Raw genomic sequence first — 57,671 nt, forward strand, 5'->3', positions numbered from 1 at the left:
CCCGCTGGTCGTCCTGGCCGGCAAGGAGTACGGCTCCGGTTCGTCCCGTGACTGGGCGGCCAAGGGCACCGCGCTCCTCGGCGTCAAGGCCGTCATCGCCGAGTCGTACGAGCGTATCCACCGCTCGAACCTCATCGGCATGGGCGTCCTGCCGCTGCAGTTCCCGGAGGGCCACACCGCCGAGTCCCTCGGTCTGACCGGCGAGGAGACCTTCTCCGTCTCCGGCGTCACCGCGCTCAACGAGGGCACCACCCCGAGCACGGTGAAGGTCAGCACCGACACGGGCGTGGAGTTCGACGCGGTCGTCCGCATCGACACCCCCGGTGAGGCCGACTACTACCGCAACGGCGGCATCCTGCAGTACGTGCTGCGCAGCCTGATCCGCAAGTAAGCGGCAGGCAGGGCGGACCGAGGGCCGCATCCCCGCAGGGGGATGCGGCCCTCGGCGTTTCGAGGCTGGTCCCCTCGCGCGCGGCCGGATACGCGCGGTAACCGTTTACAACCCCGCGCCACGGCGCTAGCGTCCCTCTCACGGACGGGGTGGGAGCGCTCCCATGAGTGGCGGACCGGAACCCGTCGCCGGGGCGCCGCCACCTCGTCCGGCCCCGCGTCTCCGTCACCCGTCGACCCCCACAGCGCGGACGGAAGTGCCCACGTGCTCATGAACGCGCCACCGAACGACCGTGCCGGCGCCCGGCCGGCGCTGCGGACCGGCAGCAGGGTGCTGTTCGTCGTCCTGGTCTGCCTGCTGGCCGCCGTGCCCGCCGCCGGGCTGGCCCTGACGTCCGGCGCCGTCACCCAGACCCGAACGGGCGCGCTGCCGCGCTCTGACATGGCAGGCCTGCTGTGCCGTCAGGGGACGCCGGACGCCGCCGCCGCTGTCGGCCGCGAGACGAGCGGCGGCCGCGCCGGCGCCGCCGCGGGCCCCACGCCACCCGCGCGATCTCCGCGCTCCGCGCGACTGCAGCGCCCCGTGCCGGCGGTCTGCGACCTCCGGATGGCCCTGCCCGCGGCCCAGCGGGCCACCCTCGCCGAAACGGCCCTGTCCTGTCGGGCCGGTTGACGTACGCCCAGGGTGCCGCGGCCGCATGCCCCGGCGACCCGCGACCTCGGCGGCGCGATCGCCGGGCACGTCATACCTCGCGGGCCGTACGGGCGGATGCGTTCGATCGTTGCGGGCGGACGGAAGTCGATTTCGGAGGCGACGCCCCCACCCGCATCACATTCTCGCCCCGCAGCGCCTCGTCCGGGACTCTCCGCAGGCTCGACATCGACGTACGGACCGCCTTTTGAACAGCGGCTATTGACACAGTTCGGCCCGGCCCCTAGGTTGCCGCGAGGCTGTCGACATCTGGTCGAAAGTTTCGGTCCCGCGTCCGACCCGGGAGGCTCGATCGATGAGCAGCTCCACCGCATCGGCACCGCCGCCGAAGGCCCCGCCGTCGGCCGCACCAGGACCGGCAGCCGTACTCGCGGCCCTGCTGCCGCCGCTGCTCTTCCTGCCGTTCCGCCGCCTGCCGGTGATCAGTAACGTGGCGCCTCGGGCGGCGTGTTCACCGACGGCGGCAGGTTCATCAAGCTGCACGACCAGGCCCGCCGGCGGTTCAAGAAGGAGAACATGTGATCCACGTGCCCACCGAGCCCGCCGGCCCGCTGTCCGACGCCTGGCGCGCCTGCGTCGGCACCGGCCGGCTGGACCTCGCCCTGCGCCGCGACTACCAGGACTCCCTCTCGCTGCTCCAGCGCGAGATCGGCTTCCGGCATCTGCGCGGCCACGGCCTGCTCAGTGACGGCATGGGCGTCCACCGCCCCTACGAATGGCAGGGCGCCCGCCGCACCCACCACTCGTTCACCTACCTCGACCAGGTGCTCGACGCCTGCCTCGCCACCGGCATCCGCCCCTTCCTCGAACTCGGCTTCATGCCTAGAGAGATGGCCTCCGGGAAGCAGACGGTGTTCTGGTGGGAGGGCAACGTCACCCCGCCGGCCGACGAGAAGGAGTGGACCGGCCTGGTCCGCGCGGTCCTCACCCACCTGATCGACCGCTACGGCCTCGACGAGGTGCGCACCTGGCCCGTCGAGGTGTGGAACGAGCCGGACCTTCCCCCGTTCTGGCAGGACGCCGACGAGGCGGCCTACCACCGGCTGTACGAGGCGACGGCGCGCACCGTCAAGGAGGTGGACGCGGGGCTCGCGGTCGGCGGTCCCGCGCTGTCGCCGGCCGCCGACGGCTGGCTGGAGCGGTTCGCGGAGTTCGCCGAACGCCGTGACGTACCCGTGGACTTCGTGTCCCGGCACGCCTACGCCTCGGGGCCCGCCCGGACCGTCCCGTTCGGCACCCACCAGACCCTGGCCCCGGCGAGCACCCTGCTCGACCAGTTCGCCCAGCCGCGCCGGGCCCTCGAAGGCACCCGCCTGGCCGGACTGCCCGTGCACATCACCGAGTTCAACTCCTCCTACCGCCCCGACAACCTCATCCACGACACCGCCTTCCACGCCGCCTACCTCGCCCCGGTGGTGGCGTCGGGCGGCGACCACGCCGACTCCTTCTCCTACTGGACGTTCAGCGACGTCTTCGAGGAGACCGGCATCCCCACCGCACTGTTCCACGGCGGCTTCGGCCTGCTCACCCATCGCCAGGTCCGCAAGCCCACCTACCACCTGTACGCCTTCATGGCCCGGCTGGGGGAGCAGGAACTCGCGCGCGGGGAGGACCACTTGGTCACCCGGCACGCGGACGGCCGGGTCAGCCTCCTCGCCTGGGCCCCCGTCGACCCCACGGGACGCACCCCCGGCCCGGACCGGCACACCCTGCGCCTGTCCCTCCCGGTGGGCACCGAGGGGCGCGGTGAGGTATTCGTCCGCCGGTCCTCCGTCGACGAGGAACGCGGGAACGCCTACACCGCCTGGCGGCACATGGGCTCCCCGCGCTCCCCGCGCCCCGGGCAGCTCGACATGCTGCACGAGGCCGCCGAGCCCGCCCGCAGCCACTCCCGGCTGCCCGTCGAGAACGGCCGGACGGACCTCACCGTCACCCTGGCCCGCCATGAGATCACCCTCGTCGAGCTGACCCCGGTGGACGACGAGACCCCGCCCTGGTGGGACGAGCGGCTGCTGCTCGGCGGGGAGGAGCCGTAAGCACCGTCCTCACCCCCTGAGCGCGCGACGAGCAGCAGACCCGGTGTCCGCCAGGGCCCGAGGCGCCCCGCAGGGCACCGAACGGCGGGTGCCGCCCGCGCGGAACGCGACGGCGGGCAGCCAGGCGGTGTCACAGTCCCCTGAGTCCGTCACAACCCCTTTCCGGTCCACCGGAGGCTCCCGCGGTACCCGTGGCCAGGGGGCGTCCCCAGCCGAAAAGGCGGGCCCGGACCAGAGGTCCGGGCCCGCCAGGTGAGCGCGGGGTCAGCTCAGCAGCTCCACCTCCGCCAGCGTCGCCTCACCGGTCAGCACCAGCCGGTAGTGCTCGTACGGCTTCGGCTTCGCCACGGAGAAGACGCGGGTCTGCTTGTCCCAGCGGAAGGACTCGTCCGTCCGCCGGTCCAGGTCCTGCCACGTGGTGCCGTCCGCCGAGCCCTGGAGCACCCAGCCGGTGGGCGCCTTGGCGTGGTCGGAGGAGGTCAGCGTGTACTGGACCGCCTCAGCGGCCTTCTCCACCGGCAGTTCGACCTCGGTCACCGTCGCGCCGGTCGCCGAGGTGTCGTCGAACAGGGCGCCGTCACCCTTCAGGGCGTCCGTGCGGGGCGTGGGCACCTCGTCGTCCTGGGTGATCGACACCGGCGCCGCGTCCTTGCCGGTGCCCCACGACGACGGGCGCGGGCCCATGTCGAACTCCAGCACCCCGCCCTTGGCGATCACCGAGTGGGGCAGCGCCGTGGAGTTCCACCGCTTGCCGTTGACCTTCAGCCCCTGCACGTACACGTTCTTCGCGCTGTTCCCCGGCGCCTTGACGACCAGCTCGCGGCCGTTCTCCAGGTGCACGGTGACCTTCGTGAACAGCGGGGAGCCGATGGCGTACTCGCCGCTGCCCATCACCAGGGGGTAGAAGCCGAGCGAGGAGAACAGGTACCAGGCGGACTGCTCGCCGTTGTCCTCGTCGCCGTGGTAGCCCTGCCCGATCTCACTGCCGGTGTAGAGGCGGGACAGCACCTCGCGCACGTTCTTCTGCGTCTTCCACGGCTGCCCGGCCGCGTCGTACATGTACAGGGCGTGGTGGGCCACCTGGTTGGAGTGGCCGTACATGCCCATCCGGACGTCGCGCGCCTCGATCATCTCGTGGATGACGCCGCCGTAGGAGCCCTTGAGGTCCGGGGAGGCCGTCTCGGGCGTGGACAGGTACTCGTCGAGCTTGTCGGCGAGGCCCTTGCGCCCGCCGTACAGGTTGGCGAGGCCCCGGCTGTCCTGGGCGGCGGTGAACGCGTACCCGTACCCGTTGGTCTCGGTGTAGTCGTAGCCCCAGACCCGGGGGTCGTACTCGGAGGACTTCACCCGCCAGTCGCCCTTGAGGTCGCGGCCCTGGAAGAAGCCGGCCTCGGAGTCGAACAGGTTGACGTAGTCCTGGGCGCGGTTGAGGAAGTAGGCGGACTCCTCCTTGTAGCGCTTGTCGCCGGTCTTCTTGTACAGCGCCTCGCCCATCTTGGCGATGCCGTAGTCGTTGAGGTAGCCCTCCAGGGCCCAGGACAGGCCCTCGTGGGTCTCGGTGCTGGTGTAGCCGAGGAACGGAGAGGTCTCCATGCCCTTGCGGCCCACGCCGGACGACGGGGGCACCACGGTGGCGTTCTTCACCGCGGCGTCGTACGCGGCCTTCACGTCGAAGGTGTCGACGCCCTTGACGTAGGCGTCCGCGAACGCCACGTCCGAGGAGGTGCCGGTCATCAGGTCCGCGTAGCCGGGGGAGGACCAGCGTGAGGTCCAGCCGCCGTCCTTGTAGTGCTGCACGAACCCGTCGACCAGCTCACCGGCCTTGGACGGGGTGAGGAAGGAGTACGCGGGCCAGGTCGTCCGGTAGGTGTCCCAGAAGCCGTTGTTGACGTAGACCTTGCCGTCCACGATCTTCGCGCCCGTGTGGGTCGGCGTGTCCTGCTCCGGCATCCGCTGGAACGGCGAGGCGTACTTGTCCTTTCCGTCGACCTTTTCGAAGCCCGAGTTCGGGTACAGGTACAGCCGGTAGAGGCTGGAGTAGAGCGTGGTCAGCTGGTCCGGGGTGGCGCCCTCGACCTCGACCTTGCCGAGGATGCGGTCCCACTGGCGCTGCGCGTCCCGCTTGACCTTCTCGAAGGAGGTCTTGCGCCCGATCTCCTGGCGCAGGTTGTCCTTCGCCTGGTCGACGCCGATCAGCGAGGTGGCCAGGCGCAGGGTGACCGTGCGGTCCTTGCCCGCGTCGAAGCGCAGGTGGCCCCGCTCGCCCTTGGAGTCGCCGCCGGTGACCTTCTTGTCGAACTCGCCGTAGACGAACAGCCGGGTCGCGCCGGTGGACAGGCCGGACTTCACGTCCGAGTAGCCGGTGAAGGAGGAGTCCTCCTCGTTCAGCGTCAGCCCCGCCTGGTCGGTGACGTTGTCGAAGATGACGCTCGCGTCGTCACCGGGGTAGGTGAAACGCATCATCGCCGCGTGGTCCGTCGGCGCCATCTCGGCCTTCACGCCGTTCTCGAACCGCACTCCGTAGTAGTACGGCCTGGCCGTCTCGTTCTCGTGCCGGAAGGGCAGCGCGCGGGCCTCGCGGCCGGTCTCCGGGGTGCCCTCCGCGGCCGACGGCATCACCTGGAAGGTCTGCCGGTCGCCCATCCAGGGGCTCGGCTCGTGGCTCGCGCTGAACGCCTGGATGGTCGGCAGGTTCTCGTCGTTGTTGGCCGCCGCGTACTCGTACAGCCAACTGTCGGAGCCGGCGTTGGTCACCGGGGTCCAGAAGTTGAAGCCGTGCGGCACGGCCGTCGCGGGGAAGGTGTTGCCGCGCGAGAAACTACCGCTGGAGTTGGTGCCGCGGGTGGTCACCGCGTAGTCCGACAGATGGGCCTTCGGCGGCTCGGGCCGCACCTGCTTCAGCGCCACGTCGTCCAGCCAGCCGCGGAACTTCGCCGGGCCCTTGGGGGAGTCGTACGCCACCAGGATCCGGTCGACCGTCCTGCCCTTGGCCACCGAGCCGATCCGGGAGACCACGTTGTTCCACTGGTTGACGTACAGGACCTTGGCGTCGCCCTGCCCGCGCGGGGTGAGCGGGAAGCCGTGCTGGTCGGTGGCGCGCAGGTCGCTCAGGTAGGTGCCGTCGGTGAAGGCGAGATCGACGGCGACGTTCGTGGCGTCGTAGTCGAGGTCGCCGTCCGCCATCGACGGGAAGATCCGGTAGGACAGTTGTGTGTCCCGCTCGACCTTCACATTGACGTCGAACACCTTGTTGTACGAGTAGGCCCGCCCGTCGGCGAGGTGCCGGCCGGCGTAGCGCAGCGCGCGCGTACCGGTGAAGCCGGCCCGTGCCTTGGCGGTCGGGGAGCCCGTCGGGCCGCGGTCGACCAGCGACAGCATGTCCTCGGGCACCGGCTCGTCCTCGCCGCCGGCCGCGAACTGGACGTCGGCGAGCTGCACGAGGTCGCCGCTGCCGTTCTTGGTGATCTCCAGCCGGAAGTGGCGGTACTCGCCGACCACGGACGCGTCCAGCGCGTACGTCTTCGTCTGGAAGCGTTCGGTGAACTTCTCGCCGGAGCGGGTGTCGAGGGTCTTCCAGTCCTCCCCGTCGGTGGAGCCCTTGAGGGTCCAGTCGCGCGGGTCGCGCTCGTCGTGGTCGTTGGCGGAGGTGAGCGCGTAGCGCTGCACCTCGACCGGCGCGTCGAAATCGAACTCGAGCCAGGCGGTGGGCTCGAAGGCCAGCCACTTGGTGCTCGACAGACTGTCGACGAGGTGCTCCTTCACCTCCCGGCCGGAGGTGTTCTCCGCGCTCGCCCGGACCTCGGTGACGTGGTCGGTGACGTTGCCGGGGATGCCGGCGCTGTACCCGCCGTTCACGCCGGAGGCGCGCTTGCCGCCGCCTCGCGTGGTCTCCACGGTGTTCAGCCAGTCCGGGGCGGGGTCCCCGGACTCGAACGACGAGGAGAACTCCCGGTCGGTCCTCGGCGGCGCCTCGGGAAGCGCCACCGCGACGCCCTGTGAGCCCGCGGCCAAAGCGAAGGCGGTCGTCGCGACGACCGCCGTTCCCCATCTGTGCCGAACCCTCTGTTGCATGCGCGAGCACCCTCCCTGCGTTGGACAACGTTGTCAATTGCAGTGCGCAAGGACCAGTAGTGGCCAAGTGGCCTGTGATGTCAAGGGGTTGATTGTGGCATTCGCAAGCGATGGCGTGGACTTTTCCGTTGCGTAAGGTGCCCGAGGCTCTTATTTCCTGGAGGTCTCAACTCGGAAAAGACGTATGGGGAACCTTGCATTCGATCTTGCTCCGTCGGCGTGAAGTGGACTATACCTGTCGGCACTCCGGGGCAATCTTCACCGCACCCGCCCCGTACCAGCCGCACTTCCTGCACGACCCAGCTTGACCCGAACGCGGTGCCGGGAATGATCCGGTTCACCGCCTGAGTCCTGGAGAAGGCGAGGACTTGAGCATGGGCCCCATTTCCGGCGTAGGCCATGGCGATCCGATCAGGCGGAGTGCGACCACCACTCCGGCCCCGGCGACCTCTGTGCCGGCATCGCTCAGCTGATCACCGGCGCCGCACCGCGGCTCCGAGACGACGGCGACAACGCCCCACGTACGGCCGGTACAGGACCGGTCCGGCCGCGGCGGGCGCACACGCAGCACCCCCGTACCGAGCCAATCGATCAGTGAGGATGCAGAGATGACCATTCGTGCCGGCTCTCTTGACAGGCGGACGCTCCTGCGCGGGGCCATCGCCACCGCGGCGGTGGGCTCGTTCGCGGTGGCGTGCAGCTCTCCCTCCAGCAAGGACAGCGGCGGCGGCAGCGGCCCGAAGGGCGAGAAGAGCGCCACGAACCCGTTCGGTGTCGCCGCGAACTCCACGGTCGAGGCGGCCATCTTCGACGGCGGCTACGGCACCGACTACGTCGGCTACACCAACCAGGTGCTCGGCAGCCAGGTCAAGGGCCTCAAGGTCCAGGTCAAGCCGGTCGTCGACATCGCCCCCCAGCTCCAGCCGCGCTTCGTCGGCGGCAACCCGCCGGACCTCATCGACAACTCCGGTGAGGACCAGATCGGCTTCCTGGGCATCCTCGACCAGTTGGAGGAGCTCGACGACCTCTTCGAGGCCAACACCTACGAGGGCAAGAAGATCGCCGACATCGTCTACCCCGGCGTCAAGGCCCCCGGCACGTTCAGGGACAAGTTCGTCGCGCTGAACTACGTGATGACCGTGTACGGCGTCTGGTACTCGAAGACGCTGTTCGAGGAGAACGGCTGGACCCCGCCGAAGACCTGGGACGAGGCGCTCGACCTCGGCCAGCAGGCGAAGAAGAAGGGCAAGTACCTCTTCGTCCACGGCAAGGAAGCGGCGACCTACTACCGCACGCTCCTGATCGACTCGGCGATCAAGGAGGGCGGCGACGAGGTCCGGCTCGCCCTGGAGAACCTGGAGAAGGGCTGCTGGTCGCACCCGGCCGTCCAGGGCGTCATCAAGGTCATGGAGACCATGGTCAGGCAGAAGATGTTCGTCCCCGGTGGCTCCGGCACCCAGTTCCAGAAGGCGCAGGCGATCTGGAGCAACGACCAGAAGGCGCTGCTCTACCCGTCCGGCGGCTGGATCGAGAACGAGATGAAGAAGGCCACGAAGGCCGACTTCCAGATGACCGGCTTCCCGTCGATGACGCTCACCGACAAGCCCGCGCTGCCCTACGAGTCGCTCCGCGCGGCCGCCGGCGAGCCGTTCATCGTGCCCCGGCAGGGCAAGAACCCGGCCGGCGCCAAGGAGGTGCTGCGGGCGATGCTGTCGGAGAAGGCGGCCGCCAACTTCTCCAAGACGAAGCTGGCCCCGACGATCGTGAAGGGCACCGTGCCCGCCGACGGTTACGGATCGACGGCCCTCGTCTCGCAGACGACGATGCTGGAGGCCGCGGGCACCAACATCTTCAACTACATGTTCGTCGAGACCTACGGCATGAACACCGACCAGCTGGTGCCGTGGAACTCGTTCCTCGCCGGGGACCTCGACGGCAAGGGGCTGACCTCCGCCCTGCAGAAGATCTCCGACAAGGTCCGGGAGGACGACTCCGTCGACAAGGTCAAGGTCAGCTAGCACCGCGATGAAGGAATCGACCCCCACTGCCGAGACCGCGAGCCGCCGGCCCGGGCCGGCCGCTCGCGGTGGGCGGCCACGGCGCCGCAAGCTCACCTTCGACCGGGTGACGTTCTTCCTCGCGTTCCTCGGTGTCCCGCTGGCCATCTTCGTGATCTTCGTCCTGATCCCGTTCGGCCAGGCGATCTTCTGGGCGATGACCGACTGGCGCGGCTTCAGCCCGGACTACAACTTCGTCGGCTTCGACAACTTCACGAAGATGTTCCAGGACGACATCTTCCTGAAGGCGTTGCGCAACGTCGCACTCCTCGCGGTCTTCGTGCCGCTGGTGACGCTGACGCTCGCCCTCGGGGTCGCCGTGGCCATCACCCTGGGAGGGCCCGGCAAGGGCCCCGTCCGGGGGATCCGGGGAGCGTCGTTCTACCGGATCGTCTCGTTCTTCCCCTACGTCGTGCCGGCGATCATCGTCGGTCTGATCTGGGCGCAGATGTACGACCCGAACGCCGGGCTGCTCAACGGCGTCCTCACGGGCCTCGGCCTCGACCAGTTCGACACGTTCGCGTGGCTGGGCGAGAAGGCGACGGCGATGCCGGCCGTGATGTTCGTCATCATCTGGGGGCTCGTCGGGTTCTACGCGGTGCTCTTCATCGCCGCGATCAAGGGCGTTCCCGCCGAGCTGTACGAGGCGGCGAGGATCGACGGGGCCGGCCGGCTGCGCACCACGGTCTCGATCACCCTGCCGGCGATCCGGGACAGCGTGCAGACGGCGTACATCTACCTGGGCATCGCCGCCCTCGACGCGTTCGTCTACGTGCAGGCGATGGTGCCGAACGGCGGCCCGGACAACTCGACCCTGACGATCAGCCAGCGTCTGTTCAACGTCGCTTTCGCCAAGCAGCAGTTCGGCTACGCCACCGCGATGGGCGTCGTCCTCGCCGTCGTCACCCTGGTGTTCGCGGCGCTGGTGTTCCTCGTCAACCGCCTCACGGGCGGCGGCGAGGGCGAGAGCAGGAAGAAAGCACCTGGGGCGAGAGCCCGGCGTGCCGCAGCCAAGGGAGGTGCCGGGTGAGCGCCATCGCCGCAGACCGGAAGACGGCCAGTGACCGTGAACCGGCGAGAGACCGGAAGCTGACGCGCGTCGCCGTGAGCAGCGACCGCAGATTCGCGGCGATCTCGCACACCTTGCTGATCCTGTGGTCCGTGATCGTGATCGTGCCCATGCTGTGGGTGCTGATGTCGTCGTTCAAATCGACCGGCGAGATCCTTTCGTCGCCGTTCTCGCTGCCGGATCACTGGCGGATCGAGAACTACGCGAACGCGTGGACCGACGCGAACATCGGAAGGTATTTCCTGAATTCCGCGATCGTCGTGGTCTCGGCACTGATCCTGGTGATGCTGCTCGGCGCGATGTGCGCCTACATTCTCGCCCGGTTCGAGTTCCCCGGCCGCCGGCTGATCTACTACGTCATGCTCGCCGGCCTGACTTTCCCGGTCTTCCTGGCGATCGTTCCGCTTTTCTTCCAGTTGCAGAACTTCGGGCTGCTGAACACGCGTCTCGGACTGATCCTCACCTATGTCGCCTTCGCGCTGCCGTTCACGATGTTCTTCCTCTATTCGTTCTTCCGGTCGCTGCCGCACGACGTGTACGAGGCCGCGCTGATCGACGGTGCCGGGGACTGGCGGGCGTTCTTCCAGGTGATGCTGCCGATGGCCAGTCCGGGCATGGCGGCAGTGGCGATCTTCAACTTCCTGGGGCTGTGGAACCAGTTCCTGCTGCCGGTGGCGCTCAACACCGACCAGGACATGTGGGTCCTCACCCAGGGCATGGCCGCCTACGCCTCCTCGCAGGTCTACGACATCGACTACGGCGCGCTGTTCGCGGCGATCGTGATCACGGTGGTGCCCGTGCTGATCGTCTACTGCGTCTTCCAGCGGCGGATCGCCGGTTCGGTGTCGCAGGGAACCTTCCGCTGACGCCCACCGCCGCTCCGCCCGTCGTGCACAGGGGTCCGGCCCCGGAGAGACAGCTCTCCGGGGCCGGACCCCTGTGGCGCACCACGGGTAGTCGGCCGGACACGGGCTGGAACCGATTTCTGTCAAGGTCTTGACGGCACTGGGCGATTCAGCGGAGTTTGGACTTCATAACTTGTACAAGGCCTCGTCGCCCAGGGTGACGCGGGCCAGGGATGAGGGTGAGAGTCAATGGAGACTCCGGGGTCGCAGTCGTCGCTGCACCGAGCCAACCTGGAGCGGGTCGTCCGAGCAGTACGTCTTGCGGGTTCCCTGACCCAGGCGGAGATCGCGAGGACGACCGGCCTGTCCGCGGCCACGGTCTCCAACATCGTCCGGGAACTGAAGGAGGGCGGGACGGTCGAGGTCACCCCCACCTCCTCGGGGGGACGCCGGGCCCGCAGCGTATCGCTGAGCGGGGATGCCGGCATCGTCATCGGGGTCGACTTCGGCCACACCCACCTGCGGGTCGCGGTCGGAAACCTCGCCCACCAGGTGCTGGCGGAGGAGGCGGAGCCGCTGGACGTGGACGCCTCCTCCTCGCAGGGCTTCGACCGGGCGGAACAGCTGGTCAACCGGCTGGTCGAGGCCACCGGCGTGGACCGGTCCAAGGTCGCGGGCGTCGGTCTCGGCGTGCCGGGGCCGATCGACGTGGAGTCCGGCACGCTGGGGTCCACCGCGATCCTGCCCGGCTGGTCCGGCACCCGGCCCGCCGAGGAGCTGCGGGGGCGGCTCGGCGTACCGGTGCACGTGGACAACGACGCCAACCTCGGCGCCCTCGGCGAGATGGTCTGGGGCAGCGGCCGGGGGGTGCGCGACCTGGCGTACATCAAGGTCGCCAGCGGTGTCGGGGCGGGTCTGGTGATCAGCGGAAAGATCTACCGCGGGCCAGGCGGAACTGCGGGCGAAATAGGGCATATCACCCTTGACGAGTCGGGTCCGGTCTGCCGCTGCGGCAACCGCGGCTGCCTGGAGACCTTCACGGCCGCGCGCTACGTGCTGCCGCTCCTCCAGCCCAGCCACGGCACGGAGTTGACCATGGAGGGCGTCGTGCGGCTGGCGCGGGACGGCGACCCGGGCTGCCGGCGCGTGGTCGCCGACGTGGGGCGTCATATCGGGTCGGGTGTGGCCAATCTTTGCAACCTGTTGAATCCGAGCCGGGTGGTGCTCGGCGGCGATCTCGCCGAGGCGGGCGAGCTGGTTCTCGGGCCCATAAGGGAGTCCGTGGGACGCTATGCCATCCCCAGTGCGGCACGCCAACTGTCCGTGCTTCCTGGGGCACTTGGCGGCCGGGCGGAGGTGCTCGGCGCCCTCGCCCTGGCGCTGAGTGAAATGGGCGATTCGACCCTTTTGGACGGAACTGCGACGGGGTCCCTCGCCGCCTCCACCCCTGCCTTCACTTAGAGAACGGATGGCACCGTTGCCATCTCGTTAAGGATTTACTTCTTGACGTCGCACGCGCGGCCGAGTTGACTTCCAGCCACCTCGGCCGCAACGACGCGGCCTCGTCAGGGAGGTTTGTAGAAGTGAACACGCGTATGCGTCGTGCAGCCTTTGCCATCGCCGCGGGTGCGATGGCCGTCTCGCTCGCCGCCTGTGGCAGCGCCGCCGAGTCCGGCGACAAGAGTGACTCGGGCGACTCCGCCGCCAAGGGCGACAACATCAAGGTCGGGCTGCTCCTGCCGGAGAACCAGACCGCGCGGTACGAGAAGCTCGACAAGCCCTTGATCGAGAAGAAGGTCAAGGAGCTCACGAACAACAAGGGCGAGGTCGTCTACGCCAACGCCAAGCAGGACGCCAGCCTGCAGAACCAGCAGGTCGACACGATGGTGACCAACAAGGTCGACGTGCTCATCGTGGACGCGGTGGACGCCAAGGCCATCGCCGGCTCCGTGAAGAAGGCCAAGGACGCGGGCATCCCGGTCGTGGCCTACGACCGCCTCGCCGAGGGTCCGATCGACGCCTACACGTCGTTCGACAACGTGACCGTCGGCAAGACGCAGGGCGAGGCCCTGCTGCAGGCGCTGGGCGACAAGGCCAAGAGCGGCCAGATCGTCATGATGAACGGCTCCTCCACCGACCCGAACGCCGCCATGTTCAAGCAGGGCGCGCACTCCGTCCTCGACGGCAAGGTGAAGGTCGGGCGCGAGTACGACACCAAGGAGTGGAAGCCGGAGAACGCCAACGCCAACATGCAGGGCGCCATCTCCGCGCTCGGCAAGGACAAGATCGTCGGCGTCTACTCCGCCAACGACGGCATGGCGGGCGGCATCATCACCGCCCTCAAGGCCGCGGGCCTGAAGAACATCCCGGTCACCGGCCAGGACGCCGAACTCGCCGGTGTGCAGCGCATCGTGACCGGTGAGCAGTACATGAGCGTCTACAAGCCGTACCCGCAGGAGGCGAACGTCGCCGCGGAGATGGCCGTCGCGCTGGCCCAGGGCAAGTCGCTGGACTCCATCGCCAAGGACAAGGTCGACAGCCCCACCGACAAGGGCATCCCGTCGGTGATCGTCCCCGTCGTGTCGCTGACCAAGGCGAACATCAACGACACCGTGATCAAGGACGGCATCTACACCGTCCAGGAGATCTGCACGGACAAGTACAAGGCCGCCTGCGACGCGATCAACCTGAAGTAAGCAGCCTCCGCGTCCCGTGACCCGGGGAGTCCGTGACCCGGACTCCCCTACGGGACCGACTGCCACACGCTTCCGCCGGCGCCCCGCACACCACAGCCCCGCAAGCTACGCGGGGCGCCGGACGGAAACACCCCCCAATCCTCTGCACAACCTCCCGCCGGGTCAGGCGGCGAAGGAGATGGTTCACGTGTCCGCTACGCCCGTGCTGGCGTTGCGCGGGGTCTCCAAGCGGTTCGGTGCCGTCCAGGCGCTCACCGACGTCGAGCTTGAGGTCCACGCCGGTGAAGTGGTCGCCCTGGTGGGCGACAACGGAGCCGGAAAGTCCACGCTGGTCAAGACGATCGCCGGCGTGCATCCCATCGATGAGGGCGTCATCGAGTGGGACGGCAAGCCGGTGCAGATCAGCAGGCCGCACGACGCCCAGAGCCTGGGCATCGCGACGGTCTACCAGGACCTCGCGCTGTGCGACAACATCGATGTCGTCGGCAACCTCTACCTGGGCCGGGAGATCCGCAGGCGCGGTGTCCTGGACGAGGTGGAGATGGAGCGCCGCTCCCGCGAGCTCCTCGACACCCTGTCGATCCGCATCCCCAGCGTCCGTATCCCGATCGCCTCGCTCTCCGGCGGTCAGCGCCAGGTCGTGGCCATCGCCCGCTCCATGCTCGGCGAGCCCAAGCTGGTCATCCTCGACGAGCCCACCGCGGCCCTCGGCGTCGAGCAGACCGCGCAGGTCCTCGACCTGGTCGAGCGGCTCCGTGAGCGCGGCCACGCGGTCATCCTCATCAGCCACAACATGGCCGATGTGAAGGCCGTGGCGGACAAGGTCGCCGTCCTGCGCCTCGGGCGCAACAACGGCGTCTTCGAGGTCAAGTCGACCTCGCAGGAAGAAATCATCTCCGCCATCACGGGCGCCACGGACAACGCCGTGACCCGTCGTGCGGCGCGCACCAATGGGGAGATCGCGAAGTGAGCACCGAGAAGACCTCCACCCCCACCGCCGAAGACAAGTCCGTGGCCAACCCCGAAGCGGCCGCCAAGGCGGTCACCGTGGTCGACCCGCGCCTGCTCGTGCGCGAGCAGGGTCTCGTGGGGTACTGGAACGAGTTCAAGCGGAAGATGAAGGCCGGTGACCTCGGCTCCATACCCGTCGTGGTCGGCCTGCTGATCATCTGGGCCATCTTCACCAGCCTGAACGGCAACTTCCTCACCGCCGGCAACTTCTCCGACATGTCCGTCGCCATGGTCGGCACCGGCATGATCGCCGTCGGCATCGTCTTCGTCCTGCTGCTCGGCGAGATCGACCTGTCGGTCGGTTCCGTCAGCGGTGTCGCGGGCGCCACGTTCGCCGTGCTGAACATCACGCACGGCATGAACGAGATCCTGGCCCTGGTGCTGGCGATCCTCACCGGCACGGTCGCCGGCGCGATCCACGGCTTCATCTTCGCCCGGATCGGCGTCCCGGCCTTCGCCGTCACCCTCGCCGGCCTGCTGTTCTGGCAGGGCTTCATGCTCCAGATCCTGGGCGACAACGGCACCATCAACCTGGACAGCGACGGGCTGGTCGTCAAGCTGACCAGCTACTACTTCACCGACGTGGCCGCCGCGTACGGTCTGGCGCTGCTCGCGACCGTGGCGTACTTCCTCGCCGCGTTCTTCGACAACCGCCGCCGTGAGGCCGCCGGTGTGCCCTCCCGCCCGCTGAACGAGATCATCGTGCGGACGGTGCTGCTCGCGATCCTGGCGTTCGTCGTCGCGATCGTGTTCAACCAGTACAAGGGCCTGCCGCTGGCCGTGGTGGTCTTCCTGGCCTTCCTGGTCCTCACGGACTTCGTGCTGCGCCGTACCTCCTACGGCCGCAAGGTGTTCGCGCTCGGCGGCAGCGTCGAGGCGTCCCGCCGTGCGGGCATCAACGTGGAGCTGATCCGGATCTCGGTCTTCGCGATCGCCGGCACCTTCGCCGCGATGGGCGGCCTGTTCGTCGCGTCGAAGATCGCCTCCGCCAACCAGGGCGCCGGTACCGGTGAGTTCCTGATGAACGTCATCGCCGCCGCCGTCATCGGCGGTACGTCCCTCTTCGGCGGTCGTGGCCGCACGTGGGACGCGCTGCTCGGTGTGATGGTCATCGTGTCCATCCAGTACGGGCTCGCGCTGGAGGGTATCGCCTCGCCGGTGCAGTACATGATCACCGGTGGTGTGCTGTTGGCGACGGTCGTCATCGACGCCGTCACCAGGAAGACGCAGAAGTCCGCGGGGCGGGCCTAGTTGGTTCGCCGCGGGTGAGCTGTGGTTGATCGCGCCCGCGCGGCGGAGCCGCAGGTCGATACAGCCCCGCCCCTAAGGGCGTTGTCGCTGCCCGGTGCCTTTACAGGTGCCGGGCAGCGGTGTTTCCGGGTCAGGGGGTTGTGGTGGCCAGGGTGAGGCCTATGACTATGAAGAGCCAGCCCGTCGTCAGGTCCCAGCGGTGACGGACGCGTGGGCGGGCGAGGAAGGTCCGTAACCGGGCGGCCACGGTGACCAGGGCGAACCAGAGGACGACGCCGATCAGGACGTCCAGGACGCCCAGAAGGAGGATCGGCCGTACGGGTGAGCCCGTGCCGTGCACGAACTGCGGCAGGACGCTGAGGAAGAACAGGGCCGCCTTCGGGTTGAGCACGTTGGTGAGAAATCCCTCGGTGAAGCCCGACCGGCCGCGCGCCGGTCCGTCCTCGGGCGCCCCCGCCCCGGTGCCGTGTTCGCGGGCGGCCCGCCGGGCCGCCAGGACCGCCTGGACCCCCAGGTACACCAGGTACGCCGCGCCGAGCAGCTTGACGGTGCCGTAGACCACGGGGGAGCGGGCCGCGATCAGCGACAGGCCCGCGGCGGCGGCCAGCATGTGCACGCACAGACCCGTCTGGGCGCCCAGCGCCGCGGCCCGCCCCCGGGCGGGACTGTCGGCGGCCGAGCGCACCACCACCAGGAAGTCCGGCCCCGGGACCAGATAGGCCACCACCACGACACCGAGGAAACCCGTCAGGTCCACCGACATCCGCACTCCTCGGCCCGCGGCGGCCCGTCCGCCCCCGATGGACCTCCGGTACCCGCACGGGACGAGGACAGGCGGACGGGGGCGGGAGGGCTCGACGCCTCGTTCGTGGGTACTGCTGATCGGGTGACGTACGACGCACCGCCCGGAGAACGGCCGCCCGGGCGGAAGATTAGACTCGACCCGCCCGGCAACAGCTCGATCAGCTCTACTGCAAGGAGGCACGGGTGCCGCTGCTGACCCGCATCACGGGACCGCGCGATCTGGACCGGCTCACCCTGGAGGAGCTCGACCAGCTGGCCGGGGAGATCCGGACCTTCCTCGTCGACGCGGTCTCCAAGACCGGCGGCCACCTCGGCCCCAACCTCGGTGTGGTGGAGCTCACCCTCGCTCTGCACCGGGTCTTCGAGTCCCCCAAGGACAAGGTCCTGTGGGACACCGGCCACCAGTCCTACGTGCACAAGCTGCTGACCGGCCGGCAGGACTTCTCCCGGCTGAAGATGAAGGGCGGCCTGTCCGGCTACCCCTCGCAGGCGGAGTCCGAGCACGACGTCATCGAGAACAGCCACGCCTCCACCGTCCTCGGCTGGGCCGACGGCATCGCCAAGGCCAACCAGCTGATGAAGCGGGACGACAGCCACGTCGTCGCGGTCATCGGCGACGGCGCCCTCACCGGCGGCATGGCCTGGGAGGCGCTCAACAACATCGCCGACGCCAAGGACCGCCCGCTGGTCATCGTCGTCAACGACAACGAGCGCTCCTACTCGCCCACCATCGGCGGCCTGGCGAACCACCTGGCGACCCTGCGCACCACCGACGGCTACGAGCGCTTCCTGACCCGCACCAAGGACCTCCTGGAGCGCACCCCGGTCGTCGGCCAGGCCCTCTACGACACCCTGCACGGCGCGAAGAAGGGTCTGAAGGACTTCATCGCCCCGCAGGGCATGTTCGAGGACCTCGGCCTGAAGTACGTCGGCCCCATCGACGGCCACGACATCGAGGCCCTGGAGTCCGCGCTGGCCCGCGCCAAGCGGTTCAACGGCCCGGTCATCGTGCACTGCCTCACCGAGAAGGGCCGCGGCTACCAGCCCGCCCTCCAGGACGAGGCGGACCGCTTCCACGCCGTCGGCAAGATCCACCCCGACACGGGCCTGCCGATCGCCACCTCGGGCGCCGACTGGACGTCCGTCTTCGGCGAGGAGATGGTCAAGCTCGGCGAGGAGCGCGAGGACGTCGTCGCCATCACCGCCGCCATGCTCCAGCCGGTCGGCCTGGACAAGTTCGCCAAGCGCTTCCCCGACCGCGTCTACGACGTCGGCATCGCCGAGCAGCACGGCGCCGTCTCCGCGGCCGGCCTCGCCCACGCGGGCGTCCACCCCGTCTTCGCCGTCTACGCCACCTTCCTCAACCGCGCCTTCGACCAGGTGCTCATGGACGTCGCCCTGCACAAGTGCGGCGTGACCTTCGTGCTCGACCGGGCCGGCGTCACCGGCACCGACGGCGCCTCCCACAACGGCATGTGGGACATGTCGATCCTCCAGGTGGTGCCCGGACTGCGGCTCGCCGCCCCGCGCGACGCCGACCAGGTCCGCGCCCAGCTCCGCGAGGCCGTCGCCGTCGAGGACGCCCCCACCGTGGTGCGCTTCTCCAAGGGCGCCGTCGGCCCCGCCGTGCCCGCCGTGGGCCGCGTCGGCGGCATGGACGTCCTGCGCGAGCCCGGCACCGACACGCCCGACGTGCTGCTCGTCTCCGTGGGAGCACTCGCGCCGATGTGCCTGGAGATCGCCTCCCTGCTGGACCGGCAGGGCATCTCCACCACCGTCGTCGACCCGCGCTGGGTCAAGCCCGTCGACGAGGCCATGGCCCCGCTCGCCGAGAAGCACCGCGTCGTCGTCACCGTCGAGGACAACTCGCGCGTCGGCGGTGTCGGCTCCGCGGTCGCGCAGGCCCTGCGCGACGCCGGGGTGGACATGCCGCTGCGTGACTTCGGCATCCCGCCGCGCTTCCTCGACCACGCCTCCCGCGCCGAGGTGATGACCGAGATCGGTCTGACCGCCCCGGACATCGCCCGTCAGGTCACCGGCCTGGTGGCGAAGCTGGACGGCCTCCCCCACTCTCGGCTCCGCTCGAGCGGGGGGACCCCCACCGAGCGGTCCTCCGCCGACGCCGTCGACGCGGTGGAGCCCGCCCGGGACTGACCCGCCGTCCGCGCGCGACCCGCCGTCACCGGTCCGGCCGCGCGCACGTGGTCCGAACGGGCCGCGCGTGCCACCGTGAAGTGTGGCGCGCGCGGCCCGTTCGCGTGAAGGCGTCCGCGCCGGGGCATACGAACCACGCCCCCTCTCGATCATGTCGAGGACGACAAGCGTGGGAGGTACCCGTGACAAGCCCCCTCTTCCGGACGAAGAAGGTAGAGCAGTCCATCCGCGACACCGAGGAGCCCGAGCACGCCCTCAAGAAGTCCCTGTCCGCGCTGGACCTCACCGTTTTCGGTGTCGGTGTCATCATCGGCACCGGCATCTTCGTCCTCACCGGTACGGTCGCCAAGGACAACGCCGGGCCCGCCACGGCCCTGGCGTTCGTGGTGGCCGGTGTCGTCTGCGCGCTCGCCGCGCTCTGCTACGCCGAATTCGCCTCCACCGTCCCCGTGGCGGGCTCCGCGTACACGTTCTCGTACGCCTCCCTGGGCGAGCTGCCGGCCTGGATCATCGGCTGGGACCTCGTCCTGGAGTTCGCGCTCGGCACGGCGGTGGTGGCCGTCGGCTGGTCGGGCTACATCCAGTCGCTCATGGACAACGCGGGCTGGGAGATGCCCGCCGCGCTCGGCAGCCGTGAGGGCTCCGACGTCTTCGGCTTCGACATCCTCGCCGCCGTCCTGGTGCTGGTCCTCACCGGCATCCTGGTCCTCGGCATGAAGCTGTCCGCCCGGGTCACCACGGTCGTCGTCGCCGTCAAGGTGACCGTCGTGCTGGTCGTGATCATCGCCGGTGCCTTCTTCATCACCGCCGACAACTACGACCCGTTCATCCCGGACTCCAAGCCCGTGCCCGCCGGGGACAGTCTCGACTCCCCGCTCATCCAGCTGATGTTCGGCTGGGCCCCGGCCAACTTCGGCGTGATGGGCATCTTCACCGCCGCCTCCGTGGTGTTCTTCGCCTTCATCGGCTTCGACATCGTCGCCACGGCCGCCGAGGAGACCAAGAACCCGCAGCGCGACATGCCCCGCGGCATCCTCGGCTCCCTGTTCATCTGCACCCTGCTCTACGTCCTGGTGTCGATCGTCGTGACCGGCATGCAGCACTACACCGAGCTGTCCGTGGACGCCCCGCTCGCCGACGCGTTCAAGGCCACCGGGCATCCCTGGTACGCCGGCTTCATCAGCTTCGGGGCCGCCGTCGGCCTGACGACCGTCTGCATGATCCTGCTGCTCGGCCAGACCCGCGTCTTCTTCGCGATGAGCCGCGACGGACTGCTGCCCCGGTTCTTCTCCCGGGTCCACCCCCGGTTCAAGACCCCGCACCGGCCGACCATCCTGCTCGGTGTCCTCATCGCGATCTTGGCCGGCTTCACCCCGCTCAACGAACTGGCCGCGCTGGTGAACATCGGCACGCTGTTCGCCTTCGTCATCGTCGCCATCAGCGTGCTCATCCTGCGCCGCACCCGGCCCGACCTGCCCCGCGCGTTCCGCACCCCGTGGGTGCCGGTGCTGCCGATCGTGTCGGTGGCGGCCTCGCTGTGGCTGATGCTCAACCTGCCCGCCGAGACCTGGGTCCGGTTCGGCATCTGGATGGCGATCGGCATCGTCGTGTACTTCCTCTACAGCCGCAGCCACAGCCGGCTGGCCGGCGGGGAGGATGCGGAGACCGCAGCCGTCGGACCGTCCGGCAAGGGATCCGGCTGACCCGGTCCCGGACCGCCCGGCCCCCGGAGCCCGGGGCGCGCACCCGAGCGGTGCGCCCCGGGCTCCGGCACGTCAGGAGGCGAACGCCAGGACGACGTTGTGGCCGCCGAACCCGAAGGAGTGGCTGACCGCCACCCGGACGTCCTGCCGGCGCGGCTCCTTGGTGACGCAGTCGATGCCGAAGCCCGCCGCGGGCGCCCGCAGGTTCCCCACCGGCGGCACCGTGCGGTGCTGGAGGGTCAACACGGTCAGCGCCGCCTCGACGGCGCCCGACGCCCCCAGGCTGTGCCCCAGGACGCCCTTCGGCGCGGTCACGCTCGGCCGGTGCGGCAGCACCCGGGAGATCAGCGCCGCCTCACCCGCGTCGTTCAGCGGCGTGGACGTCCCGTGCGCGTTGACGTGGTCGACGTCGCCCGGACCCAGGCCCGCGTCCGCGAGGGCCGTGCGCAGGGCGTCCTCCGCGCCCCGGCCGTCCGGGTCGGGCGCCGTCGGGTGGTGCGCGTCCGAGGTGCTGCCGCAGCCCACGAGCCGGGCCCGTACGGACGCGCCGCGTGCCGCCGCGTCCGCGGCGCGCTCCAGGACGAGGACGCCCGCGCCCTCCGCGAGGACGAAGCCGTCCCGGTCCTCGGCGAACGGCCGGGACGCGGTGGCCGCCGCGTCGGTCCGCCCGGACAGCGTGCCCATCCGCCAGAACCCGGCGGCCGCCATCGGGCTGACGGCCGCCTCGGTGCCGCCCGCCACGGCGACGTCGCACCGGCCGGCGGCCAGCAGGTCGCGGGCCACGGCGACCGCGGTGGCGCCGGACGCGCACGCGGTGGCCGGGGCGAGGGCCGGTCCGCGCGCCCCGAGGTCGATGGACACCTCCCCGGCCGCCATGTTCGGCAGGATCTGAGGGACGGTCAGCGCGGACACCAGTTCGACGCCCCGCTGCTCCAGGCGCCTGCCCTGCTCCTCGCGCACCGCGTCCGCGCCGACGCCGCAGCCGATGACGACGGCGACCCGCCGGGCGTCCCACGTCACGGGGTCCAGACCGGCGTCGTGGACGGCCTCCCGGGCGGCCAGCACCGCCAGCACGGTGTTGCGCGCCATGCGCCACGAGGCGCGCCCGACGCGCCGGTCCAGTTCCTCGCGGGACAGCGGGACGCGGCAGGAGAAGTCGACGGGCAGCCCCGCGAGCACCGGGTCGTGGGACGCCGTGCCCACGCCCCGGCACACCCCCTCCCAGGTCGCGTCGACACCCGCGCCGGCGGAGGTGACCAGGCCCAGACCCGTGACGGCGACGGTCATGCCGGGCCCACCGGCCGCGCGTTCTCCGCCCGCAGCGCGTCGAGGTGCCGGGCGACCTCCTGCAGGGTGGTGGTGCGGGAGGCGGCCTCGGTGCTCACCCGCACGCCCAGGCGTTCGTGGAGGACGAGCACCAGCTCGGTCAAGGCCAGCGAGTCCAGGTCCAGCTGCTCGAAGGTGCGCCCGGGCTCGATCTCGTCCTCGGGGACGCGGAAGGAGTCGGTCAGGACGGATCGGAGAACGTCGTAGGAGTCCGGCACGGTGAGTCCTTGCTGGGATGGGGGAGGGACGGGACGAGCTCCGCGACGCCCTCGTCGAACGAGACGGGCGGTACGAAGCCGAGGTCGCGGCGGGCCGCGGTGAGGTCGAAGTGGTGCGGGTGCAGCAGCTCCTCGACGAGGAACCGGCTCAGGGCGTGCGTGCGGGTGCTGCCGGCCAGGCGCAGCAGGGCGTCGGCCGCCGTCGCCGCGCCGGCCGCCAGCGGGGGCGGTACGGCGCACCAGTGGGCGCGGATCCCGGCGGCCCGCAGGAAGTGCCCGGTGATCTCGCGCAGGGTGCGCGGATCGCCCTGGCCGATGAAGTAGGCCCGGCCGCCCGTCTCCGGGCGGTCCCGCAGCCGGTCGAGGGCGAGCAGATGGGCGTGCGCGGCGGTGCGGACGTGGGTGGTGTCGACGAGGTTGCCGCCCTGCCCCGGCATCGGCAGCAGTCCGCCCCGCACGGCGCGCGTGAGGGCGGGCACGAAGTGCGGGTCGCCCGGCCCCCAGACGATGTGCGGGCGCAGCGACACCGTCGCCAGGTCCGGGCCGTGCGCGGCGAGCACCAGCGCCTCCGCCCGCGCCTTGGTCGCCGGGTAGGGAGCCAGGTGCCGGAGCGCGTACGGCAGGCTCTCGTCGACGCCCTCCAGGCCGCCGGGGCGGAAGACGACGCTGGCGGTGGAGGTGAACACCAGCGTGCGCACCCCGTGGGCCCGGCACTGCGCGATCACGTGCCGGGTCCCGGCGACGTTGGTGGTCCAGTACGGCCGGGGCGGGCCGCTGACCCCGGCCAGGGCGGCGTTGTGGACGACGGCGTCCTGGCCGGCGACCGCCCGGGAGACCGCGCCGGTGTCGGCGAGGTCGCCCAGGTACTGGCGGACGCCCAGCCGGTGCAGTGCGGCGCTGTGCCGCCGGTTCAGGGAGGTCACGGTGTCCCCCCGGGCGCGCAGGCGGCGGCAGAGTTCCAGGCCGAGGAAGCCGCTCCCTCCGGTGACGAGCACCCTCATGTCAGCCTCCCGCGCAGCCGCCGGGCGGCCCAGCCGGACAGCCGGTGCCGGTCGATCTTGGAGTTGTGCCGGGGGTCGGTGGGGAAGCCGGGGTGCAGCAGGAAGGCGCCCACCCGGTGGCCGTCCGGGTGCTTGCGCACGACGTCCCGCACGGCCGCCAGGGCCCCGGCGCGGGGCGCGGAGGGCAGCGGCTCCACGCAGAGCACGGGCAGTTCGCGGCGGGCCGTGCCGATGCCGACCAGGGCGGTGCGCCGTACACCCGGCACGGTGTCCGCGGTGGCCTCCAGGTCCTCGGGGGTCAGGGTGAAGGCGGCGCCCGTGTCCGTGTCGACCCCGGTGATCAGGTGGGCCCCGCGGCCCAGGAACCACAGCCGGCCCTCGTCGTCGATCCGGCCGAGGTCGCCCGTGCGGTGCAGCAGGCCCTCGTCGGTGACGCTCTTGGTGGCGGCGTCGGCGTCCGGGCGTCCGTGGTAGCCGGCGCTGACGGTGGGTCCGCCCACCGCGATCTCGCCGGCCCCGGTGGCGTCGGCGTCCAGGATCCGGGCCCGCACGCCGGGCAGCGGGCGGCCCAGGCAGGTACCGGCGTGCCCGGCGGGAGGCGCGGCGCGGGCGTCGCGCAGCTCGTGGTCGCCGATCGAGGAGACCGGCAGGCACTCCGTCGCGCCGTACACGCTGCGGATGTCCGCGTCGTCCGGGACCACGGCGCGCAGGGCGTCCGCGAGGCCGACGCGCAGCGGGGCGCCGAAGGACAGCACCTGCCGCACCGAGGGCAGCCTGATGCCGTGGCGGACGCAGTGCCGCGCGAGGAGGGTGAGCACGGCGGGCGACGCCAGGACGACGGTGGCCCGGTGTTCCAGGACGGGCCCCACCACCTCCCGCGGCCGGGTGCGGGCCGGAGCCAGGTGGTTCACCGCCGGGACGACGGTGACCGGTCCCAGCAGCGGGCCGAGCAGGGCGACGGGCAGGAAACCGGCGAGGAGGACGTCGTCGGGCCGGGGCCCGATCAGCGTGGTCAGCGCGTCGAGTTGTCCGGCCAGCGTGGAGAGGCGGTACTCGGCGCCCTTGGGCCGTCCCGTGGAGCCGGAGGTGAAGGCGATCAGGGCGGTGTCGTCGCCGTCGGGTTCGTGGAGGCCGGCCGGCGCTACCGGGCCGGCGTCCGGTGCCGTGGTGACCAGCCGCCGTACGCCCGGGACCGGGACCGGGCCGGTGACCAGGGGAACGCGCACGTGCGGCCGGCCCCAGCGCAGGACGCCGCGCCCGAGGTGGGCCAGGGCCTCGCCGACGAACACGTCCGGTGCGACGTCCTCCAGACAGCGGTTCACCTCGGCGCGCGGCTCGATGAGCACGGGGACGGCACCGAGCACGCCGAGGGCGTAGGTGACGGCCGTCAGGTCGTGGGCGTCGCGCGTCATCACGACGGCCTTGTGGCCGGGGCGCACCCCGGCGTCGTGCAGCGCCCGGGCGATCCGGTGGCAGCGGCGCAGCAGTTCACCCCGGCCCACCGCGCGGGACGTGCCCCCGCGGCAGGTGACCAGAGCCAGGCCGTCGGGCCGCTCGGCCAGCCGGGCGGCGAGCCCGGAAACGGTCGCGGTCATGCTGCTCCCGGGACGTCGCGGACGGGGCGGGCGGGTTCGGGTGCCGTGTCGCCCCTGACGGTGATGGTCATCGTGCTCCCAGGAAGTCGCGGATGAGGTAGGCCAGTTCGGGGGCCGCGTCCTCCATCACGTAGTGGCCGGCCTCCGGGAGGCGGTGCACGGCGGCCCGGGGGAAGCGGCGCTCCCACTCGCCCAGCAGGCCGGGGGTGAAGACCGGATCGCGCATGCCCCAGCCGACGAGCACCGGAAGCTCCGCCAACCCGGGTGCGTCGACGGGCGGTTCGAGGAGCCGCCAGACGGGGTCGGCCGGGTCGCGGGGGATCGCCCGTACGGCGTCGGTCACCGCCCCGCGTTCCGTGCGGCGGGCGTACGGCCGCAGGAGCGCGCGGCGTTCGGCGGGGGACAGCGGACGGTGCACACCGGCCCGCACGGCGGTCCGGGCGAAGCCGTTGGTCAGATGGACCAGGCCGGCGACCGGCCGGTGGTCCCGGATCCAGCGCAGGTAGAACGGCAGCCGGAACCCCTCGGGGAAGGGGAAGGCCACGGTGTTGCAGACGACGAGCCGCTCCACCACGCCCGGGTTGCGCAGCGCCCAGGCCGCGCCGAGCGGGCCGCCCCAGTCGTGCAGCACGAACGTCCATCCCCGCGCGGGCAGCCCCCGGTCCCGCACCAGGTGCCGGTGGAGGGCGTCCAGGCCCTCCAGTTGCGCCTCGTACGGGTCGGGCACCCCGCCCGCTGGACGCAGGTGCCGGGACAGTCCGAATCCGGGCAGGTCGGGTGCCAGACAGCGGGCGTGCGGGGCCAGCCGGTGCAGCAGCTTGCGCCAGACGTAGCTCCACGACGGATTGCCGTGCAGGAACAGCACCGGCCGGCCGCTGCCGAGGTCGAGGTAGTGCTGTCCGGTCACCGGCACGCGCCGCCAGTGCCTGGGGTCCGGGTAACCGGGCATCAGCCGCTCCAGCACGTCGGACGCGGGGGTCCGCCCGCCCGCCCCCGCCCGCACGGTCACCACCGGACCAGGGCCAGGCCGAAGCTGAACCCGCTGGCCAGGCCGATCATGGCCACCAGGTCGCCGCGCTCGACGCGGTCGGCGCGCACCGCCTTCGTCAGCTGCAACGGCAGGGAGGCCGCCGCGCAGTTGCCGTGCTCGGCCACCGCGGGCATGCACCGGTCCTCCGGCAGTCCGAACATGTCGAGCGTCTCCCGGTACTGCGGCATCGCGATCTGGTGGAAGGCGACGAAGGCACAGGAGGACACCGCGTCCAGCTCCTGGGCGGCCGTCTCGACGATGCGCGGCAGCGCGTCGAGGGCACCCTGCCGCAGGTCGCCGTTGAGCCGCAGCGTGGTGTGGTCGTCGTCCACCGACAGGTGGTGCATGCTGCCGCCGCCGGCCACCGTGCAGGCCTCCCAGGCCGCGGAGTTGCTGACGAAGCGCATCGACAGGACCCCCGGGTCGCCGTCGCCCGCCGGCCCGGCGGTGAGGACCATAGCGGCGCCCGCGTCGGAGGCGGTGTAGCCCGGCAGGGCCCGCAGCAGGGCCTGCCGGTCGGGGGCGTGCCAGCGGGTCGCCAGGGTGGCGGGCTCACCGCAGGCGATCAGGACCGTGCGGTAGCGGCCCGCCTCGATGAAGGAGGTGGCCACCTCCATCGCGTTGAGGACGCTGTTGCAGGCGTTCTTCACGTCGAACACCGGGCATTCCGCGCCGAGTTTGGCGGCGACCAGATGGGAGGTGGCGGGCTCGATCAGGTCCTGCGCGGTGGACGCGAACAGCAGCAGGTCCACGTCGCCGATCTTCAGCCCCGCCTCGTCGAGCGCCTGGCGGGCGGCGGTCACGGCGAGGTCGGAGGCGTTCTCGCCGTCCTCGTGCACATGGACGCCGCGCACCCCGGTGAGGTCCTCCAGCAGGCCGGGGGGCGGCGCGTAGCCGCCGGTCGCGGCGATGCGGTCGCGGGTCTCCTCCATGGTCCGGTAGCGGGACGGCAGATGGGCGGCGACGGCCGCGATGCGGGCACGCAGGGCTTCGGGCACCGCGTCACCGTAGCGGCGGCACCCCCGCTCATCAGGCCGGAACGTCCTCCGGACGATCATCTTCACCCCAACGAGTGGGCGCCGCTGGCCTTTTCGAACCGGAATGTTCTCTACTCCGCTGACAAAGCTGGCAATCGGCGCGAGAGGGCGGGAACTTGGCGATGCAGGAGTGCGAACGAGCCGTGGCGGTGGTGGGGGTCGGCTGCCGGCTCCCCGGAGGCATCACCGATCTGGACGGACTGTGGTCCGTGCTGCGTGAGGGGCGGGACATGGTCGGCGAGATGCCCGCCGACCGCTTCCCGAAGGACCGCACGGTCGACCCGGGAGCGGTCCGCCCGGGCCGCAGCTACACCTCCGCCGGCGGCTTCCTGCCGGACGTGGCGTCCTTCGACGCCGCCTACTTCGGCATGTCGCCCGCCGAGGCCCGGCACGTCGACCCGCAGCAGCGGCTGCTCCTGGAGATGGCCGCCGAGGCCCTGGACGACGCCGGTGTCCCCGCCGAGTCGCTGGCCGGGTCGGACACCAGCGTGTACGTGGGCGTCTCCGACCCGGCGTACGGCGTCGGCCTGTCGATGACGCCGGACCACACCAGCCCGCACACCATGCCCGGCGCCACCCTGTCCATCACCGCCAACCGCCTGTCGTACGCCTTCGACCTGCGCGGCCCCAGCATGGCCGTCGACACCGCCTGCTCGTCCGCGCTGGTCGCTCTGGACCGTGCCTGCCGCACCCTGCACGAGGGCACCGGCCGCGTCGCCCTCGCCGCCGGCGTCAACGTCCTGATCAGCCCCTACTCGTTCGCCGGGTTCTCGTACGCCGGCATGCTGTCCCGGCGCGGGCGCTGCGCGGCCTTCTCCGCCGACGCCGACGGCTTCGTCCGCGCCGAGGGCGGAGCCGTCCTCGTCCTCAAGCGCCTCGCCGACGCGGTCGCGGACGGCGACCGGATCCACGCCGTGCTCGCCGCCACCGGCAACAACACCGACGGTCGCAGCACCGGCATGATCGTGCCCAGCGCCGAGACGCAGGAGGCACTGCTGCACGAGGTCTACGCGCGGGCCGGCGTCGGCCCCGACGACCTGCTGTACGTCGAGGCGCACGGCACCGGCACCCAGGCCGGCGACCCCGCCGAGGCCGAGGCCATCGGCCGCGCCCTCGGCACGTGCCGCAGCCGCGGCCCGCTGCCGATCGGGTCGGTGAAGTCCAACCTCGGCCACCTGGAGCCCGCCTCCGGCATGGCGGGCCTGCTCAAGGCGATCCTGGTGCTGCGCCACCGGCTCGTCCCGGCGTCCCTGCACGCCCTCCCGCTCAACCCCCGCATCGACTTCGACGGCCTGAACCTCGCCCCCGCCGTCGAGCCCGTCCCCGTACGGGACGACGAGCGGGCCGCCGTCGGCGTGAGCGCCTTCGGCTTCGGCGGGGCCAACGCCCACGCCGTGCTCGTCCCGCCGCCCGCCGCCCGCGAACCGGAGCCGGCACCCGGCGGGTCCGGACGCCCGCTGCCCCTGATGGTGTCCGCACGCTCCGGCCCGGCGCTGAAGGAACTGGCCGGGCGCATGGCCGAGCGGCTGCGGGCCGCGGACCCGGGGGAGTTCCACGACCTCGCCCGCACCAGCACCGTACGGCGCACCGCGCACCCGCACCGTGCCGCCGTCCTGGCCGCCGACCCGGCGGACGCCGCCCGCCAGCTGGACCTCCTGGCGGCCGCGGAGCCCGCGCGCGGGGCCATGGTGCGGGTGAGCGAGCGGGAGGGCACCGCGTTCGTCTACGCGGGGAACGCCTCCCAGTGGCCCGGCATGGGAGCCGACCTGCTCGACGCCGAGCCGGTCTTCCGCCGGGCCGTCGAGGAGGCCGACGCGGCCCTCGCCCCGTACCTCGGCCGGTCCGTGATGAAGGAACTCGCCCACCCGGCGCCACGCACCTGGCAGCGCACCGAGGTCGCCCAGCCCGCCCTGTTCGCCCTGCAGGCCGGGCTCACCGCCCTGCTCGCCTCGTACGGCGTGCGGCCCGGCGCGGTGGCCGGACACAGCGTCGGCGAGGTCGCCGCCGCCCACGCCGCCGGGATCCTCACCCTGGAGCAGGCCGCCCTGGTGATCGCCGAACGCAGCCGCACCCAGGGCACCACCGCCGGCCGGGGCCGCATGGCCGCCGTCGGTCTGCCCGAGGAAGCGGCCCGCGAGGAACTCGCCGCCTATAACGGCGCGTTGGAGATCGCGGGCGTCAACAGCGACCGGGACGTGACCGTCGCCGGGGATCCCGACGCGCTCACCGCCTGGGGCGCCGGCCTCACCGCCCGCGGCGTGTTCTTCCGCGACCTCGACCTGGACTACGCCTTCCACAGCCGGGCCATGGACCCCATCCGCGAGCCGCTGCTCACCGCGCTGGACGGACTCGCCCCCGCCCGCGCCCGCATCCCGTTCGTCTCCACCGTCACCGGCACCCTCCTGGACGGACCCGAGCTGGACGCCTCGTACTGGTGGCGCAACGTGCGTGAACCGGTCAGGTTCGCCGAGGCCGCCGCCCGGCTCACCGACGGACACGCCGGCACCCTCGTGGAGATCGGCCCGCACCCGGTGCTCCGCCCGTACCTGCGCCGCACCGGCGCCACCTGCGTGCCCACCCTGCACCGCGAGGGCGACGGCCCCCGCGAGACGGCCGCCGCGGTCGCCGCCGTCCTCGCCGCCGTGCCCGGCACGGACCTCGGCGCACACTTCCCCCGCCGGGGCCGCGTCGTCGACCTGCCCGCCTACCCCTGGCAGCGGCAGCGGTACTGGCACGGCACCCCGCAGGGCCTGATCAGCGGCACCAGCGGCAACGGCCTGCTCGACCACCCGCTGGTCGGCGAGCGGATGCCCGCCCCGCACCCGGTGTGGCACGGCACCGTCGAACCCCAGCTGGTGTCCTGGCTCGGCGACCACCGGATCGGCGACGACGTCCTCATGCCGGCCGCCGCCTACGTCGACATGGCGCTCAGCGCGGGCCGGATGGCCCTGGACCGCCCCGTCGAGGTACGGCACCTGGAGATCGGCCGGCCGCTGTCCGTGCCGTGGCCCGACCCGACCCCGGTCGCCCTCCAGACCGCCGTCACCCCGGACGACGGCGCGCTCACCGTCAGCGTCCGCGAGGAACTCCACGGGGAGTGCCGGCCCGTCGTCCGCGCCCAGGTCCGCACCCTGCTCGGCGCCGCACCGGAGCGGCTCGACGTGGAGGCGCTGCGCGCCCGCTGCGAACGAACCCTCGACGGCGACGCGTTCTACCGCATGTGCCACGCCATCGGCCTGAACTGCGGCCCCGACTTCCAGCTCATCGACCGCATCGACGCGGGCGACGGCGAGGTGCTGGTCTCCTACCGGCTGCGGCACGACGCCGCCGCCTTCACCGCCCACCCGGTCCTGCTCGACGCCCCGCTCCAGGCCACCGTCGCCCTCGCCGGACCGACGGCGGAGTCCGCCGGGTTCCTGCCGACCGTGTTCGGCGCCGTCCGCGTCTGGCGCACCCCCTCGCCCACCGGGATCGTGCACCTGCGCCGGCGCTCCCGCAGCGCCAACGAGATGTGCTGGGACATCACCTACGCCGACCCCGACGGCACGGTCACCGCCGAGATCGACGGCTGCCGGACCCGCCGCGGCCACATGACCGGGGACACCCCGCTCACCGTCCAGCGCACCGTGCTCCGCGCCGCCCCGCTCCCGGGCTCCCCGGCCGGCCCGAGCCCGCTGCCCGCCCCCGCCGAGCTGACGCGCGCCGCCGCGCCCCGCCTCACCGCCGCGCGGGCCGCCCTCGACGGGACCGGCCACCACCGCTTCGTCGCCGCCGCCGAACGCGCCGGCGCGCACTGCTGGGCCGCCACCCTGCGCGGCCTGCTCACCGACCCGACGGCACCGTTCACGGTGGCCGACCTGGTGGCGGGCGGCATGCAGACCCGGCACCGGCGGGCGGCCCGCCTCATGCTGCCTGCACTGGCCGCGCACGGGCTCGCCCGGCAGGACGGTGACCACTGGCAGCTGACCGGCGCCGGAGAGGCGCCCGGAAGCGTGCTGCGGGCGCTGGTGGAGGACCACCCCGGTCACGGCGCCGAGACCCTGCTGCTCAACCGGCAGCTGTGCCGCCTGCCCGAGGTGGTGCGCGGCGAGACCGACGCCGCCGACCTGCTGCCGCCTAGCGACAGCACCCTCGACCAGCTCCACGAGACCGGCCCCGCCCACCGCTACACCCACCGGGCCGTGCAGGCGGTGCTCGGAGCCCTCGTCGAACGCTGGCCCGCCGACCGGCCGCTGCGCGTCCTGGAGGTCGGCGCCACCACCGGCGCCCTGACGGCGGCGGTGCTGCCCGTGCTCCCCGCCGACCGCACCCGCTACGTCTGCACGGCCCCGGCCGGCGCCGGCTTCACCCGCGCCGAACACCGTTTCGCCGCATACGACTTCACCGAGTACCGCACCCTGGACCCGGACAGCGACCTCCTCGCCCAGGGGCTGCCGCGCGGCGGCTTCGACCTCGTCCTCGCGGGCGACGCCCTGCACGCCACCCCCGACCTCGCCGCGACCCTGCGCCGGCTGCGCGACGTGCTCGCCCCCGGCGGCCACCTGCTGGCCGCCGAACCGCACCACACGGTGCTCCAGGCGCTGCGCTCCGCCATGCTGAACGACTTCTGGGAGCGCGACGACCACGCCCTCCGCCCCGCCTGCCGCGTTCTGCCCCACGACCGGTGGGCGCCGCTGCTGGAGGAGTGCGGCTTCACCGGCGTCGTCCAGCACGGCCCCGAGGACCGCAGCCTGCTCCTCGCCGCCGCGCCCCAGGAACGGGACGACGCTCAGCAGGACGCGAACGAGCCGCCCGTGACGGCGACGGGCGCCCCTTGGGTGATCGCCGTCGAGGACGGCACCGAGACCCCGACCGCGCGCGAACTCGCCGCTCTCCTCGGCGGGGCCGCCGTCGTCACCGCACCCGAGGACCCCGACGCCTGGCGCGCGACGCTCCCCGCCGCCACCGGCCCGCGGGTCGTCCTCCTGCTCGCGGAACCCGGACCGGACGACACCGTCCCGCGGACCGTCCGCCGCGCCGCCCTGCTGCGCTCCCTGGCCACCGCCTGCGAGTCCGTCGAGGGCCGCACACAGCCCCTGCTGTGGCTGGTCACCCGGCCCACCGGCCTCTTCCCGGCCCCCGAGCAGCCGGCCCACCCGGGCGACGCGGCCGTCTGGGCGGCCTGCCGCACCCTCGCCAACGAACGGCCCGACCTGGACCTGCGGCGCCTGTCCTGCCACCGCACCGGCGACCCCGCCACCGACGCCGGGCGCCTCGCCGGGGAACTCCTCGCCCCCGGCGACGACGACCCGGGTGCCCGCGAGGACGAGGTCGTGCTGACCCGGCGGGGCCGGTTCGTCCCCCGGCAGACGCAGCACCCGGCGGGGGAGGCCCCGGCCGTCCCGCCCGGCACGCCGTACATCCTGGAGGTCCGCGACCCCGGCCTGCACCGGCGGCTCGTCTGGCGTGAGACGGAACTGCCGGAACCGGGACCCGGCGAGGTCACCGTCGAACTGCGGGCCGTGGCCCTGAACTACCGCGACCCCATGCGTGCCAACGGTCTGCTGCCGCCCGAGGCGGTGGAGAACAGCCCCCTCGGCCGGGGGCTCGGGACCGACGGAGCGGGCGTCGTGACCGCCGTCGGACCCGACGTGCGGGACCTGCGGCCCGGCGACCGGGTCACCGGCCTGATGCCCGCCGCCCTCGCCTCCCACACGACGACCCCCGCCGCCGCCGTCGTCCGTGTCCCCGACGCGATGAGCTTCGCGGAGGCCGCCACCTTCCCCGTCGCCTTCCTCACCGTCCACCACACCCTCGTCCACCAGGCCCGCCTCACGGCCGGTGAGACCCTCCTCGTGCACGGCGGCGCCGGCGCGGTCGGCCTCGCCGTCCTGCAGTGCGCCCGCCGGCAGGGCGCCCGGGTCATCGCCACCGCCGGCACCGAGACCAAGCGGGACCTGCTCCGCACGCTCGGCGCCGACCACGTCCTCGACTCCCGCAGCCTGGACTTCGTCCCCCGGGTGCGCGAACTCACCGGCGGGCAGGGCGTGGACGTCGTGGTGAACTCCCTCAGCGGCGAGGCCGTCGCCCGCGGCCTGGACCTGCTCCGCCCCAACGGCCGCTTCATCGAACTCGGCAAGCGGGACATCTTCCTCAACAACCCGCTCACGCTGCGCCCGTTCGACCGCAGCCTCACCTTCATCGGCTTCAACCTCGACGCCGTGATCGACGCCCCCGCCCTGCGCTCCCGGCTCATCGAGGACTTCGGCGCCCTCGTGGCCGACGGCGCCTACCGGCCGCTGCCGCACACCGCCCACCCCGCCGCCCGGGTCGACGAGGCCTTCCACCTCCTCCAGCACTCCCGGCACACCGGGAAGGTCGTCGTCACCTTCGACCCGCTCGACGAACCCGTCCCGGTGGAACCCGCGCCCGGCACGCCCCGCCTCGACGGCGACGGCACCTACCTGGTCACCGGCGGCACCAGTGGTTTCGGCGCCGCCACGGCCCGCCGCCTCGCCGGCCTGGGAGCCCGGCACCTCGCCCTTCTCTCCCGCCGGGGACCCGACGCGCCCGAGGCGCCCGAACTGCTCCGGGACCTCACCGAACAGGGCGTGCGGGCCACCGTGCACGCGGCCGACGTCACCGACGAGGCCGCCGTGCGCCGGATCCTCGACGCCGTGGACGCCGACGGGCATCCCCTGCGCGGTGTCGTGCACGCGGCCATGCACATGGACGACGCGGCCCTCGCCGACCTCACCGACGAGCGGTTCGCCGCGGTGCTGGCGCCCAAGGCGGGCGGCGCGGCCCTGCTGGACCGGCTCACCGCCGGCCGCGACCTGGATCTGTTCCTCGCCCACTCGTCCGTGTCCGCCGCCATCGGCAACCCGGGACAGGCCGCCTACGCCGCGGCCAACGCCTACCTGGAGGCCCTCGCCCGGGCCCGCCGGGCCGCGGGCCGGCCGGGCACGGCCCTGGCGTGGGGGCCGATCGGCGGCACCGGGTACGTCGCCCGCACCGGGATGGAGTCCGCGATGACCGAACGCGGCCTGGAACTCCTCAGCTCCGGCGAGGCCCTCGACGTGGCCGGACGCCTGCTGGCCGCCGGCACCGACGTCGCCGGGGCGGGCCGCTACCGCTGGGGGGCCGCACGCCATCTGCTGCCGGCCCTGGCCACCCCCCGGTTCGCCCGGCTGGCACCGGCATCCGCCGTGGCCTCCCCGGACGCCCGCGACGCACTGCTGCGCACGCTGGCCGGACTGCCCGCCGACGAGGCCGTGGAAAAGATCACCGAGACGCTGACCCAGCTCCTCGCCACGGTTCTCCAGACCGACCCGGCGGGTCTGGACCCCGCGCACCACGTCACCGACTACGGACTCGACTCACTGCTCGGCATGCAGTTCCTGGTCCAGGCCAGGGACCTGTTCGACATCCGGCTCGCCCCGGCCGACCTGGCCACCGGGCGCACCCTGCACCACTTCGCCCGCCTGGTGCACCAGCGCCTCGCCCCCGGGACCGGCCAGGAGTAGCCGGCCGACACCGTCCGCCGTGCCGTGCCGTCCGCCCTGCCCGCCAGGCACGGCGGACGGCCGCACGTCTCAGCGGCGCACCGAGCGCGGCCCGGTGACGTCGGCACCCAGCGCCGTCACCCGGCGGCGCAGTTCACGGTCGGCGGTGACCACCAGCACCGGGCGGTCGCCCGCCGCGGCCACCAGCTCGACCATGTGGTCGTCCCCGCTGCCGGACGCCGACGCCACCCGGACGCCCGGCACCGGCTCCACTCCGCGCGCCGCACCCTCCACGACCAGCAGGATGTCCACCGGCCCGGCGTGCCCGGGCAGCCCGTCGGCGGCCAGCCGGTCCCGCAGCCGTTCCGCGGCGCCCCGCCGGTCCCGCCACCAGCCGTCGGGCACCGACCCCACGACGTTCGCGGCGTCCACGATCACGAGCAGGGCGTCTTCCATACGGTCAGGGTCCCACGCAAGCCGGGCAATCCCGCCGCGGGGGCGGCCGTACGGCGGGGTGCCCGCGCCCGCCCCGCGGAGCCGTGTGCGTAAGGTGAACAGGTGAACGGCGACTGGCTTCTCCGCGGCCGCGACGGCCGCCTCACCGTCTATCTGAAATCGGACGACGCCGTCCTGTGCCGTGCGGAGCTCGCTCCCGGCGGACACTGGGAGCCCTTCCGCCAGGCCGGCGGCGGCCTGGGGCTCCACCCGGGACCGGCTGCCGTGGGACAGGGCGCCGACGGCTACGCCCATCTGGCGGCCTGGCGGCCGGCCGGGAAGGGCGAGGCCCGCCTGGTGCACTCCACCCACTTCCGCCCCCGCCTCGCCCCCCTGGACTGGGCCCCCGTCGGCCACCCCAACGGCAAGGGGGACCGCACCGGCACCCCGGCCGTGGCCGTCGACGACCGCAGGCGCGCCTACGTCTTCGTCCGCAACGCGGGCGGCGGCGTCAGTCTCCTCGTCCAGAAGGAGCGGGGCGGCTGGTACCCGTGGCGGGACCTCGCGGGCACGGACATCCAGGACCAACTCGCCGCCACGAGCCGGGAGTCCGGGCTCGTCGAGCTGTACGCGGCCACCGACGACCGGATCCTGCACTGGCGCCAGCAGGAGCCCGGAGGGACCCCGGCCCGGGAGGAGGAGGCCGAGGTCACCGCCCGCCCGGGCACCCTGCGCGCCCTGCGCACGTCCGCCGAGCGGATCACCCTCTTCTTCGTCGACCGGCACGGCGACCTGTGCGCCTGGCGCCCCGGCGGCAAGCCGGTGACGCTGCTTCCCGCGGCGGGACCCGGCCCCGTCACGGCCGTGCGCTGCGCCATCGACGGGCACGACTGCACGGTGCTCGCCCAGCGTTCCGCGAGCGGCCGGGTGGCGTTCGCCGCCTACCCCACCGAGCAGGAGCAGGCGGGCGCCTGGTGGACCGAGTCCGGCCCCCAGCTGCCGTCCGGCACCCTGGTCTCCCTGGCCGTCGACGCCCGGGGAGAGGTCGTCGCGGCCTCCCTCGAGCCCGACTCCGCCACGCTCCGGGTCACCCGCCGCACGGACGAACCCGGCCTGGCGCTGCGTCCGTGGCGGGAGGTCTGAGGGGCCGCCGACGACGTCCCCCACGGCGGCGGCCGTCCGGCCGACGGCGTCGGCGACCCGGCCGGCAGGTCAGGAACCGCCGCCGGTCGCCGGGGACTTCTTGGCCGACTCCGGGATCTCCCTGTCGCTGCGGATGGCCTTCCACAGCGTGGACGCCTGCGGCTCGGCGGCCACCACGCGGCCGTCTCCCGCCAGACCGCCCCCGGCGGGCAGGAGTTCGGGGCGTGGACCGTGGCGGGCTGACCCCGCCCCGCACGCGAAGAGGGCCTCCGTCGTCGCCGACGGAGGCCCTCTTCGGTCACTCAGGTGACTCACGCGGGAACCGACGCGACCCCCGGCTCCAGGAACCGCTTGCCGTTCACGCGCTCGGAGACACCCTCACGGTCCAGGTACGGCGTGATGCCGCCCAGGTGGAAGGGCCAGCCGGCGCCCGTGATCAGGCACAGGTCGATGTCCTGGGCCTCGGCGACGACGCCCTCGTCGAGCATCAGCCCGATCTCCTGCGCCACCGCGTCCAGCACCCGCTCGCGGACCTGCTCCTCGGTCAGGACGGTGTCGCCCTGCTTCAGCAGCGCGGCGACCTCCGGGTCCAGCTCCGGCTTGCCGGAGTCGTACACGTAGAAGCCGCGCTTGCCCGCCTCGACGACCGCCTTGAGGTTCGGGGAGACGGTGAACCGCTCCGGGAACGCCCGGTTGAGGGTCTCGGAGACGTGCAGGCCGATCGCCGGACCGACCAGCTCCAGCAGCACCAGCGGCGACATCGGCAGACCGAGCGGCTCGACGGCCTTCTCGGCGACCTCGACCGGGGTGCCCTCGTCGATGACGTTCTGGATCTCGCCCATGAAGCGGGTCAGGATGCGGTTGACGACGAACGCCGGGGCGTCCTTCACCAGCACCGCGGTCTTCTTCAGCTTCTTGGCGACACCGAACGCCGTGGCCAGCGACGCGTCGTCCGTCTTCTCGCCGCGCACGATCTCCAGCAGCGGGAGGACCGCGACCGGGTTGAAGAAGTGGAAGCCGACGACCCGCTCGGGGTGCTGCAGCTTCGACGCCATCTGCGACACGGACAGCGAGGAGGTGTTGGTGGCGAGGACCGCGTGCGCCGGGGCGACCGCCTCGACCTCCGCGAACACCTGCTGCTTGACGCCCATCTCCTCGAAGACGGCCTCGATGATGAAGTCGGCGTCCGCGAAGCCCTCGGCCTTGTCCAGCACACCGGTGACCAGGGCCTTGAGGCGGTTGGCCTTGTCCTGGTTGACACGGCCCTTGCCGAGCAGCTTGTCGATCTCGGCGTGGACGTAGCCGACGCCCTTGTCGATGCGCTCCTGGTCGATGTCCGTGAGGACGACCGGCACCTCGAGGCGGCGCAGGAACAGCAGCGCGAGCTGGGAGGCCATCAGACCGGCGCCGACGACACCGACCTTGGTGACCGGGCGGGCCAGGCTCTTGTCCGGGGCGCCCGCGGGACGCTTGCCGCGCTTCTGCACCAGGTTGAACGCGTAGATGCCGGAGCGCAGTTCGCCGCCCATGATCAGGTCGGCGAGCGCCTGGTCCTCGGCGTCGTACCCCTTCTGCAGGTCGCCGTCCTTGGCCTCGGCGATGATGTCCAGGGCGCGGTAGGCGGCCGGGGCGGCGCCGTGCACCTTGGAGTCGGCGATGAAGCGCCCCTTGGCGACGGCCTGGTCCCAGGCCTCGCCGCGGTCGATCGCCGGACGCTCGACCGAGATCTCGCCCTTGAGGACGGACGCGGTCCAGATCAGCGACTGCTCCAGGAAGTCCGCGCCCTCGAACAGCGCGTCCGCGATGCCGAGTTCGTAGACCTGCTTGCCCTTGAGCTGCCGGTTCTGGTTGAGGCTGTTCTCGATGATCACCGAGACGGCCTTCTCCGCGCCGATCAGGTTCGGCAGCAGGGTGCAGCCGCCCCAGCCGGGCACCAGGCCGAGGAACACCTCGGGCAGCGAGAAGGCGGGCAGCGCCGCGGACACCGTGCGGTAGGTGCAGTGCAGACCGACCTCGACGCCACCGCCCATGGAGGCGCCGTTGTAGTACGCGAAGGTCGGCACGGCCAGCTTCGACAGCCGCTTGAAGACGTCGTGGCCGCCCTTGCCGATGGCCAGCGCGTCCTCGTGGCGCTTCAGCAGCTCGACGCCCTTGAGGTCGGCGCCGACCGCGAAGATGAACGGCTTGCCGGTGACGCCGACACCGACGATCTCGCCGTCCGCGGCCTCCTTCTCGACCTGGTCGATCGCGGCGTCGATGTTCGCCAGCGACTGCGGGCCGAGCGTGGTCGGCTTGGTGTGGTCGTGGCCGTTGTCCAGGGTGATCAGGGCGAAGCGCCCCACACCCAGCGGCAGGTCGAAGTGGCGTACGTGCGCCTGCGTGACGACCTCGCCCGGGAACAGCTCGGCCGCACCCTTCAGAAGCTCTGCGGTGGTGCTCACTTGTCCCCCTCGAAGTGCGGGTTTTCCCAGACGACCGTCGCGCCCATGCCGAAGCCGACGCACATGGTGGTCAGGCCGTAGCGGACCTGCGGCTGCTCCTCGAACTGGCGGGCCAGCTGCGTCATCAGGCGGACGCCGGAGGAGGCCAGCGGGTGGCCGAACGCGATGGCGCCGCCGTACTGGTTGACGCGGGCGTCGTCGTCGGCGATGCCGTAGTGCTCCAGGAACGCGAGGACCTGGACGGCGAAGGCCTCGTTGATCTCGAACAGGCCGATGTCGTCGATGGACAGGCCCGCCTGCGCGAGGGCCTTCTCCGTCGCCGGGATCGGTCCGTAGCCCATGACCTCGGGCTCCACGCCGGCGAAGGCGTAGGAGACCAGGCGCATCTTGACCGGCAGGCCGTTCTCGCGGGCGAAGTCCTCGGAGGCGATGACCGAGGCGGTGGCGCCGTCGTTCAGACCGGCCGCGTTGCCGGCGGTGACCCGGCCGTGCACGCGGAACGGCGTCTTCAGGCCCGCCAGGTTCTCCAGCGTGGTGCCCGGGCGCATCGGCTCGTCGGCGGTGACCAGACCCCAGCCGGTCTCGCCGCCCTCGGGGCTGGTCCGGCGCACGGAGATCGGCACCAGGTCGGCCTGGATCTTGCCGTTGGCGTACGCCTTGGCGGCCTTCTCCTGGGAGCGCACCGCGTACTCGTCGGCGCGCTGCTTGGTGATGCTCGGGTAACGGTCGTGCAGGTTCTCCGCGGTCATGCCCATGAACAGGGCGGACTCGTCGACCAGCTTCTCGGAGACGAACCGCGGGTTGGGGTCCACGCCCTCACCCATCGGGTGGCGGCCCATGTGCTCGACACCGCCCGCGATGGCGACGTCGTACGCGCCGAAGGCGACGGAGCCGGCCACCGTGGTCACGGCGGTCAGGGCGCCCGCGCACATGCGGTCGATGGAGTAACCCGGGACCGAGGTGGGCAGGCCCGCGAGGATGCCGGCCGTACGGCCGATGGTCAGGCCCTGGTCGCCGATCTGCGTGGTCGCGGCGACGGCGACCTCGTCGATCTTCTTCGGGTCGAGACCCGGGTTGCGGCGCAGCAGCTCCCGGATCGCCTTGACGACCAGGTCGTCGGCGCGGGTTTCGTGGTAGATGCCCTTCGGGCCCGCCTTGCCGAACGGGGTGCGGACGCCGTCGACGAAGACGACGTCCCTGACGGTACGAGGCACGATGGCTCTCCTCCAGGGTGCGGGATGCTGAGCGCTTGCTTACGACCCATGCTACTTGCGGGTAACGTAACTGCACACCCCCGTCGGCCGGAGCGGTGAACATCACACGGCCGGCCCCGTGGACGACGTCGGCCCCACGACCGCCGGTGCTCATGGCGTTCTCCGCCGTGTACGTGCCGGGCGGGGCGTCGGAGAGGTCCACGCCGTCGCGGTCCTCCGCGGTGAAGCACCCGAAGCCGTACGAGCCGAAGTCGCCCGGCGCCATCAAGCGGCAGGATCTTCTTCACCCGCTCGATGGCCTTGAGGGCGACGGTGTGCGTGCTCTCCTGACCGCGCAGCGTGAGGTAGTACCAGGAGTGGGTCGCGCGGTCGGCGTTGCGGCCGGGGAGGAAGAGGACGCCGTGCACGCGGAGTCCGGTCCCGTCCATCGCGAAGCGCCGCAGGGAGAACACCGTGCCGCCGGGGCCCGCCCCCGTGAGGTCGCGCTCGACCACCCGGGCGCCCTTCACGTCGGCCCGCAGGATGACCTCGCTGCCCCCGGAGGCGGCCCGCCGGTCGATCGTCCGGTAGGCCACCAGCGGCACCCTGCGGTCGATGTCCTCGTTCTCGCTGGGCACCCGCGCGAACACGTCGTAGACGCTGACGGACAGCGAGTCCGGCAGTTCCCGCGCGTCGCACATGAAGCCGCCGTCCTTGTACCGTTCGGAGTCCAGGCCGCTCCGCAGGAAACTCCTCCGACGTGGGGTAGGCGCGTTTCACAGGGAGAGCGGCCGGGTCGAGGCTAACCTGCGCCGCCGCTGTGGAGCGAGAGGCGGTCCCGCGGCTCGCTCCACGCTTTTCCGATCATCGGCCGCCGCCCCGGCCGGCGGGCCGGAACGGCGTCCCAATGACCCCGGAATGCACTGCTTCGACCACGAGGCGGCGTGCGCCCCTCCGGGCGGCGCGCGGGCCCGGTCCGGGCGGCCCCTCAAGGCCCACGGGGATCTTGGCGTGATCTCGACCCCGCACGTCGGGCGCACCGACCCCTCCGGGACGGCCGTGACCGCCTACGCGCGCCAGTAGCCGCGGCGCAGCAGCACCGCCAGGGGCACGATCTCGATGCGGCCGAGCAGCATCAGGGCGGTCAGGAGCACCTTCGACGCCTGCCCGAGCGGTGCGTAGGAGCCGAACGGGCCGAGCTCGCCGAAGGCCGGACCGACGTTGCCCAGGCAGGCGGCGGCGGCGCCGAGCGCGGTGAACGCGCGGGTGCCGCCCGCGTCCGCTCCCGCGTCCAGGGCGAGGCCCAGCGTGCCGAGCGCGAGGGCGAGCAGGTAGAGCAGGACGAACAGCAGCACCGAGCGCAGCACCGGAGTGCCGACCACCCGGCCGCTCACCCGCACCGGCAGGACGGCGTCCGGATGCACGGCCTGCTCCAGCTCGCGGCGGGTGAACCGGAAGAGGACGAGATGACGGACGACCTTGACCGAGCCGCTGGCCGACCCCGCACAGGCCCCGGCGAACATCAGCGCCAGGAGCGTGAGCGTCGCGAGGGCTCCCCAGTCCGACCAGTCCAGGGTCGCGAAGCCGGTGGTGGTCGTCACGGAGACCGCCTGGAAGGCCCCGTGCCGGACACCGGCGAGCCCGGTGACGGTGCCCGCGGCGAACAGCTCGGCCGCCACGACGCACGAGGCCACGAGCAGCAGACCCAGGTAGAGGCGCAGTTCCTCGTCGCGGGACGCGGCCCTGACCTGGCGCAGCACGGCCAGGCGGTACAGCCGCAGCAGGTTCACCCCGGCCACGGCCATCAGCCCGCACAGCACCCACTGCGTCACCGGGGCGAGGTCACGCGCCGAGCCGTCGTCCGGGGTGAACCCGCCGAGGGCCACGGCGGACGTCGCGTAGGAGAACGCGTCGAAAAGGCCCATCCGCCGGTCCAGCCCGGCCCACCCCAGCGAGGCCAGCACCAGGACACCGGCAGCCGTCACGGCGAGGTAGACCTTCCACAGGCGGCGGGCGGTGCCGCGGACGGTCGCGCCGAGCGACTCCGTCTCGACCGGCCCCGGCAGCTCGGAGCGCAGCAGCTCGCGCCCTCCGATGCGCAGCCGGGGCAGCACCGCGAGCGCGAGCACGATGATCCCCGCACCCCCCAGCCAGTGGGTGAACTGGCGCCAGAACAGCATGTCGGGCCGCAGCGCGTCCACGTCCGTCAGCACCGTCGCACCGGTGGCGGTGAACCCCGACATCGCCTCGAACCAGGCGTCGACCGGCCGGTCGAGCTGCGGGACGTCACCGAGCAGGAACGGCACCGCGCCGAACGCGGGCACGAGCAGCCAGACCGCCACGACGACGAGGAAACCCTCCCGGACGCCCAGCGGGGGCCGGCGGCCCGTGAGGCGTCTGAGGACCGCGCCGGTCACGGCCACAGCGGCCCCGGTGACGAGGAAGGGCCACGGAGGCTCGCCGGCCGCCAGCGCGACGGCCGCCGGGGCGGCGAACGTGAGGGCGAACCAGGTGAGCAGGGCGCCGACGACCCCGAGCGCGGTCCGCACGTCGACGCCGGTCCGCCCGCGTGGGCTCCACCGGCGCCGGGGCGCCGACGGGCGCGACCGCCTCACAGGTCGTGCTCGATCGCGGGGACGCGGGCGGGCTCGGTGAGGACGACGACCCGGTCCCCGGGCAGGAGTTCGTCGCGCCCGTCGGGGAAGAACACGGTGCCGTCGCGCACGATCGCGCCCACACCGGCGCCGGGAAGCGCGTCGACCGGACCGTGCGCGAACCGGCTGCCCGGGCGCACGGTGACGTCCAGCACCTCGAAACGGTCGTCCCCGAGCATCGCCATCTGACGGGTGCGCTCGTCGAAGGTGAAGCGGGCCATCTTCTCGGCGGTCTCGTCACCCGGATCGATCGTCACATCGGTGCCGGCGGCCTCGAAGACCCCGGCGGCGGCGGGGTCGTCGAGCACCGCCATCGTCAGCCCGACCCCGTGCAGCTTCGCGAGCACCGCCGCGTGCAGGTTGCGCGAGTCGTCCCCGCCGGCCAGCACGGCCGCCCCCGCCGTACCGATGCGCTCCTGGCTCAGGAACGCCGGGTCCAGGCCCGACGCGTGGAACACCCGCGCCCGGTCGAGCGCGGCGGCGGCGGCGCGTGCCCGGGCCGCGTCCGGTTCGACGATCCGCACCAGGACGCCCCGGTCGAGCAGCACCCGGGAGACGGCCCTGCCCATGCGCCCGGCGCCGTACACCACCACGTCGTCGACGGGATCGGCCCCGGTGACCAGACGGCTCCAGGCACGCGCCGCCGAGGGGGACGCCATCGCGATGATCCAGTCGTCGGGACGCACCACCTCGTGCGCGGCCGGCACGGTCCAGTTCCCCTCGCGCACGAGGGCGACCACCCGTGACGCGGCGGGCAGTCCCGCCTCGCGCAGCGGCCGGCCGGCCAGCCGTGGCGACGCCGCCCCGCGGACGTCGACGCCGAGCACGACCACCTCACCGCGGACGAAGAAGTCCACGTGCCGTGCGCCCGGCACGTGCAGGACGCGCTCGACGGCGCTCGCCGTCTCGAACGCGGTCGACACGAGCAGGTCCACGTCGAGGTCACCCGCACGCCAGGCGTCCAGGTAGTCCGTCCCGGTGGCCCGTACGACCGTCCGTGCCGACGACAGCCGGCGGGCGAGCATGGCGGTGACCAGGTTGACCTCGTCGCGCGAGGTGCACGCCAGGACGAGGTCCGCGCCGGCCACACCGGCGTCCAGGAGCGTCTCGCGGCGGGTGCCGCTGCCGTGCTCGGTCCGCACGTCGTAGGCGTGCGACAGGGCGTCCAGACGCGTCCGGTCGCTGTCGATCACCGTGCACTCGTGCGCCTCGGCGAGCGACTTGACCACGGTGTGACCGACCTGGCCCGCACCCACCACGACGACCCGCATGCCTGCATCGTGGCACGCACACGGGCGCCCCGCCCGGCACCGGCGGCCTCCTCCGCGAAGGGAGCGTGCGGTCACGGCCCTAGCGGGCGGCCGGGCGCGGTGGGGCGTCGGGCCGGTGCGGCGCCGGGCCGTCCGGACGGCGGCCGGACGCGGTTCCGTCGGCCCCGCGCCGGGCGCGGTGGACCGCCCGGCACCGGAGGCCGCCCTCCGCGAAGGGGCGCGCGGTCACGGCCGTTGAGGGCGGCCGGGCGCGGTGGGGCGCGGGGCACGGTGGGGCGTCAGCCGGCGCGGCGACGGGCCGTCCGGACGGCGATCCGTCGGCCCCGCGCCGGCCGCCGTGTCGTGCGCCGTCCGGCGGCCGGACTGGCGTTCCGTCGGCCCCGCCTCGTGCGCCGGACGGCGCGGCGGTCAGGCGGTGAGCGCCGCCACCAGCACCGGCGTGACCTGCTCGACCTGCCAGGCCCGGGCGCCGTGCGCGGTCAGCGCCGAGGCGACCGAGTCGGCGGTCGCCGGGGCCGGCGGCTCCCAGCAGACCCTGCGCACCGTGTCCGGGGTGATCAGGTTCTCGGCGGGCATGTTCAGCTGCTCCGCCAGCGCGCTGACGCCCGCCCGGGCGGCCGACAGCCGCGCCGCGGCGGCCGGGTCCTTGTCGGCCCAGGCACGGGGCGGCGGCGGGCCGGTCACCGGCTGGCCCGGCTGCGGCAGCCGGTCCTCGCTCAGCGCCTTCGCCCGGTCGACGGCCGCCTGCCACTGCTCCAGCTGGCGCCGGCCCACACGCTGCCCGAAGCCGTTCAGCCCGGCCAGCGCGTGCACGTTGGGCGGCAGGGCGAGAGCGGCCTCCACGATGGCCGCGTCGGAGAGCACCTTGCCGGGGGACACGTCACGGCGGCGGGCGATCCGGTCCCGGGTCTGCCACAGCTCCCGCACGACGGCCATCTGCCGGCGGCGGCGGACCTTGTGCATGCCGGAGGTGCGCCGCCAGGGGTCCTTGCGGGGCTCGGGCGGCGGCGCCGAGGCGATCGCGTCGAACTCCTCGCGGGCCCAGTCCAGCTTGCCCTGCCGCTCCAGCTCCTTCTCCAGGGCGTCCCGCAGGTCGACCAGCAACTCGACGTCGAGGGCGGCGTAGCGCAGCCACGGCTCGGGGAGCGGGCGGGTGGACCAGTCGACGGCGGAGTGTCCCTTCTCCAGCAGGAAGCCGAGCACGTTCTCGACCATCGCGCCGAGACCCACCCGCGGGAACCCGGCCAGCCGGCCGGCCAGCTCGGTGTCGAAGAGGCGGGTGGGCACCATGCCTATCTCGCGCAGGCAGGGCAGGTCCTGGGTGGCGGCATGCAGCACCCACTCGACGCCGGACAGCGCCTCACCGAGCGCGGACAGGTCGGGGCAGGCGACCGGGTCGATCAGCGCGGTGCCGGCTCCCTCGCGCCGCAGCTGGACGAGGTAGGCGCGCTGGCCGTAGCGGTAGCCGGAGGCACGCTCGGCGTCCACGGCGACGGGACCGCGCCCCGCGGCGAAGGCGGCGACCACCTCGGCGAGGGCGGTCTCGTCGGCGATCACGGGCGGAACGCCCTCGCGGGGCTCCAGCAAGGGGATCGGCGCCTGTGCAGCAGAGGCTCCGCCGTCGTCCGGAGGGGCGCCTCCGGTGGTGCGCAGTGGACTGTCTGCTGCGGTTTCGTGGGCGTCGGTCACCTGTCAAGAGTATCCGTACGGACCGGTACCCGACCTGCCCCTCCGCCCGGTGACGGCGCCGACCAGCGAAAACAGGCCGCTTCGGATCCCGCGTACGGCGGCGCGCGCGGGCGCCCGCCGACACGGGGACATCGGCGGGCGCGGGGGGAAGAAGCGGAGTGGGGGGGGGCGGGGGAGGGAGAGGCGTGGGGAGTGGGGGACGTCGGGAGTGGGGGTCAGTGGATGATGCCGGTGCGCAGGGCCACCGCCACCATGCCGGCGCGGTCGCCCGTGCCGAGCTTGCGGGCGATGCGGGCGAGGTGGCTCTTGACGGTCAGGGCGGACAGGCCCATGGAGACGCCGATCGCCTTGTTCGACTGGCCCTCCGCAACCAGCCGCAGCACCTCGACCTCGCGGCCGGACAGCTCGCGGTAGCCGCCCGGGTGGCTCGGGGCACCCGGAGGGCGGCGGTGCAGGCGCGCGGCGGCGGCGCCGATGGGAGCGGCACCCGGCCGGGTGGGGAGCCCCAGGTTGGTGCGGGTGCCGGTGACGACGTAGCCCTTGACACCGCCGGCCAGTGCGTTGCGCACGGCGCCGATGTCGTCGGCGGCCGAGAGGGCGAGCCCGTTGGGCCAGCCCGCGGCGCGGGTCTCGGAGAGGAGGGTGAGGCCGGAACCATCCGGCAGGTGGACTTCGGCGACACAGATGTCGCGGGGGTTGCCGATGCGGGGACGAGCCTCCGCGACGGACGAGGCCTCGATGACGTCGCGTACACCGAGCGCCCAGAGATGGCGGGTGACGGTGGATCGGACGCGCGGGTCGGCCACGACCACCATGGCGGTCGGCTTGTTCGGGCGGTAGGCGACCAGGCTTGAGGGCTGCTCGAGGAGAACGGACACCAGGCCTCCTGGGGTGCGGGACGGGGCCGGCTCGTGGGGGGTGAAGCCGGGACGAACCGTGCTTTCAAGGTCACAGTCGTCTTCGGCAGCAAACCTGAAGTCCTTTAGGAAATGATCACGATCTGGTGAGTAACAATCCGGGCAATTCGGACGCACGATCGATCATTCGAAGATCGAACGGTTTCGGTCAGCGTCGCAACGCTTCCGAATGTGGTCGTATCGACAAAGAGATGGGAAACGAGGATTGACCGGGCCTGGCACGGGCAGCTCAACGCGACTGCGGTCCCCTCCGCTGCGGGAGCGTCACGACCGACGCGTCCCCGGGCGCGGCCGGCGGCAGTCCCGCCACCTGCGCCAGCAGATCGCACCAGGCGACCATGTGGCCGGCCGTGTCCGGCACCCCGCCCAGCCCCTCCCGGGGCGTCCAGGAGGCGCGGATCTCGATCTGCGACGCCGCGGGCCGCTCGGACAGCCCGCCGAAGTAGTGGGAGCTCGCCCGCGTCACCGTGCCGCTCGGTTCCCCGAACGCCAGTCCGCGCGCGGTGAGCGCACCGGTCAGCCACGACCAGCACACGTCCGGCAGCAGCGGGTCCGCCGCCATCTCCGGCTCCAGCTCCGCGCGGACCAGGGTCACCAGGCGGAACGCTCCCCGCCACGCCTCGTGCCCGTCCGGGTCGTGGAGCAGCACCAGCCGGCCGTCCGCGAGATCGTCCTCACCGTCCACGACCGCCGCCTCCAGCGCGTGCGCGTACGGCGCGAGGCGTTTGGGCGCGGGTGTGGGCTCGACCTCGATCTGCGGCCGCAGTCGCGCGCCGCGCAGCGCCTCGACAGCGGCCCGGAAGGGCAACGGGGGCGCACTGCCCCCGGGTCCGGTGTTCGCCCCCGCCTCCTTCGGTTCGTCCATTCCGCCAGCGCCGTCCGACAGTCGTCCCTGAGCCGCAGCCATGCGGGGAAGATTAAGCGGAACGGGCCGTCGGCGCAGGGAGGGACACCCGTGCCGTCCGGGGGTGTCCGGATCACGCCGCACCCCCGCCGCGCGCCCCCGCTCCGGGCGGCCGCCGGTCGCGGCGGGTGACCCGGGCCACCCGGGACGCCCGGCGGCCGGACCCCGTTCCCGACATGCGAGACTGGCCGGTGTGAGCGCCAACGTGAGCCCGACGGGCAGCCAGCCGACTTCGACGTACGACAGTGCCTTCCTCAAGGCGTGCCGGCGTGAGCCGGTGCCGCACACCCCGGTGTGGTTCATGCGGCAGGCCGGGCGCTCCCTGCCGGAGTACCGCAAGGTGCGCGAGGGCGTCGGCATGCTCGACTCCTGCATGCGCCCCGACCTGGTCACCGAGATCACGCTGCAGCCGGTGCGCCGCCACCAGGTCGACGCGGCCATCTACTTCAGCGACATCGTCGTCCCCCTCAAGGCCATCGGCATCGACCTCGACATCAAGCCGGGCGTCGGCCCGGTCGTCGAGCAGCCGGTGCGCACCCGCGCCGACCTCGACCGGCTGCGCGACCTGACCCCCGAGGACGTCCCGTACGTCACCGAGGCGATCGGGATGCTGACCCGGGAGCTGGGCTCCACCCCGCTGATCGGTTTCGCGGGCGCCCCCTTCACCCTCGCCAGCTACCTCGTCGAGGGCGGCCCGTCCCGCACGTACGAGAACGCCAAGGCGATGATGTACGGCGACCCGCAGCTGTGGGCCGACCTGCTCGACCGGCTCGCGGAGATCACCGCCGCCTTCCTCAAGGTGCAGATCGAGGCCGGCGCCTCGGCCGTCCAGCTCTTCGACTCCTGGGCCGGCGCCCTGGCCCCCGCCGACTACCGCCGCTCGGTACTGCCCGCCTCGGCGAAGGTGTTCGACGCGGTGGCCTCCTACGGGATCCCGCGCATCCACTTCGGTGTCGGCACCGGCGAACTGCTCGGGCTGATGGGCGAGGCCGGCGCGGACGTCGTCGGCGTCGACTGGCGCGTCCCGATGGACGAGGCCGCCCGCCGCGTCGGTCCCGGCAAGGCGCTGCAGGGCAACCTCGACCCGACCGTGCTGTTCGCCGGCCGCCAGGCCGTCGAGGCCAAGGCCCAGGAGGTCCTGGACACGGCCGCCGGCCTGGAGGGCCACATCTTCAACCTCGGCCACGGCGTCATGCCGTCCACCGACCCGGACGCCCTGACCCGCCTCGTGGAGTACGTGCACACGGCCACCGCCCGCTGACCGTATACGGCGGCCCACGGGCCGCCGGCCGAGCCGGTGCCGCGCGCTGAGCGCGCCGCACCGGCTTTTCGTATGCCGCACCGGCTTTTCGCGCGCGCACCGGCTTCTTCGCGTGCGGCCGGGTGCGTGCCCCGTATCCGGCTCCTGACTTCCCGGTAGCCGTCCGCGCTGTTCGCAATCTCGAACAGCGGTCGCTATGTCGGTAACGATTGCGCAACTTGCGAAAACTCTTTGTTGCCCCGCGTTCATTTTCGGCGATAGACCTGCTCCTACTTCGCGGATGGCCCATTAGTTTGCGCAAACTTATAGCAGTTGGATCACTGACGACAGATCAGGAGCTCCACGATGACGAGGATGACCCGCAGCGCCACGGCTGTCGCGATCGGCCTGTGCCTCGCACTCGCCACCGCCGGCTGCGCCGGCGGTGAGGACGACGGCGCGTCCGGCGGCGGCAAGGGCACGGTGACCCTCTGGACGAACGCGATGGAGGGACGCGGCCTGGTGTTCTGGCAGAACGCCGCGAAGGAGTACAAGGCGCAGCACCCCGACGTCACGATCAAGATCCAGTCGGTGCAGAACGAGGACCTCGACGGCAAACTGCAGAACGCGCTCAACTCGGGCTCCGCACCGGACATCTTCCTCCAGCGCGGCGGCGGCAAGATGCAGGCCATGGTGGAGGCCGGCCAGATCCAGGCACTGGAACTGTCCGGCGCCGACCGGGAGAACGTGGGCGAGGCGGCGCTCGAGGGCGTCTCGATCGACGGCAAGGTCTACGCGATGCCGATGGACACCCAGCCCGAGGGCATCTACTACAGCAAGGACCTGTTCAAGAAGGCCGGCATCACCGCGCCGCCGACGACGACGGACGAACTCGAGGACGCCGTCGCCAAGCTGAAGGCGATCAACGTCGCACCGATCGCGGTCGGCGCCAAGGACGCCTGGCCGGCTGCGCACTGGTACTACAACTTCGCCCTGCGGGAGTGCAGTCAGGAGACCATGCAGGAGGCGGCCAAGTCGCTCACCTTCGAGGACCCCTGCTGGACCAAGGCCGGTGAGGACCTCGCCGACCTCCTGGCGAGCGACCCCTTCCAGAAGGGGTTCCTCACGGCGACGTCGCAGCAGGGAGCCGGGTCCTCGGCGGGCCTCATCGCCAACCACAAGGCGGGCATGGAGCTCATGGGCAACTGGAACCCCGGGGTGATCGCCGACCTGACCCCGGACAAGAAGCAGCTCCCCGACCTCGGCTGGTTCCCCTTCCCCGCCGTCCCCGGCGGCAAGGGCGAACCGACCGCCATCATGGGCGGCGCCGGCGGCTACTCCCTGTCGAAGAACGCGCCGAAGGAAGCCCTGGACTTCCTGCGGTTCACCGTGACCAAGGAGCAGCAGGAGGCGTACGCCGAGGCCTTCGACACCATCCCGGTGAACAAGGCGGCCCAGGGCGTCGTCACCGAGCCCTACAACATCTCCGCGCTGCAGGCCTTCAACAAGGCCGCCTACTCGATGCAGTTCCTCGACACCGTGTACGGCCAGAACGTCGGCAACGCGATGAACATCGCCGTCGTGAACCTGCTGGCCGGCAAGGGGTCCGCCGCCGACATCGTCAAGGACGTCAAGGCCGCGGCGGAGAAGGGCTGATCGGGCGGACATGAGCGACACCCTGGGCACCGACACGGCCGACGGCCGCACGCCGCAGGGCTCGACCGGAGCCGGGGGCACGGACACGTCCGTCCCCCCGGCTCCGCCGCGAGCGGCTGCGCGCCGACGGGGCCGGGGCAGGACGCGACTGGAGATCGCCGTCCTGTCCGCCCCGGCGGTCATCACGTTCCTGGCCTTCGTGATCTTCCCGGTCGCGCTCGCCGCGTACTACGGCTTCTTCCAGTGGAAGGGCTACGGAGAGCCCACCGACTGGGTCGGCCTGAACAACTACAAGCTGATCCTCACCGACTCCGCGTTCCACGACGTGCTGTGGCACAACGGCCTGATCCTGGTGCTCTCCCTGGTCATCCAGGGGCCGCTGGCGATCGGTGTCGCCCTGCTGCTCAACCAGCGGATCCGCGGTCGCTCCGCCGTCCGCGTCCTGATCTTCGTGCCCTACATCATCTCCGAGGTCATCGTCGGCACCGGCTGGAGCCTGATGCTGCAGAGCGACGGGGCCGTCAACGACCTGCTGCGCTCGATCGGCCTGGGCTCCCTGGAGGCCGACTGGATCGCCGACCCGGACCTGGCCATCTGGTCGCTGATGGCCATCATCACGTGGAAGTACCTCGGCTTCGCCGTGATCCTGATGCTCGCCGGTCTCCAGTCGATCCCGGACGAGATCTTCGAGGCCGCGCAGATCGACGGCGCCTCCTACTGGCAGATCCAGCGCCGCATCACGCTGCCGTTGCTCGGACCGACGATCCGCATCTGGGCCTTCCTGTCGATCATCGGCTCGCTGCAGCTGTTCGACCTCGTGTACATCATCTGGGGCCAGTACGTCTCCGGCACCGCCGGGACCTCGACCATGGCGATCTACATGCTCGCCCAGGGCCGCAACGCGGGCAACTACGGCTACGGCAGCGCCGTCGCCGTGGTGATGTTCGTGATCTCGCTCGCCGTCGCGCTGCTCTACCAGCGCTTCGTGCTGCGCCGCGACCTCAGGGGCGCCGTCACCGAAGGGACCGTGTGATGAGCGCGACGACCACCACCCCCCGCCGCCCGTCCTTCGCTCCCCGGCCGAAGCGGCCCGCCGGCCGCGGCGACAGGCCGCAGAAGTGGGGCAGCCCCGTCACCTACTTCATCGCGCTGCTCTTCGTCGGCGTGTGCGTCGCGCCGGTGGTCTACATCGTGATCGGAGGCTTCCGCACCAACGCGCAGATCACCACCGAGCCGGCCGCCCTGCCGAGCCCCTGGGTGACGGGCAACTACCTCGGCATCCTCAAGTCGTCCGTGTTCTGGGGCGAGTTCGCCAACTCCCTCATCGTGGCGCTCGCCAGTACAGCGGGCATCGTCGCGCTCGGTCTGATGGTCAGCTTCGTGATCGCGCGCTACGACTTCCGGCTCAAGGGCGCCCTGTACTCCCTGTTCGCCGCGGGCCTGATGTTCCCGATGGTCATCGCGATCACCCCGCTGTACCTCGTCATCCGGGACCTCGGCCTCGTCGACAACCTGCTCGGCGTGATCGTCCCGCAGATCGCCTTCGGCCTGCCCACGACCGTCATCATCCTGGTGCCGTTCCTGCGGGCCATCCCGAACGAGATCGAGGAGGCCGCCGCGATCGACGGCATGAGCCGGCTGGGGTTCTTCTTCCGCATGGCCGTCCCGCTGTCGCTGCCCGGCGTGGTCACCGTCGGCATCCTGGGCTTCGTCGGCAGCTGGAACAACTACCTCCTGCCCCTGTACGTCCTCAACTCGCAGGCCAACTTCACCCTGCCGCTCGGCGTCCAGGTGTTCTCCTCGCAGTACTCCACGGACACCGCGAAGGTGCTCGCCTTCACCTCGCTCGCCATGCTGCCCGCGCTGGTGTTCTTCTCGGTCTTCCAGAAGCGCATCGTCGGCGGCCTCACCGGCGCGGTGAAGGGCTGACCGCGGTGGCGAGGCGACATGAGGTGAGCTGCGCGATGCGCGACGGGACACGGCTGCGGACGCTGCTGCTGCTCCCGCACGGGAGCGGGCCGTGGCCGGCCCTGCTGACCCGTCACCCCTACGACGTGAGCGCCGAGGAACCCGGGGTGCTGGACGTCGGACGTCTCGTCGCCGCGGGTTACCTCGTCGCGCTCCAGGACGTACGGGGCCGCTTCGGCAGCGAGGGGGACTTCGACCCCGGTGGGCAGGAGGTGGCCGACGGCGCCGACGCCGTGGCCTGGCTCGCGGCACGGCCCGAGTGCGACGGCACCGTGGGGATGTGGGGAGCGTCGTACGCCTCCGACACCCAGTTCGCCGCCCTGCTGGGCGGCGCCCCGGCGCTGCGGGCGATCGCCCCCGCCATGACGCCCGCGGTGTCGGCGCTCGACGGTTTCCGGTTCCGCGGCGGGGTGCCGGAGCTCGGCAGCACGCTCGCCTGGACGCACTACGCCATCGCCCCGGACATGATCGACCGCCTCGGCTCCGCCGCAGCCCGGGAGGCGGAGCGGGCACGCTGGGAGGCGACCGAACGCGCGCTCACCACCGGCGAGGCGTTCCGCGCCGGGGCCCTGCGCCCCGGCCGGGACGTCGAGGCGATCGTCGGGTGGGGACTGGACCTCCTGCGGGAGCCGCTCGGCTCGCCGCGTCACCGCGCGGGCAAGGTCGTCGACCGGACCGACGCGGTCGACGTCCCGGTGTTCCTGACCGGTGGGTGGTTCGACGTCTTCCTCGGACCGACGCTGGAGATCTACCGGCGGCTGCTGCGCCGGGCGCGGAACACCGGCGGGCCGGCGCCGCGTCTGCTGGTGGGCCCCTGGACGCACGACGACCTGTCGGGCCGGGCCGCCGGCGTGGACTTCGGACCGGGCTCCTGTGCCGACGAGCCCGGTGGCGCCGGGGACCTGACGGCGCACCACGTGCGGTGGTTCGACACCGTCCTGCGCCAGGGCGCCACGCACGCCGAGGACGGCCCGCCGGTGCGGGTGTTCCTGATGGGCGCGAACCGGTGGGTCGGCCTGGACGCGTTCCCGCCGCGCGACACCCGGCCGCTCGCGCTGTACCTGAACGCCGGGGGGACGCTCGGGACCGAGCCGGGCGCGGACGCCGAACGACGGCTGACCAGCGATCCGGCGTCCCCGGTCCCGACGTGGGGCGGCGCCGTCCTCCTCTTCGGGCCGTTCGCGGCGGGCCCCGCCGACCAGTCGGCGGTCGAGGCGCGGCAGGACGTCGTCTCCTGGCGCACCGAGCCGCTGGACGCGGACCTCACGGTGATGGGGGCGGTCCACGCCGTCGTGCACCTCGTCACCACGGGTACGGACGCCGACGTGGTGGTCCGGCTGTGCGACGAGCACCCGGACGGCACCAGCCGCGTCGTCGCCGACGGGGTGCAGCGGGGGTCGGCGCGGTCCGTCGACCCGGTGACCGGGGCGGGTGAGAGACGTCCCCTCGAACCGGGCCGGGCGCAGGAGTTCGCCGTGGATCTCTGGTCGACGGCGCACACGTTCCTGCCCGGCCACCGGGTGCGCGTCGACATCGCCCCGAGCTCGTCACCCCGCTGGGACGTCGGCGGCAACGCCTTCGCCCCGGCCGGCCAGGACCCGCCGCCCGTCGCGGCGGAGTACACGATCCTCCAGGGCACCGCCCGGCCGAGCCGCCTCGTCCTGGAGACCGTCACGTCCCCGCCGGAGTGAGGACGGCCGTCCGCCTCACCGGCGGGACGCGGTCCCGGGGGCGGGTCCGGTGGAGGCGCGCAGGACCAGCTCGGTCGCCAGCTTCATGCGGGCGGCGGGCCGGGAGCCGCCGTCCTCGCCGCGGGCGAGCTCCGTCAGCAGCCTGACCGCCGCCGCGCCCAGCTCCGTGCTGGGCTGCCGGACGGTGGTCAGCCCCGGGGTGATGTACTGCGCCTCGGGCAGGTCGTCGAAGCCGACGACGCTGATGTCCTCCGGCACCCGCAGCCCCCGGGCGCCCAGCGCGTCGTAGACGCCGAGGGCCATGGAGTCGGCGCAGGCGAAGATCCCGGTGATCCCTGGATCCGCGTCGAGCAGGGTGTGGGTGGCGGCCGCCGCCTTGGCGCGGTTCCAGCCGCCGTGGGCCACCGACACCGTGACGGCACCGGAGGACGCCGTGTCGGCCACCCCGCGGAAACCGTCGACGCGGGCCCGGCCGAAGAGGTGGCGGGCGTGCCCCGCGACCACCCCCAGCCGCTCGTGGCCGAGGGACAGCAGGTGCTCGGCGGCCATCCGGCCGCCCTCCCAGTTCGCCACGCCGACACTGGAGACGCCCGACGGGGGCGTGGTCATCGGGTCGACCAGCACCACGGGGACGCCCGCCGCGAAGAGCGCGCCGAACTGCGCCGACGCGGGATCGACCAGCGTCCCGATGACCCCCAGGGTGCGCCTCCTCAGCAGCCGCGACACCCAGTCGCTCTGCGGATCGGCCAGCGTCAGGACCACGTCGAGTCCCGCTGCCGCCGCCTCCCGCCCGACCCCCGCGACGAGGAGGTTCGCCCACGACCCCTCGAAGTGGGTGACCACCAGGTCCAGGACGTTGGACCAGCCGTTCTCGTCGCGCACGCCCTCGTTCCTGGAGCCGGCCCGGCGGACGTAGCCGACGGCCCGCACTGCTTCCATGACCCGCGCCCGCGTCTCCGCCGAGACGTCCGTCCCGCCGCGCAGCACCTTCGACACGGTCGGCACGCTGGTACCGGCGGTCTTCGCGACCAGGGACAGGGTGGGGCGCGTTCCGGCTGGTCGGGGTGGCATGGGGGACAGGTTAGCCCAACCGCGCGGGCGCCCTCCGGGAGCGGGAGCCGGGCCTTCGGCGGGCGGGCCGGCCACTCCTCACACGGCGGGCGACGGGACGTACTCGAACCAGTCGAAGGCGACCGAGCCCTCGGTGGCGTACATGCCGATGACGCGGCCCGTGAATCCGCAGGCGACCTCGGTGGACAGGTAGCGCCCGTCCAGTTCGGCGAGCGGCCGGGCGTCCGGGGCGCCGGGGTCGCCCAGCCAGAAGGCCAGGGTGTCGGGGCCCGTGGTCCCGCCGTCGGTGAGGTGGGGCGACGCGGGCACGAGATCCGACGTCCGGACCGTGACGGTGAGGGGCAGCGGCCCCGCCGGGGCCGGCCGGCGGGCCACGGTCTGGCGCAGCGGCCCGATCCGGGCGACGACGCGGACCTCCCCGTCCCCGGCCTCCAGCTCGTAGTGGTGGGCCTCGTCCAGCCGTACGCAGAGACCGCCGCGCCCCGTGCCCGGGTCCAGCAGGGCGGTGACCCGGCAGTCGAGGTGCTGCTGGCGGCGGCCGACGAAGGTGTAGCCGGGGCTGTCCAGGGTGGGTCCGGTGGCGTTCAGGACCAGCCACCCGGGGCGCTCCGTGAGCGACCAGGAGCCCTCCGGGCGGGCGAACGGCGAGACCCAGTACGGCGCGAGAGCGGTGCCGGTGAAGTCGTCACGGGCGGGCGGGGCCGGAACGGGATGCCAGGCACCGCCCGGCGCCGGGTGGCGCTCGGGGACGGGCGTGACGACGGGCCAGCCGTCCGCGTCCCACTCCACCGGGGTCAGGAACGTCTCGCGGCCGAGCACGTGCACGTCGGGCGTGAAGCCGCGGGGGCGGACGCCGAGCAGCACCATCCACCAGCAGCCGTCGGGAGCCTGGACGAGATCGGCGTGGCCGGTGTTCTGCACGGGGCGCGCGGTGCCCGCGTGGGACAGCAGCGGGTTGCCGGGCGCCGCCTCCCAGGGGCCGCGCGGGGAGCGGGCGCGGGCCACGGACACGGCGTGGCCGCGCTCGGTGCCGCCCTCGGCGATCAGCAGATACCACCAGCCGCCCACGCGGTACAGGTGCGGCGCCTCGGGGAACTTGAGCCCGCTGCCGGACCAGGTGGGGACGGGCCCTTCCAGCACCTTGCCCCCGGCCGGGTCGATCCTGGCGATGTTGATGCCTCCCGCCGGGCCGGAGAAGGCGCACCAGCAGGTACCGTCCTCCTCCCACGCCAGGTCGGGGTCGATCCCGTCCAGGGCGAGCCACACCGGGTCGCTCCACGGCCCCTCGGGGCGCTCGGACCACACGACGAAGTTGCCGCCGCCGTCGATGTTGGTGTTGACGACCCAGAAGCGGCCGTCGTGGTGACGGATCGTGGGCGCGTACAGGCCTCCGGACGCCTTGGCGCCGGGCAGGGGGAGCGGCAGTTGCCCGGGCCGGTCGAGGACGTTGCCGATCTGCTCCCAGTGCACGAGGTCCCTGCTGTGGAAGAGCGGCAGCCCGGGGACGTACTCGAAGCTGGAGCACACCAGGTAGTAGTCGTCGCCGACCCGGCACACGCTCGGGTCGGGGTGGAACCCGCTGATCACCGGGTTGTCGTACAGGTGCTCGGACATCGTCTCCCCCTTCGGGCCGCAGGCCGCCGAAAGGGGAGTCTAGGCGCCCCTACCAGCCCGTCCGCGCCCTTCGGCCGAAGAGGATGCCGCGGGGTTCGGGCGGCGGGGGAGTGCCCGGTTTGAGGGGCCAGGCCAGCAGCATGCCGACGACGAAGCCGACCACGTGCGCCACGTACGCCACCGTGCCCGCGTCGGTGACGCCCTGTCCGCCCGAGTACACCGCCTGGAGCACGAACCACAGGCCCAGCACGATCCACGCGGGCAGCCGCAGCGGCAGGAAGATCAGGAACGGCACCAGCACCCACACCCGTGCCCTCGGATACAGCACGAGGTAGGCACCGAGCACACCCGCGATCGCCCCCGAGGCCCCGATCAGCGGTTCGGCCGAACCGGCGTTCAGCAGCGCGAACCCGTACGCCGCCGCGTAGCCGCACACCAGGTAGAACAGCAGGAAGCGGACGTGCCCCATGCGGTCCTCGATGTTGTTGCCGAAGATCCACAGGAAGAGCATGTTGCCCAGCAGGTGCAGCCAGCCCCCGTGCAGGAACATCGCCGTCAGCACGCTCAGCTCCGGCGACTTGTCGTAGCCGGGCGGCCCGATCACGCATCCCGGTCCCCGTGGACCCACACCGGTGGCGCCGGTCGGCACCAGGTTCGGCAGGTGGTGGTGGATCAGTTCCCTCGGCACCACGGCCCACCGGTCCAGGAACGCCTGGAGGTGACACAGCTCCGCCAGGCTGCCGCCGCCCCCGGTCAGGGAGCCCACGACACCCGGCGTGAGGGCCACGAAGACGACGACGTTGGCGACGATGAGCGCGTACGTCACCCAGGGGGTGCGGCGCGCGGGGTTCACGTCATGAACGGGGATGACCACATCCCACTGGTGCCCGGACGGCCGCCGGTGAATCCGTGGACCCCCTGAACGCCGCCCGTACGCCGTGCGTATGACTCCCCAACCGCCCGCGGCGCGGGGAAGTGGCCGCGGGGCCGACGTGAGGACACAGGCGATGAACGACCGAGTGACCGCCCTGCAGGCGCTGCCCGACGGCGAGGCCGAGCTCACCCTCGTGGTGCGCCTCCCCTGGGAGGACGTCGCCCGGCTCGGCCAGGAGGCGGGGCGGCTCGCCACGCAGATGCAGCGGCCGGTGACGCTGGACGAGGCGGTGAGCCGCCGCCTGCGGTCCGCGCGGGCCGCCGCAGCGCACGCCAAGCCCGCGGGGGAGCAGCCGCCCGCCGTGCCGCCCGCCTCCTCCTCGGTGCCGTCGGCCGCGTCCGTGTCGTCGAGCGCCTCGGT

Annotated in this window: 39 protein-coding genes and 1 pseudogene (2 of these 40 only partly in view); 20 read left to right on the plus strand and 20 right to left on the minus strand. The window is 72.5% G+C overall.

The features are described 5' to 3' along the window. From acnA to ACIF8S_RS01400, 3 genes are all read left to right on the plus strand, one after another. A protein-coding gene (gene acnA / locus ACIF8S_RS01390) for an aconitate hydratase AcnA (RefSeq protein WP_349797387.1) crosses the window boundary here: on the plus strand, positions 1-391 show its final stretch. 2,333 nt of this gene lie to the left of the window's left edge; only the last 391 of its 2,724 coding nucleotides appear in the window; the start codon falls outside the window, past its left edge; the stop codon is at positions 389-391. 270 nt (positions 392-661) lie between these two features. Further along, positions 662-1,063 carry a hypothetical protein gene (locus ACIF8S_RS01395; RefSeq protein ID WP_399996660.1) on the plus strand — a complete coding sequence of 134 codons (402 nt, stop codon included), beginning with the start codon at positions 662-664 and terminating at the stop codon, positions 1,061-1,063. A gap of 557 nt (positions 1,064-1,620) precedes the next feature. After that, positions 1,621-3,138: a xylan 1,4-beta-xylosidase gene (locus ACIF8S_RS01400; RefSeq protein ID WP_399996661.1), complete on the plus strand. Its 1,518-nt coding sequence runs from the start codon at positions 1,621-1,623 to the stop codon at positions 3,136-3,138. A gap of 264 nt (positions 3,139-3,402) precedes the next feature. On the opposite strand, the gene ACIF8S_RS01405 is transcribed toward ACIF8S_RS01400, so the two are convergent. After that, entirely contained in the window at positions 3,403-7,209 is a 3,807-nt protein-coding gene (locus tag ACIF8S_RS01405) for a GH92 family glycosyl hydrolase (RefSeq protein WP_399996663.1), read from the minus strand. 674 nt (positions 7,210-7,883) lie between these two features. Between ACIF8S_RS01405 and ngcE the strand changes: the two genes are divergently transcribed. From ngcE to ACIF8S_RS01440, 7 genes are all read left to right on the plus strand, one after another. Then, on the plus strand, positions 7,884-9,227 hold the full coding sequence (gene ngcE / locus ACIF8S_RS01410) for an N-acetylglucosamine/diacetylchitobiose ABC transporter substrate-binding protein (protein WP_399997055.1): 1,344 nt from the start codon (positions 7,884-7,886) through the stop codon (positions 9,225-9,227). 7 nt (positions 9,228-9,234) lie between these two features. Then, positions 9,235-10,296: a carbohydrate ABC transporter permease gene (locus ACIF8S_RS01415; RefSeq protein WP_399996664.1), complete on the plus strand. Its 1,062-nt coding sequence runs from the start codon at positions 9,235-9,237 to the stop codon at positions 10,294-10,296. Beyond that, positions 10,293-11,201, plus strand: coding sequence for a carbohydrate ABC transporter permease (locus ACIF8S_RS01420; protein ID WP_399996665.1), 909 nt, complete (start codon positions 10,293-10,295; stop codon positions 11,199-11,201). Before ACIF8S_RS01415 ends, ACIF8S_RS01420 begins: the two co-directional genes overlap by 4 nt. A 228-nt stretch (positions 11,202-11,429) precedes the next feature. Further along, positions 11,430-12,641 carry an ROK family protein gene (locus tag ACIF8S_RS01425; RefSeq protein WP_399996666.1) on the plus strand — a complete coding sequence of 404 codons (1,212 nt, stop codon included), beginning with the start codon at positions 11,430-11,432 and terminating at the stop codon, positions 12,639-12,641. Between the two features lie 134 nt (positions 12,642-12,775). Beyond that, complete coding sequence (locus tag ACIF8S_RS01430) at positions 12,776-13,876, plus strand: sugar ABC transporter substrate-binding protein (protein WP_399996667.1); 1,101 nt, start codon at positions 12,776-12,778, stop codon at positions 13,874-13,876. Positions 13,877-14,054: 178 nt separating this feature from the next. Continuing rightward, on the plus strand, positions 14,055-14,846 hold the full coding sequence (locus ACIF8S_RS01435) for an ATP-binding cassette domain-containing protein (protein ID WP_186568366.1): 792 nt from the start codon (positions 14,055-14,057) through the stop codon (positions 14,844-14,846). Next, positions 14,843-16,138, plus strand: coding sequence for a sugar ABC transporter permease (locus tag ACIF8S_RS01440; RefSeq protein ID WP_399996668.1), 1,296 nt, complete (start codon positions 14,843-14,845; stop codon positions 16,136-16,138). The genes ACIF8S_RS01435 and ACIF8S_RS01440 overlap by 4 nt, the downstream gene beginning before the upstream one ends. A gap of 130 nt (positions 16,139-16,268) precedes the next feature. On the opposite strand, the gene ACIF8S_RS01445 is transcribed toward ACIF8S_RS01440, so the two are convergent. Next, positions 16,269-16,901: a LysE family translocator gene (locus ACIF8S_RS01445; RefSeq protein WP_399996670.1), complete on the minus strand. Its 633-nt coding sequence runs from the start codon at positions 16,899-16,901 to the stop codon at positions 16,269-16,271. A 224-nt stretch (positions 16,902-17,125) separates the two neighbouring features. Between ACIF8S_RS01445 and dxs the strand changes: the two genes are divergently transcribed. Both dxs and ACIF8S_RS01455 read left to right on the plus strand, forming a co-directional pair. Continuing rightward, entirely contained in the window at positions 17,126-19,096 is a 1,971-nt protein-coding gene (gene dxs / locus ACIF8S_RS01450) for a 1-deoxy-D-xylulose-5-phosphate synthase (protein ID WP_399996671.1), read from the plus strand. 182 nt (positions 19,097-19,278) lie between these two features. Beyond that, on the plus strand, positions 19,279-20,799 hold the full coding sequence (locus ACIF8S_RS01455; RefSeq protein WP_399996672.1) for an amino acid permease: 1,521 nt from the start codon (positions 19,279-19,281) through the stop codon (positions 20,797-20,799). A gap of 72 nt (positions 20,800-20,871) precedes the next feature. Here ACIF8S_RS01455 and ACIF8S_RS01460 read toward each other — a convergent pair whose 3' ends face one another. The 6 genes from ACIF8S_RS01460 to ACIF8S_RS01485 form a co-directional block, all read right to left on the minus strand. Beyond that, positions 20,872-22,086 carry a beta-ketoacyl-[acyl-carrier-protein] synthase family protein gene (locus tag ACIF8S_RS01460; RefSeq protein ID WP_399996673.1) on the minus strand — a complete coding sequence of 405 codons (1,215 nt, stop codon included), beginning with the start codon at positions 22,084-22,086 and terminating at the stop codon, positions 20,872-20,874. After that, on the minus strand, positions 22,083-22,343 hold the full coding sequence (locus tag ACIF8S_RS01465) for an acyl carrier protein (RefSeq protein ID WP_399996674.1): 261 nt from the start codon (positions 22,341-22,343) through the stop codon (positions 22,083-22,085). Before ACIF8S_RS01465 ends, ACIF8S_RS01460 begins: the two co-directional genes overlap by 4 nt. Beyond that, positions 22,307-23,344, minus strand: coding sequence for an NAD-dependent epimerase/dehydratase family protein (locus ACIF8S_RS01470; RefSeq protein WP_399996676.1), 1,038 nt, complete (start codon positions 23,342-23,344; stop codon positions 22,307-22,309). Before ACIF8S_RS01470 ends, ACIF8S_RS01465 begins: the two co-directional genes overlap by 37 nt. Then, positions 23,341-24,939, minus strand: coding sequence for an AMP-binding protein (locus ACIF8S_RS01475; protein ID WP_399996677.1), 1,599 nt, complete (start codon positions 24,937-24,939; stop codon positions 23,341-23,343). The genes ACIF8S_RS01470 and ACIF8S_RS01475 overlap by 4 nt, the downstream gene beginning before the upstream one ends. Before the next feature lie 67 nt (positions 24,940-25,006). After that, positions 25,007-25,951 carry an alpha/beta fold hydrolase gene (locus ACIF8S_RS01480; RefSeq protein WP_399996678.1) on the minus strand — a complete coding sequence of 315 codons (945 nt, stop codon included), beginning with the start codon at positions 25,949-25,951 and terminating at the stop codon, positions 25,007-25,009. Further along, the gene (locus ACIF8S_RS01485; protein ID WP_399996679.1) at positions 25,945-26,967 is read right to left on the minus strand and encodes a 3-oxoacyl-ACP synthase III family protein; all 1,023 of its coding nucleotides are present in this window, start codon (positions 26,965-26,967) and stop codon (positions 25,945-25,947) included. Before ACIF8S_RS01485 ends, ACIF8S_RS01480 begins: the two co-directional genes overlap by 7 nt. A gap of 161 nt (positions 26,968-27,128) precedes the next feature. Here ACIF8S_RS01485 and ACIF8S_RS01490 point away from each other — a divergent pair, with 161 nt between their 5' ends. After that, on the plus strand, positions 27,129-34,511 hold the full coding sequence (locus ACIF8S_RS01490) for an SDR family NAD(P)-dependent oxidoreductase (RefSeq protein WP_399997056.1): 7,383 nt from the start codon (positions 27,129-27,131) through the stop codon (positions 34,509-34,511). 69 nt (positions 34,512-34,580) lie between these two features. Here the strand turns inward: ACIF8S_RS01490 and ACIF8S_RS01495 are convergent, their stop codons facing one another. Continuing rightward, positions 34,581-34,946, minus strand: coding sequence for an NTP pyrophosphohydrolase (locus ACIF8S_RS01495; RefSeq protein ID WP_399996680.1), 366 nt, complete (start codon positions 34,944-34,946; stop codon positions 34,581-34,583). A gap of 102 nt (positions 34,947-35,048) precedes the next feature. On the opposite strand from ACIF8S_RS01495, the gene ACIF8S_RS01500 reads away from it, so the two are divergent. Next, positions 35,049-36,068 carry a hypothetical protein gene (locus ACIF8S_RS01500; protein ID WP_399996681.1) on the plus strand — a complete coding sequence of 340 codons (1,020 nt, stop codon included), beginning with the start codon at positions 35,049-35,051 and terminating at the stop codon, positions 36,066-36,068. 69 nt (positions 36,069-36,137) lie between these two features. Here the strand turns inward: ACIF8S_RS01500 and ACIF8S_RS01505 are convergent. From ACIF8S_RS01505 to ACIF8S_RS01540, 8 genes and pseudogenes are all read right to left on the minus strand, one after another. Then, positions 36,138-36,251: pseudogene (locus ACIF8S_RS01505) on the minus strand (LytR family transcriptional regulator); the annotation flags it as partial. Between the two features lie 128 nt (positions 36,252-36,379). Beyond that, a complete protein-coding gene (locus tag ACIF8S_RS01510) occupies positions 36,380-38,509 on the minus strand; it encodes a 3-hydroxyacyl-CoA dehydrogenase NAD-binding domain-containing protein (protein ID WP_399996682.1) in 2,130 nt (709 codons plus the stop codon). Beyond that, on the minus strand, positions 38,506-39,723 hold the full coding sequence (locus ACIF8S_RS01515) for an acetyl-CoA C-acyltransferase (RefSeq protein WP_024884733.1): 1,218 nt from the start codon (positions 39,721-39,723) through the stop codon (positions 38,506-38,508). Before ACIF8S_RS01515 ends, ACIF8S_RS01510 begins: the two co-directional genes overlap by 4 nt. A 1,046-nt stretch (positions 39,724-40,769) precedes the next feature. Then, positions 40,770-42,251, minus strand: coding sequence for a TrkH family potassium uptake protein (locus tag ACIF8S_RS01520; protein ID WP_399996683.1), 1,482 nt, complete (start codon positions 42,249-42,251; stop codon positions 40,770-40,772). Positions 42,252-42,313: 62 nt separating this feature from the next. Further along, complete coding sequence (trkA, locus tag ACIF8S_RS01525) at positions 42,314-43,627, minus strand: Trk system potassium transporter TrkA (RefSeq protein WP_399996684.1); 1,314 nt, start codon at positions 43,625-43,627, stop codon at positions 42,314-42,316. A gap of 408 nt (positions 43,628-44,035) precedes the next feature. Next, positions 44,036-45,316, minus strand: coding sequence for a ribonuclease D (locus ACIF8S_RS01530; RefSeq protein ID WP_399996685.1), 1,281 nt, complete (start codon positions 45,314-45,316; stop codon positions 44,036-44,038). A 215-nt stretch (positions 45,317-45,531) separates the two neighbouring features. After that, positions 45,532-46,194, minus strand: coding sequence for a response regulator transcription factor (locus ACIF8S_RS01535; protein WP_006130493.1), 663 nt, complete (start codon positions 46,192-46,194; stop codon positions 45,532-45,534). Positions 46,195-46,462: 268 nt separating this feature from the next. After that, entirely contained in the window at positions 46,463-47,140 is a 678-nt protein-coding gene (locus tag ACIF8S_RS01540) for a DUF3000 domain-containing protein (protein WP_399996686.1), read from the minus strand. Between the two features lie 190 nt (positions 47,141-47,330). Here ACIF8S_RS01540 and hemE point away from each other — a divergent pair, with 190 nt between their 5' ends. From hemE to ACIF8S_RS01565, 5 genes are all read left to right on the plus strand, one after another. Beyond that, entirely contained in the window at positions 47,331-48,398 is a 1,068-nt protein-coding gene (hemE, locus tag ACIF8S_RS01545) for a uroporphyrinogen decarboxylase (RefSeq protein ID WP_399996687.1), read from the plus strand. A gap of 345 nt (positions 48,399-48,743) precedes the next feature. Beyond that, positions 48,744-50,033 carry an ABC transporter substrate-binding protein gene (locus tag ACIF8S_RS01550; RefSeq protein ID WP_399996689.1) on the plus strand — a complete coding sequence of 430 codons (1,290 nt, stop codon included), beginning with the start codon at positions 48,744-48,746 and terminating at the stop codon, positions 50,031-50,033. Positions 50,034-50,043: 10 nt separating this feature from the next. Continuing rightward, entirely contained in the window at positions 50,044-51,066 is a 1,023-nt protein-coding gene (locus ACIF8S_RS01555; protein WP_399996690.1) for a carbohydrate ABC transporter permease, read from the plus strand. After that, entirely contained in the window at positions 51,066-51,962 is an 897-nt protein-coding gene (locus tag ACIF8S_RS01560; protein ID WP_399996692.1) for a carbohydrate ABC transporter permease, read from the plus strand. The genes ACIF8S_RS01555 and ACIF8S_RS01560 overlap by 1 nt, the downstream gene beginning before the upstream one ends. Positions 51,963-51,997: 35 nt before the next feature. Further along, the gene (locus tag ACIF8S_RS01565) at positions 51,998-53,692 is read left to right on the plus strand and encodes a CocE/NonD family hydrolase (RefSeq protein ID WP_399996694.1); all 1,695 of its coding nucleotides are present in this window, start codon (positions 51,998-52,000) and stop codon (positions 53,690-53,692) included. A 15-nt stretch (positions 53,693-53,707) separates the two neighbouring features. Here the strand turns inward: ACIF8S_RS01565 and ACIF8S_RS01570 are convergent, their stop codons facing one another. The 3 genes from ACIF8S_RS01570 to ACIF8S_RS01580 form a co-directional block, all read right to left on the minus strand. After that, entirely contained in the window at positions 53,708-54,763 is a 1,056-nt protein-coding gene (locus tag ACIF8S_RS01570) for a LacI family DNA-binding transcriptional regulator (RefSeq protein WP_399996695.1), read from the minus strand. A gap of 78 nt (positions 54,764-54,841) precedes the next feature. After that, positions 54,842-56,377 carry a glycoside hydrolase family 43 protein gene (locus ACIF8S_RS01575; RefSeq protein ID WP_399996697.1) on the minus strand — a complete coding sequence of 512 codons (1,536 nt, stop codon included), beginning with the start codon at positions 56,375-56,377 and terminating at the stop codon, positions 54,842-54,844. 49 nt (positions 56,378-56,426) lie between these two features. Continuing rightward, complete coding sequence (locus ACIF8S_RS01580) at positions 56,427-57,251, minus strand: rhomboid family intramembrane serine protease (protein ID WP_399996699.1); 825 nt, start codon at positions 57,249-57,251, stop codon at positions 56,427-56,429. 133 nt (positions 57,252-57,384) lie between these two features. On the opposite strand from ACIF8S_RS01580, the gene ACIF8S_RS01585 reads away from it, so the two are divergent. After that, positions 57,385-57,671, plus strand: partial view of a hypothetical protein gene (locus tag ACIF8S_RS01585; protein ID WP_349797320.1) — the 5' portion only. The gene runs 73 nt beyond the window's last position; 287 of the gene's 360 nt are visible here — the first part of the coding sequence; it begins with the start codon at positions 57,385-57,387; its stop codon lies beyond the right edge, outside the window.

It is taken from the genome of Streptomyces sp. NPDC085937 (genome assembly GCF_044540535.1).
Classification (GTDB): domain Bacteria; phylum Actinomycetota; class Actinomycetes; order Streptomycetales; family Streptomycetaceae; genus Streptomyces.

Coding starts and splice junctions, on each gene's coding strand:
- ACIF8S_RS01395 (WP_399996660.1), top strand. CDS start 662: ATGAACGCGCCACCGAACGACCGTGCCGGCGCCCGGCCGGCGCTGCGG.
- ACIF8S_RS01405 (WP_399996663.1), bottom strand. CDS start 7,209: ATGCAACAGAGGGTTCGGCACAGATGGGGAACGGCGGTCGTCGCGACG.
- ACIF8S_RS01415 (WP_399996664.1), top strand. CDS start 9,235: ATGAAGGAATCGACCCCCACTGCCGAGACCGCGAGCCGCCGGCCCGGG.
- ACIF8S_RS01425 (WP_399996666.1), top strand. CDS start 11,430: ATGGAGACTCCGGGGTCGCAGTCGTCGCTGCACCGAGCCAACCTGGAG.
- ACIF8S_RS01430 (WP_399996667.1), top strand. CDS start 12,776: ATGCGTCGTGCAGCCTTTGCCATCGCCGCGGGTGCGATGGCCGTCTCG.
- ACIF8S_RS01435 (WP_186568366.1), top strand. CDS start 14,055: ATGGTTCACGTGTCCGCTACGCCCGTGCTGGCGTTGCGCGGGGTCTCC.
- ACIF8S_RS01445 (WP_399996670.1), bottom strand. CDS start 16,901: ATGTCGGTGGACCTGACGGGTTTCCTCGGTGTCGTGGTGGTGGCCTAT.
- ACIF8S_RS01460 (WP_399996673.1), bottom strand. CDS start 22,086: ATGACCGTCGCCGTCACGGGTCTGGGCCTGGTCACCTCCGCCGGCGCG.
- ACIF8S_RS01470 (WP_399996676.1), bottom strand. CDS start 23,344: ATGAGGGTGCTCGTCACCGGAGGGAGCGGCTTCCTCGGCCTGGAACTC.
- ACIF8S_RS01475 (WP_399996677.1), bottom strand. CDS start 24,939: ATGACCGCGACCGTTTCCGGGCTCGCCGCCCGGCTGGCCGAGCGGCCC.
- ACIF8S_RS01490 (WP_399997056.1), top strand. CDS start 27,129: ATGCAGGAGTGCGAACGAGCCGTGGCGGTGGTGGGGGTCGGCTGCCGG.
- ACIF8S_RS01495 (WP_399996680.1), bottom strand. CDS start 34,946: ATGGAAGACGCCCTGCTCGTGATCGTGGACGCCGCGAACGTCGTGGGG.
- trkA (WP_399996684.1), bottom strand. CDS start 43,627: ATGCGGGTCGTCGTGGTGGGTGCGGGCCAGGTCGGTCACACCGTGGTC.
- ACIF8S_RS01540 (WP_399996686.1), bottom strand. CDS start 47,140: ATGGCTGCGGCTCAGGGACGACTGTCGGACGGCGCTGGCGGAATGGAC.
- ACIF8S_RS01550 (WP_399996689.1), top strand. CDS start 48,744: ATGACGAGGATGACCCGCAGCGCCACGGCTGTCGCGATCGGCCTGTGC.
- ACIF8S_RS01555 (WP_399996690.1), top strand. CDS start 50,044: ATGAGCGACACCCTGGGCACCGACACGGCCGACGGCCGCACGCCGCAG.
- ACIF8S_RS01560 (WP_399996692.1), top strand. CDS start 51,066: ATGAGCGCGACGACCACCACCCCCCGCCGCCCGTCCTTCGCTCCCCGG.
- ACIF8S_RS01565 (WP_399996694.1), top strand. CDS start 51,998: ATGCGCGACGGGACACGGCTGCGGACGCTGCTGCTGCTCCCGCACGGG.
- ACIF8S_RS01570 (WP_399996695.1), bottom strand. CDS start 54,763: ATGCCACCCCGACCAGCCGGAACGCGCCCCACCCTGTCCCTGGTCGCG.
- ACIF8S_RS01575 (WP_399996697.1), bottom strand. CDS start 56,377: ATGTCCGAGCACCTGTACGACAACCCGGTGATCAGCGGGTTCCACCCC.